46 protein-coding genes and 1 pseudogene (1 of these 47 running past the window's edge) are annotated in these 57,671 nt (G+C 70.7%); 28 read left to right on the top strand and 19 right to left on the bottom strand.

All coding sequences use genetic code 11. The features are described from left to right. From HV826_RS00235 to HV826_RS00215, 5 genes are all read right to left on the bottom strand, one after another. On the bottom strand, positions 1-254 hold the 5' end (the start) of the coding sequence (locus tag HV826_RS00235; RefSeq protein ID WP_176414990.1) for a type 1 glutamine amidotransferase domain-containing protein. 304 nt of this gene lie to the left of the window's left edge; 254 of the gene's 558 nt are visible here — the first part of the coding sequence; its start codon is at positions 252-254; the stop codon falls past the left edge of the window. Between the two features lie 144 nt (positions 255-398). Next, positions 399-1,604 (bottom strand): ABC transporter permease, encoded by a 1,206-nt coding sequence (locus HV826_RS00230; RefSeq protein ID WP_176414989.1) that lies wholly within the window; start codon positions 1,602-1,604, stop codon positions 399-401. A gap of 27 nt (positions 1,605-1,631) precedes the next feature. Continuing rightward, positions 1,632-3,080, bottom strand: coding sequence for an efflux RND transporter periplasmic adaptor subunit (locus HV826_RS37805; RefSeq protein WP_176414988.1), 1,449 nt, complete (start codon positions 3,078-3,080; stop codon positions 1,632-1,634). Positions 3,081-3,125: 45 nt separating this feature from the next. Further along, positions 3,126-3,872 carry an ABC transporter ATP-binding protein gene (locus HV826_RS00220; RefSeq protein WP_368670800.1) on the bottom strand — a complete coding sequence of 249 codons (747 nt, stop codon included), beginning with the start codon at positions 3,870-3,872 and terminating at the stop codon, positions 3,126-3,128. Next, complete coding sequence (locus HV826_RS00215) at positions 3,869-5,164, bottom strand: TolC family protein (protein WP_176415242.1); 1,296 nt, start codon at positions 5,162-5,164, stop codon at positions 3,869-3,871. Before HV826_RS00215 ends, HV826_RS00220 begins: the two co-directional genes overlap by 4 nt. 490 nt (positions 5,165-5,654) lie before the next feature. Here HV826_RS00215 and HV826_RS37800 point away from each other — a divergent pair, with 490 nt between their 5' ends. After that, complete coding sequence (locus HV826_RS37800) at positions 5,655-6,944, top strand: sensor histidine kinase KdpD (protein ID WP_217916987.1); 1,290 nt, start codon at positions 5,655-5,657, stop codon at positions 6,942-6,944. A 3-nt stretch (positions 6,945-6,947) separates the two neighbouring features. Continuing rightward, positions 6,948-8,300 (top strand): sigma-54 dependent transcriptional regulator, encoded by a 1,353-nt coding sequence (locus HV826_RS00205; RefSeq protein ID WP_176414987.1) that lies wholly within the window; start codon positions 6,948-6,950, stop codon positions 8,298-8,300. A gap of 64 nt (positions 8,301-8,364) precedes the next feature. On the opposite strand, the gene HV826_RS00200 is transcribed toward HV826_RS00205, so the two are convergent. Beyond that, entirely contained in the window at positions 8,365-8,958 is a 594-nt protein-coding gene (locus HV826_RS00200; protein ID WP_176414986.1) for a hypothetical protein, read from the bottom strand. Positions 8,959-8,989: 31 nt separating this feature from the next. Between HV826_RS00200 and HV826_RS00195 the strand changes: the two genes are divergently transcribed. Beyond that, positions 8,990-9,526 (top strand): M48 family metallopeptidase, encoded by a 537-nt coding sequence (locus HV826_RS00195; RefSeq protein WP_176414985.1) that lies wholly within the window; start codon positions 8,990-8,992, stop codon positions 9,524-9,526. Positions 9,527-9,629: 103 nt separating this feature from the next. On the opposite strand, the gene HV826_RS00190 is transcribed toward HV826_RS00195, so the two are convergent. Then, positions 9,630-12,035 carry an endonuclease MutS2 gene (locus tag HV826_RS00190; protein ID WP_176415241.1) on the bottom strand — a complete coding sequence of 802 codons (2,406 nt, stop codon included), beginning with the start codon at positions 12,033-12,035 and terminating at the stop codon, positions 9,630-9,632. Positions 12,036-12,110: 75 nt separating this feature from the next. On the opposite strand from HV826_RS00190, the gene HV826_RS00185 reads away from it, so the two are divergent. The 5 genes from HV826_RS00185 to nadD all read left to right on the top strand — a co-directional run bounded on the left by HV826_RS00185 (position 12,111) and on the right by nadD (position 16,693). After that, positions 12,111-12,839: a tetratricopeptide repeat protein gene (locus HV826_RS00185; protein ID WP_176414984.1), complete on the top strand. Its 729-nt coding sequence runs from the start codon at positions 12,111-12,113 to the stop codon at positions 12,837-12,839. Between the two features lie 68 nt (positions 12,840-12,907). Beyond that, positions 12,908-14,224, top strand: coding sequence for an adenylate/guanylate cyclase domain-containing protein (locus HV826_RS00180; RefSeq protein ID WP_176414983.1), 1,317 nt, complete (start codon positions 12,908-12,910; stop codon positions 14,222-14,224). Beyond that, the gene (locus HV826_RS00175; protein ID WP_176414982.1) at positions 14,224-15,444 is read left to right on the top strand and encodes an exo-beta-N-acetylmuramidase NamZ domain-containing protein; all 1,221 of its coding nucleotides are present in this window, start codon (positions 14,224-14,226) and stop codon (positions 15,442-15,444) included. Before HV826_RS00180 ends, HV826_RS00175 begins: the two co-directional genes overlap by 1 nt. Positions 15,445-15,447: 3 nt before the next feature. Continuing rightward, entirely contained in the window at positions 15,448-16,119 is a 672-nt protein-coding gene (locus HV826_RS00170) for a hypothetical protein (protein ID WP_176414981.1), read from the top strand. A 1-nt stretch (position 16,120) separates the two neighbouring features. Further along, the gene (gene nadD / locus HV826_RS00165) at positions 16,121-16,693 is read left to right on the top strand and encodes a nicotinate (nicotinamide) nucleotide adenylyltransferase (RefSeq protein ID WP_176414980.1); all 573 of its coding nucleotides are present in this window, start codon (positions 16,121-16,123) and stop codon (positions 16,691-16,693) included. Between the two features lie 12 nt (positions 16,694-16,705). On the opposite strand, the gene HV826_RS00160 is transcribed toward nadD, so the two are convergent. Continuing rightward, positions 16,706-19,780: a hypothetical protein gene (locus tag HV826_RS00160; protein WP_176414979.1), complete on the bottom strand. Its 3,075-nt coding sequence runs from the start codon at positions 19,778-19,780 to the stop codon at positions 16,706-16,708. Between the two features lie 77 nt (positions 19,781-19,857). Between HV826_RS00160 and HV826_RS00155 the strand changes: the two genes are divergently transcribed. Further along, entirely contained in the window at positions 19,858-21,183 is a 1,326-nt protein-coding gene (locus HV826_RS00155) for a hypothetical protein (RefSeq protein ID WP_176414978.1), read from the top strand. Here the strand turns inward: HV826_RS00155 and HV826_RS00150 are convergent. Together HV826_RS00150 and HV826_RS00145 are read right to left on the bottom strand one after the other, a co-directional pair. Beyond that, complete coding sequence (locus HV826_RS00150) at positions 21,167-22,036, bottom strand: Rossmann-like and DUF2520 domain-containing protein (RefSeq protein ID WP_217918445.1); 870 nt, start codon at positions 22,034-22,036, stop codon at positions 21,167-21,169. The genes HV826_RS00155 and HV826_RS00150 overlap by 17 nt on opposite strands. Further along, positions 22,033-24,549, bottom strand: coding sequence for an AAA family ATPase (locus tag HV826_RS00145; RefSeq protein ID WP_176414976.1), 2,517 nt, complete (start codon positions 24,547-24,549; stop codon positions 22,033-22,035). Before HV826_RS00145 ends, HV826_RS00150 begins: the two co-directional genes overlap by 4 nt. Positions 24,550-24,769: 220 nt before the next feature. Here HV826_RS00145 and HV826_RS00140 point away from each other — a divergent pair, with 220 nt between their 5' ends. The 8 genes from HV826_RS00140 to HV826_RS00105 all read left to right on the top strand — a co-directional run bounded on the left by HV826_RS00140 (position 24,770) and on the right by HV826_RS00105 (position 34,335). After that, positions 24,770-25,474, top strand: coding sequence for a YIP1 family protein (locus tag HV826_RS00140; protein WP_176414975.1), 705 nt, complete (start codon positions 24,770-24,772; stop codon positions 25,472-25,474). After that, a complete protein-coding gene (locus HV826_RS00135; RefSeq protein WP_176414974.1) occupies positions 25,471-26,817 on the top strand; it encodes a TolC family protein in 1,347 nt (448 codons plus the stop codon). Before HV826_RS00140 ends, HV826_RS00135 begins: the two co-directional genes overlap by 4 nt. Further along, complete coding sequence (locus tag HV826_RS00130) at positions 26,814-28,073, top strand: efflux RND transporter periplasmic adaptor subunit (RefSeq protein WP_176414973.1); 1,260 nt, start codon at positions 26,814-26,816, stop codon at positions 28,071-28,073. The genes HV826_RS00135 and HV826_RS00130 overlap by 4 nt, the downstream gene beginning before the upstream one ends. Continuing rightward, positions 28,070-28,822 carry an ABC transporter ATP-binding protein gene (locus tag HV826_RS00125; RefSeq protein WP_176414972.1) on the top strand — a complete coding sequence of 251 codons (753 nt, stop codon included), beginning with the start codon at positions 28,070-28,072 and terminating at the stop codon, positions 28,820-28,822. The genes HV826_RS00130 and HV826_RS00125 overlap by 4 nt, the downstream gene beginning before the upstream one ends. Next, complete coding sequence (locus HV826_RS00120; protein ID WP_176414971.1) at positions 28,819-30,057, top strand: ABC transporter permease; 1,239 nt, start codon at positions 28,819-28,821, stop codon at positions 30,055-30,057. The genes HV826_RS00125 and HV826_RS00120 overlap by 4 nt, the downstream gene beginning before the upstream one ends. A gap of 4 nt (positions 30,058-30,061) precedes the next feature. Beyond that, on the top strand, positions 30,062-31,294 hold the full coding sequence (locus HV826_RS00115; RefSeq protein WP_176414970.1) for an ABC transporter permease: 1,233 nt from the start codon (positions 30,062-30,064) through the stop codon (positions 31,292-31,294). Positions 31,295-31,344: 50 nt separating this feature from the next. Continuing rightward, the gene (locus HV826_RS00110; RefSeq protein ID WP_176414969.1) at positions 31,345-32,337 is read left to right on the top strand and encodes a cysteine synthase A; all 993 of its coding nucleotides are present in this window, start codon (positions 31,345-31,347) and stop codon (positions 32,335-32,337) included. Positions 32,338-32,559: 222 nt separating this feature from the next. Continuing rightward, on the top strand, positions 32,560-34,335 hold the full coding sequence (locus HV826_RS00105; protein WP_255216972.1) for a choice-of-anchor X domain-containing protein: 1,776 nt from the start codon (positions 32,560-32,562) through the stop codon (positions 34,333-34,335). A gap of 63 nt (positions 34,336-34,398) precedes the next feature. On the opposite strand, the gene HV826_RS00100 is transcribed toward HV826_RS00105, so the two are convergent. Further along, a complete protein-coding gene (locus tag HV826_RS00100) occupies positions 34,399-34,968 on the bottom strand; it encodes a DUF4123 domain-containing protein (RefSeq protein WP_176414967.1) in 570 nt (189 codons plus the stop codon). Continuing rightward, positions 34,965-35,495 (bottom strand): hypothetical protein, encoded by a 531-nt coding sequence (locus HV826_RS00095; RefSeq protein ID WP_176414966.1) that lies wholly within the window; start codon positions 35,493-35,495, stop codon positions 34,965-34,967. The genes HV826_RS00100 and HV826_RS00095 overlap by 4 nt, the downstream gene beginning before the upstream one ends. A gap of 176 nt (positions 35,496-35,671) precedes the next feature. Between HV826_RS00095 and HV826_RS00090 the strand changes: the two genes are divergently transcribed. Both HV826_RS00090 and HV826_RS00085 read left to right on the top strand, forming a co-directional pair. Beyond that, entirely contained in the window at positions 35,672-36,997 is a 1,326-nt protein-coding gene (locus HV826_RS00090; protein WP_176414965.1) for a hypothetical protein, read from the top strand. Positions 36,998-37,004: 7 nt separating this feature from the next. Then, complete coding sequence (locus HV826_RS00085; RefSeq protein ID WP_176414964.1) at positions 37,005-38,183, top strand: hypothetical protein; 1,179 nt, start codon at positions 37,005-37,007, stop codon at positions 38,181-38,183. On the opposite strand, the gene HV826_RS00080 is transcribed toward HV826_RS00085, so the two are convergent. The 4 genes from HV826_RS00080 to HV826_RS00065 all read right to left on the bottom strand — a co-directional run bounded on the left by HV826_RS00080 (position 38,171) and on the right by HV826_RS00065 (position 42,655). Continuing rightward, positions 38,171-39,811 carry a HAMP domain-containing sensor histidine kinase gene (locus tag HV826_RS00080; protein ID WP_176414963.1) on the bottom strand — a complete coding sequence of 547 codons (1,641 nt, stop codon included), beginning with the start codon at positions 39,809-39,811 and terminating at the stop codon, positions 38,171-38,173. The two genes, HV826_RS00085 and HV826_RS00080, sit on opposite strands and share 13 nt — an antisense overlap. Beyond that, positions 39,780-40,478, bottom strand: a complete 699-nt coding sequence (locus HV826_RS00075) for a response regulator transcription factor (RefSeq protein ID WP_176414962.1) — start codon at positions 40,476-40,478, stop codon at positions 39,780-39,782. The genes HV826_RS00080 and HV826_RS00075 overlap by 32 nt, the downstream gene beginning before the upstream one ends. 298 nt (positions 40,479-40,776) lie before the next feature. Next, entirely contained in the window at positions 40,777-41,610 is an 834-nt protein-coding gene (locus tag HV826_RS00070; protein ID WP_255216971.1) for a hypothetical protein, read from the bottom strand. Positions 41,611-41,839: 229 nt separating this feature from the next. Beyond that, on the bottom strand, positions 41,840-42,655 hold the full coding sequence (locus HV826_RS00065; RefSeq protein ID WP_176414960.1) for a GNAT family N-acetyltransferase: 816 nt from the start codon (positions 42,653-42,655) through the stop codon (positions 41,840-41,842). A 116-nt stretch (positions 42,656-42,771) separates the two neighbouring features. Here HV826_RS00065 and HV826_RS00060 point away from each other — a divergent pair, with 116 nt between their 5' ends. Both HV826_RS00060 and udk read left to right on the top strand, forming a co-directional pair. Next, complete coding sequence (locus HV826_RS00060) at positions 42,772-44,424, top strand: DUF692 family multinuclear iron-containing protein (protein ID WP_217916969.1); 1,653 nt, start codon at positions 42,772-42,774, stop codon at positions 44,422-44,424. A 68-nt stretch (positions 44,425-44,492) separates the two neighbouring features. Further along, positions 44,493-45,128 carry a uridine kinase gene (gene udk, locus HV826_RS00055; protein WP_176414958.1) on the top strand — a complete coding sequence of 212 codons (636 nt, stop codon included), beginning with the start codon at positions 44,493-44,495 and terminating at the stop codon, positions 45,126-45,128. Here the strand turns inward: udk and HV826_RS00050 are convergent, their stop codons facing one another. After that, entirely contained in the window at positions 45,129-46,160 is a 1,032-nt protein-coding gene (locus HV826_RS00050) for an alpha/beta fold hydrolase (protein WP_176414957.1), read from the bottom strand. Positions 46,161-46,211: 51 nt separating this feature from the next. On the opposite strand from HV826_RS00050, the gene HV826_RS00045 reads away from it, so the two are divergent. After that, positions 46,212-47,126 (top strand): hypothetical protein, encoded by a 915-nt coding sequence (locus HV826_RS00045; protein WP_176414956.1) that lies wholly within the window; start codon positions 46,212-46,214, stop codon positions 47,124-47,126. Between the two features lie 13 nt (positions 47,127-47,139). On the opposite strand, the gene HV826_RS00040 is transcribed toward HV826_RS00045, so the two are convergent. Beyond that, positions 47,140-49,338 (bottom strand): PQQ-binding-like beta-propeller repeat protein, encoded by a 2,199-nt coding sequence (locus HV826_RS00040; RefSeq protein ID WP_176414955.1) that lies wholly within the window; start codon positions 49,336-49,338, stop codon positions 47,140-47,142. A 98-nt stretch (positions 49,339-49,436) separates the two neighbouring features. On the opposite strand from HV826_RS00040, the gene HV826_RS00035 reads away from it, so the two are divergent. From HV826_RS00035 to HV826_RS00010, 6 genes are all read left to right on the top strand, one after another. After that, positions 49,437-52,163: an HTH domain-containing protein gene (locus HV826_RS00035; protein ID WP_176414954.1), complete on the top strand. Its 2,727-nt coding sequence runs from the start codon at positions 49,437-49,439 to the stop codon at positions 52,161-52,163. Positions 52,164-52,229: 66 nt separating this feature from the next. Continuing rightward, on the top strand, positions 52,230-53,147 hold the full coding sequence (locus HV826_RS00030; protein ID WP_176414953.1) for a HEAT repeat domain-containing protein: 918 nt from the start codon (positions 52,230-52,232) through the stop codon (positions 53,145-53,147). Further along, a complete protein-coding gene (locus HV826_RS00025) occupies positions 53,125-53,760 on the top strand; it encodes a hypothetical protein (protein WP_176414952.1) in 636 nt (211 codons plus the stop codon). Before HV826_RS00030 ends, HV826_RS00025 begins: the two co-directional genes overlap by 23 nt. A 30-nt stretch (positions 53,761-53,790) precedes the next feature. Next, a complete protein-coding gene (locus tag HV826_RS00020) occupies positions 53,791-54,795 on the top strand; it encodes a biotin--[acetyl-CoA-carboxylase] ligase (RefSeq protein ID WP_176414951.1) in 1,005 nt (334 codons plus the stop codon). A 13-nt stretch (positions 54,796-54,808) separates the two neighbouring features. Next, the gene (locus HV826_RS00015) at positions 54,809-55,579 is read left to right on the top strand and encodes a type III pantothenate kinase (RefSeq protein ID WP_176414950.1); all 771 of its coding nucleotides are present in this window, start codon (positions 54,809-54,811) and stop codon (positions 55,577-55,579) included. Beyond that, entirely contained in the window at positions 55,576-56,709 is a 1,134-nt protein-coding gene (locus HV826_RS00010; protein WP_163785807.1) for a hypothetical protein, read from the top strand. Before HV826_RS00015 ends, HV826_RS00010 begins: the two co-directional genes overlap by 4 nt. Before the next feature lie 52 nt (positions 56,710-56,761). Here the strand turns inward: HV826_RS00010 and HV826_RS00005 are convergent. Then, positions 56,762-57,671, bottom strand: a pseudogene (locus HV826_RS00005) (hypothetical protein); the annotation flags it as partial.

Below are 57,671 nucleotides of genomic sequence, written 5' to 3'. Positions count from 1 at the left end.
TCGGCCCGGAGGTTGTCGGGCGAGTGCCCGCCGGGGATGAGCAGCATGTCGAAGTCCTGCACCTGGACGTCGTCGATGCTCCGCTCCACGCGGAACTTCTCCCTGCCTTGCTTGCCCGCGACTTCCTCGCCGGCCTTCTTCCCGATGAGGACCACCTCGTGGCCCTCCTGGCGCAGCTTGTCGTAGGGAACTCGCAGCTCGGAGTCCTCGAAGCCACTGCCCACGATACACGCGATTCGCTTGCCATCCGCCATGTCGTCCCTCCTTGAGTCAGGCCCGCAACCATGTGCACCCTGTGCAGTCCTGGCCCGGAAGGGGAGGGCTTGAAGCGGGACCGGGCGCCGTGCCCGCCGCCTCCTCGGCAGACGGACAGGCGCCCGAAGCCGCCACGTCCCCGGCTACTCGTAGCGGAGCGACTCGATGGGCGCGAGGCTCGCCGCGCGCCGCGCCGGCCAGATGCCGAAGAACACGCCCACTGTCGCGGAGAAGGCGATGGCCACGATGATGGCCTCGGGCGCCACCACCACCGTCCAGCCCGCCATGCGCTGGAGCATCGCCGCGCCGCCAATGCCCAGCATGAGGCCCAGCGTCCCTCCGGCCAGGCACAGCACCAGCGACTCCACGAGGAACTGGAGCATGATGTCCATGCCGGTGGCGCCCAGCGCCTTGCGTAGACCGATCTCGCGCGTCCGCTCCGTCACCGACACCAGCATGATGTTCATGATGCCAATGCCTCCCACCAGCAGGGAGATGGCGGCGATGCCGGCCAGCAGCAGGGAGAACGTCTGCGTCGTCTCCTGCATGGTGTTGAGCAGCGAGGCCTGGTCGCGGATGTTGAAGTCCGCGGGCTGCTCCGGGCGCAGCCGGTGCTCCCGCCGGAGCTTCTGGTCTATCTCCGCCATCGCGTCGTCCATGGACGTCTCGCTCACGGCCTGCACGGCGATGGAGCGGATGCGGTCGCTGCCCATGACACGGAACTGCGCGGTCGACAGCGGGATGTAGAGGCTCTCATCCGGGTTGTTGAAGCCCTGCGCGCCTTTTTCGGCCAGCACGCCAATGACCTCGAAGGGAATGCCCCGGATGCGGATGGACTCGCCCACCAGGGACGCGGTGTCCGTCAGGCCCAGCTGCGCGCCCGCCAGCGCGCCCAGCACCACCACCCGGCGGCGGCCCTTGTCCTCCGCGTCCGTGAAGAGCCGGCCAGTCGTCATCTCCCCCTGGTTGACGCGGAAGTAGTCCGGCCAGGTGCCCACGACGGACAGGTTCGCGTTCTTCGCGCCGTGCTCCACCTGGAAGCGCGACTCGATCTCCGGCGCCACGGCCTGGATGTGGCGCGCGTTCTCCCGAAGGGCCTCCGCGTCGTCGATGGTCATCGACGCCTGGGCGCGAATCATGCCGCCCGTGAAGGCCTGACCCGGGCGCACCGTGAGGACGTTGGTGCCCAGCCCCTGGAGCCGCTGGGCCACCGAGCGCTGCGCTCCTTCGCCCAGCGCGACCATGGTGATGACGGCCGCGATGCCGATGACGATGCCCAGCATGGTCAGCAGCGACCGCAGCTTGTTGGCGAGGACCGCATCGAATGCGACCCGGATGATTTCACCCATGACGTGTCCTCCTCGTTGGCGTGGGGGTTAGGGCCGTCCGCGCGGGCCACCACCCGCGCCGGGAATCACGCCGCTCGTCCTCTGGCGCATCCGCTCGGTGCTCTGCTGCTGCTGCTGCTGGAGCTTCGCCACCGTGATGAGCACCACCTCCTCGCCCTCGTCCAGGCCACTCACCACCTCCGTGCTCTCCCAGTCGCTCAGCCCCAGGGTGACGCGCCGGGGCTGCGGGCCGGTGGGGCCCTGCACGAAGACGACGCCCTGCCGCGTGTCCGTCGCGCCCTGGACCTCCTCGCGAGCCCGGCGGCCCGCGCGGCCCTGGCCTCCGCCGCCCTGGCCTTCCCCCATGCCACCCTGGCCCCTGGCGGGCACCGCGCCCGGCCCGGTGCCGCTTCCCACCGCGGCGGTGGCGCCCACGCCGGCCTCTCCCACGGCCGACACCGTCGTCGCTCCGGACGGCGCGCCCGGGGTGCTCGGAGCTCCCGGCGGCCGCATCACCGCGCGCAGCGCTTCTTCGGAGACACCCACCGCGGCGGCCGCGGTCCGGGCATCCCGCACGCCCACCACCGCGCTGTTGGGCACGGTGAGGGCGTTGCGCCGGCGGGAGATTTCAATGGCCACCTCCGCGTTCATGCCCGGCCGCAGCAGGCCGTCCGGGTTGTCCATCCGCACCAGCACCGGGAAGAGGGTGACGTTCTGCTCCACCAGGGCCTGCGGCTCAATCTTCACCACCTCGCCGATGAAGGTGCGGCCCGGGTAGGCCTCCATGGTGACGCGCGCCCTCTGGCCGGGCTTGATCTGCCCGACGTCCGTCTCATCCACCTTGGCGCGCACCTGCATCACCGACAGGTCCGCCATCTTGAACAGCGCGGTGCCACCGGACACGTTGTTGGTGGCGGAGGCGATGATGACGCCCGGCTGGATGGTCCGCTCCAGGATGGTTCCGGGGCTGCGCGCGATGATGGTGACGTCCCGGCTGCGCTCACGCGCCAGCTGGAGGTTCGTCTCCGCCCGCACCTTGGTGGCCCGCGCCGTCGCGGACGCGTCCACGGCCGTCTCGTATTCCTGCTGCGTGACGTAGCCGTCCTTGCGCAGCGTCTCCATGCGCTGGCGCTGGGCCTCCGTCGTGTTCAGCCGCACCCGCGCGGACTCCAGGTCGGCCTGGGCCTGCGCCAGCGCGTTCTGCACGTCGCGCGGCTCGATCTCCGCCAGCAGCGTGCCCTTGGCCACGGTGTCGCCCGTGTCGTAGTGGACCTTCAGCACTTCACCGGAGGCCTGGGACTTCACCTCCACGACGCGCAGCGGCTCCACCAGGCCCGCGGACTCGGCCACCACTTCCATGTCCCTGCGCTCCACCACGGCCACCGCCGCCGAGCGCTGGTTCGTCTGGGGCTCCTCGCCGCGCTGGGTGACATACACCCCCGCGCCGAGGAGAAGCGCCGCGCTGCCTGAGATGATCCACTTCTTCGTCTTGCTCACGACGACCTCCCGTTCCCTGTCCCACGCAGCGAGCGTGGCGAAAATTCAGTCCCGATTCCGCTCGTCCCGCTCGATGACGCCGTCCTTCAGGAACAGCACCCGCCGCGCATGCGCCGCGATGTCCGCCTCGTGGGTGACGATCATCAGCGTCTGCCCCTGGCCGTGCAGCTCGCCGAAGAGGGCCATGATCTCCTCGCCCGTGCGGCTATCCAGCGCGCCCGTGGGCTCGTCCGCCAGCAGCAGGGCGGGCTGCGTCACCAGCGCGCGGGCAATGGCCACGCGCTGACGCTGACCGCCGGACAGCTCGTTGGGCCGGTGGTCCATCCGCGCGCCCAGGCCCACCTTGTCCAGCATCGCCGCCGCGCGCTCGCGCCGCTCCTTCCTGGGCATGCGCGCGTAGATGAGCGGCAGGGCCACGTTGTCCAGCGCGGAGGCGCGGGGCAGCAGGTTGAAGCTCTGGAACACGAAGCCCAGCTCGCGGTTGCGGATGCGGGCCAGCGCGTTCTCCGACATGCCCGCCACCGGCTGGCCGTTGAGCCAGTACTGGCCGTCGCTGGGGACGTCCAGGCAGCCGATGAGGTTCATGAAGGTGGACTTGCCGGAGCCGGACGGACCCATGACGGCCACGTATTCGTTGCGGCGGATGGTGAGGTCCACGCCGCGCAGCGCGCGCACCACCTCGGAGCCCATCGTGTAGTCCTTGCGCAGGCCCTCCACGCGGATGACGACGTCGGAGATGTCCCGCGCCGGGCCCGCGCCCGCCTGCTGCTGGGTATCAGTGGACGTGCTCACAGCGGCCTCCCCGCGAGCGCTTCCAGCTCCGCGCGCGCAATCCGATAGTCGAAGCGTGAGGCCACCAGGTTGATCTCCGCCGTCACCAGGTTCTCCTGGGACGTCAGCAGCTCGATGATGGTGGTCGCGCCCAGCTTGTAGCGCTCCTGCTGCACCTTCAGGTCCTCCTGGGCCACCGCGACGGACTCGGTGGCCAGGGCGATGCGGTTCGACGCCAGCTTGAGCTGGTTCAGGGACGTGCCCACGCTCGAGCGCAGCACGCGCCGGGTATCCGACAGCGTGGCCTGGGCCACCGACGCCTGCGTCCGCGCATTCACCACGCGCTCCTCGCGAACGAAGCCATCGAAAATGGGGTAGGACAGGCCCATCCGGACCGACCAGCTCGTGCGGCCGCCGTTGAAGGCGGGCTCGTCATTGAACCAGTCATACCCGCCGGACAGCCGCACCGTGGGCAGGTAGGACGACCGGGCCACCTTCACGCTGGCTTCGGCCGCCCGCAGGTCCGCCTCCGCGGCCTGGATGGACGGCGCCTGGGCGGTGATTTCGTCCGTCAGCGCCTCGTCGGTGAGCGCGAAGGTGGACACGTCCTGGAGCTCCAGCGGCTGGGCGTCCACCGGACCGTCCTCGCCGATGAGCCGGCCCAGCGACAGGGCTGCCGCGGCGTGCTGGGTCTGCGCGGAGAGCAGCGCCTCCTGCGCGGAGGTGAGGTCGTACTTCGCTCGCAGCACGTCGGAGCGCGTCGCCGAGCCCACCGCCAGTCGACGATCCGCGGCCTCCGCGTTCTGCTTCGCGCGCTCGATGCGGGACACGGCGACCTCTTCCAGGCCCCCGGCGCGGAGGACTTCATAGTAGGAGCGCTCCACGTCGAGCACCGCGGACGCGCGCTGCGCAATCAGTCCAGCCCGGGCGGCGCTGGAGCGCGCCTGGGCCTGCTTGCTGGTGGCGCCGCGCTGGCCACCGGTGAAGACGTTCCATGAGGCCGACAAGCCGGCGCTGTACGTGTCGCTGGGCGCGTTGAACACCACGCCCGTGTTGGGGTCCAGGCGCTGGCTGCTGGCCAGCGAGCCGTTCGCGTTCGCGGACAGGTTGGGCAGGTAGGCACCAAACGCGCTGCGCTCGGCGGCCCCTGTCGTCGTGACGGCGCCGGCGGCTTGCGCCACCTGGGGGCTCGTCTTCAGCGCCCGGGCGATGGCCTCCTCCAGGGAGACCGTCGTCATCGTCGTTGTCGCCTGGGCCAGACCCACGCCGGGCGCCGTCACCAGCCCGAGGAAGCCCAGGGCCAGGGCCGTCATCCGGTAGGGTTGCCGCTTCCACCACGGTGTCTGTGCGTTTTTCATCGCAAGCCGGACCACTGCATGTGCCTTGCCATGGTCCAACCCCTGGAAATGTGGAAGGAAAGTGGCGCCGGGACTGCGGGAACCGCAGCGCGAGTGCGGATTCCGCATGCGGTGGCGGCCATTCTCGCATGCACGCCTCGGGGGCTCCCTGGGGCCCACGCGCGCGCGCCTGTACAGCGGGCCTGGGCCCCGTGCTTGCACAGGGCGAAGGCGACAGGTGGACGCGCCGAGGTTCCGCGCCTGCTCCTCCGCCCTGCCAGCGGCCACGTGGCCGCCCTCCACCCCCAGGAGAACGCCCCATGCCCCCGCTCATGCTCGGACGACCGACGGCTCCCGAGGCGCGCGGCGCCGACAGAAGAGGGTGCGGATTCCGCACTCCGCATGCAGAGTTCGCAGCCTGTGGAGGTGTGCGATGGAGTTGGAGTCCCCGCGGCGGAGGACGGCGATGAGCGGCGCTCGCTGGTGGCGTCCGCTTGGGCCTCGAGCGCCCTGGGTGGCGGCGGTGCTCATGTGCGCGGTGCTGATGTCCGCGGCGCTGTTCATCCGGAACACGGCCATGGAGTCGTCCGCCTTGGTGGCTCGGGGCATGGCCAACGTCATCATGGTGGCCGGCTTCGAGGCCTTCCGCGACGCGGAGGGACTGCCGGACCTGTCCGCGCTGAACGCCTTCCTGGCGTCCCACATGGAGGGCGGCCTGCGCTACGTGGCCGTCATGGAGGACGACCGGGTGCTGGCGTCGGCCGGGGAGGGCAAGCTGGGGCGGCTCCTGTTCCAGGAGGGCGCGCCGCTGGTGGTCGAAGGGGCGCGCGCGCGCCTGGTCCACCGCATCCGGCGTCCTCGGCCCGCGTACGGCCCCCTGACGCAGCAGGAGGTGCGGGCCTTGTCGGAGCAGGGGGCGTCGCAGGAGCCGCGCAAGCACCTGCGCATGGTCTACGAGTTCGCGCCGCTCACCGCCCTGGAGCTGGAGTCGCGCTCGCGGCGTCTGCTGGGCGTGGCGGTGGCCTCGTGCGTGGGCATCCTGGTGTTGGCCTTCGCCTTCTCCCGCTTGTTGGCGCAGCGCGAGGCGCTGTCGGAGGAGCTGGAGCGCGGCCGGCGGCTGGCGGCCCTGGGCACCATGTCCGCGGTGCTGGCGCACGAGCTGCGCAATCCCCTGGCCTCGCTCAAGGGCCACGCGCAGCTGCTCGCCGAGCGGGTGGAGCGTGACGCCGTCCTGGCGCCCAAGGCGGACCGGGTGGTGTCGGAGGCCGTCCGGCTGGAGCAGTTGATGAACGACCTGCTGGGCTTCGTGGCCAGCGGTGAGCTGCGCCGCGTGGAGGCGGACCCCAATGACGTGCTCCGCGCGGCGGTGGAGAGCACCGGCGCGACGCGCGTGGAGGCGCACTACCTGCCGGACCGCACGCCCTGGCCCCTGGACGCGGGCCGGCTGCAGCAGGCGCTGGAGAACGTGCTGCGCAACGCCGTCCAGGCCAGCCCCGAAGGCCAGCGCGTGGAGGCGACCGTGGAGCGGCGGGACACGTCCCTGGTGTTCACGGTGAAGGACCATGGGCCCGGCATCGCGGCGGGGGAGGAGGAGCGCATCTTCGAGCCCTTCATCACGGGCCGCGTTCGCGGCGTGGGCCTGGGGCTGGCCATCACCCGCCGCATCGTCGAGCTGCATGGCGGCACGGTGAGCGCGCGGAGCCATGCCGGCGGTGGCGCGGAGTTCCGCCTCACCGTGCCCGCGAGAGGAGCCTGAACCATGGCGCGAATCCTGGTGGCGGATGACGAAGAGGGCGTGCGCTCGTTCCTCGCCGAGGCGCTGGAGTACGAAGGGCACTCGGTGACGATGGCCGCCGATGGCGAAGAGGCCGCGAGGCTGATGGCGCGGCAGGGCGTGGACCTGTTGCTCACGGACCTGCGGATGCCTGGGATGGACGGGCTGACGCTGCTGCGCAAGGTGCGCGAGGAGCAGCCCGACGTGGAGGTGGTGGTGCTCACCGCCGTGGGCACGGTGGAGAGCGCCGTGGCGGCGATGAAGGCGGGCGCCTTCGACTATCTGCTCAAGCCAGTGGGCAGCCCCGCCGAGCTGCGCCTGACGGTGGCGCGGGCCCTGGAGCGGCGCGCGCTGCTCAACTGGAAGACGGAGGCGCGGCAGTCCGCGGGCGCGGTGGAGCTGAGCTGGGGCGCTCCCGCCATGCACCCGGTGGTGGAGGCATTGCGGAAGGTGTCGCCCACGCAGGCCACGGTGCTGCTGGTGGGGGAGAGCGGCACCGGCAAGGAGGTGACGGCGCGGGCCCTGCACCAGTGGAGCGAGCGCGCGGATGGGCCCTTCGTGGCCGTCAACTGCGCGGCGCTGACGGAGACGCTCCTGGAGAGCGAGCTCTTCGGCCACGAGAAGGGGGCGTTCACCGGCGCGGTGGCCCAGCGGCGCGGCCGCATCGAGCTGGCGCAGGGCGGCACCTTCTTCCTCGACGAGGTCGGCGAGCTGAAGGCCGAGCTCCAGGCCAAGCTGCTGCGCGTCCTCCAGGAGCGCCGCTTCGAGCGCGTGGGCGGCACGCGGACCCTGGAGGCCGACGTGCGCTGGGTGGCGGCCACCAACCGCGACCTCAAGGGGATGATGGCGCGCGGTGAGTTCCGTGAGGACCTCTACCACCGGCTGGCCGTGTTCCCCATCCGGCTGCCGTCCCTGCGTGAGCGGCGCGAGGACCTTCGGCCGCTGGCGGAGCTGCTGCTGCGCCGCATCGGCGACGAGCTGGGGCGCCCGGGGCTGCGCCTGTCACCCGAAGCCGTGGCGCGGCTGGAGGCGTTCACCTGGCCCGGCAATGTCCGCGAGCTGCGCAACGCGCTCGAGCGGGCCGCCATCCTCGCGGATGGGCCATTGGTGGAGCCTGGGCACCTGTGGCTGGATCCGACGGGCGCGGCGGGGCCCGTGGTGGACGCGCCCGTCCCGGAGGGGGGCCGGCTCCCCGGCCTGACGCTGGAGGAGCTGGAGCGACGGGCCATTGAGCAGGCCATCGCGGACGAGGCGGGGAACCGCAAGCGCGCCGCTCAGCGGCTGGGGATTGGCTTGAGGACGCTGTACGACAAGCTGCGGCGCTACGAGTCGCCCTGAGCGCGTCGAGCGGCGCGGAGAAGCGTCTCCGCGCCGCGAGTGCCCCGGCAACCCTATGCGGGGTTCACGGAGGGCCGTTGCCCTGCCGCTTCGAGTTCAGCTCCACCGCGGTGGCGTAGATCTGCGCCCAGGAGCGGTACTTCACGCGGTCCAGGAAGCCCTTCTGGTCGTTCGCGTAGTCGAACATGTCCTTGCGGAAGAGGGCGTCGGCGGCCTTGCGCGCATCCGGGCCGAGCGGTGTGCCCTTCTTGTCGAAGTAGCGCAGCAGGTCGTAGCCGTAGTCGTGCGTCTTGGCCGCGGGGTCGAACTCCTTGTCCGGGCCAATCTTCAGCGGGACGGAGGCGTAGCCCAGCGGGTCCTGCATCCGCTGGCCGTGCGGCGTCTGGATGGCGTAGGGCTTGTAGCCGATGACCTTCTCGAAGTCCGCCGGAGGAGGGCGGGCGCCGGTCAGGTACTCCATCATCAGCTTGCCGTGGTCGCCTGCGGGCGCCGCGCCCACCTTCGCCGTGGCCTGGAGCGCCGTCGCCGTGTTGCTGAACGAGTCCTTCTGGTGGATGGCCGCGGGGACAGCGGCGGCGTTGGGCTTTTCCGCGGCGGGCGACTCCGAGGAGGAGTTCGCCGGGCGGCGGGCCGAGACGGGGGCGTTGCGAACGAGCATGATGTGGTCCGGGGGAAAGCTTCCTCTCGGTTTGTCGCAGTTTGTAGACTTGAAGTTGCGTGGAAATGACCGACGCACCGCGTGGTGCCAGGAGAGCTCAGTGGGAACGGACCTTTATCGCGACGGAATGGCCCGGTTGGACGCGGGGGATGTGGCCGAAGCCCGCCGTCTGCTGGAAGAGGCGCTGCGCAAGTCCCCCGGCGACGTGGCGGTGATGCACGGATTGTCTCGGGTGTTGGATCAGGCGGGCGAGCGCGCACGCTCCGTGGAGCTCCTGGAGCACGCCCATGCTCGGGCGCCTTCGGAGCCGGGCCCGGCGCATGACCTGGCCATGGCGCTGCTGGAGCGGGAGGAGGACGCACGGGCGGTGCAGGTCCTCACGCCCGTGCTGGCGGCCCACCCCGAGGACACGCGGGCGCACCTCTTCATGGCCATGGCCCTGGCGAAAACGGACGCCGCGCGGGCTCGCGTTCACACCGCGAAGGCCCTGGCGGACTCGAATCCCGACGTGAAGCTGCAGGCCCAGGCCCTGGACGACGTGCTCGCGGAGCACCAGCGCGTGTCCTGAGCGTGTCCAACGCCATGGTGACGGCCTGAAAGGCGAAGGGCCGGAGGCGGCCGTCTCCAGCCACCTCCAGCCCAGGATGCTTCAGTCCGTATCGCGGGTGCGCTCAGGCGCGAAGGGCGATCACGGTCACCCCGTCGCCGCCTTCGTGGCCCTCACCCGGCCGGTACATGCGGATGTACGGCGACGCGGACAGGTAGTCACGGATGGCCTGCTTGAGGGCCCCCGTGCCATGGCCGTGGATGACGAGCGCGGCTTCTTCGCCGCTGCGCATGCCCCGGTCCAGGAAGGACTCCAGCTCCGCCAGCGCGTCGTCCGCGCGCATGCCCCGCACGTCGCAGCGGAAGTTCGTGGCCTCCACCTCGGCGGGGGCCGCGGTGGCCGCGCGCTTGAGCGCCGCGTCCTGCTTCTGACGCTCCGGGAACTTCGCCTGCTGCGGCTTGCGCGTGCGCGCGCCTGACAGCTCCGTGGTGGGCACGCGCATCTTCAGCGCGCCACCCGCGGACACCACCGCGTGGCTGTCCGCCAGCTCCAGGATTTCCACATCGCGGCTCAGCCCCGAGTGGTGCACCCATGCGCCCACCTTCAGGTTGGCCGGGCCGGGGGCCTCCACCTGGAACAGCTCCGCCTTGGCGGCCAGGGCGCGCTTCTGCGCTTCGTCCGCGCGCTGCTGGAGCTGCTGCCGGGCCTCGGAGAGGGCCTTCTCGTTCTGCTCGGCGCGCAGCTTCGTCAGCAGCTTCTGCACCTCCGCCGCCGCGTGCTCGCTGGCCGCGTGCACGTCGTCGTTGAATTGCATCATCCGGGCGCGGCGCTCGCGCTCGAAGGTCTGCTTCTGCTTCTCCAGGTCGGCCCGGAGCGCCTCGGCCTCCTGGGCCGCCACGCGGGCGCGCTCCAGCTCTTCGTAGAGCTTGCGCCGCTCCTCCTCGGCCGCCGCCAGCGCCTTGGTGAGCGGACCGCCCGCGTTGACGGACAGCTCCCGGGCGCGCTCGCACACGCTCTGGGGCAGGCCCACGCGCGCCGCCATCTCGATGGCCGACGACTGGCCCGCGGCGCCAATCTGGAGCCGGTAGGTGGGGGCCATGCGCTTCGAGTCGAAGCCCACGCGCGCGTTGAGGAAGCGCGGGTCCATGTGCGCCAGCGCCTTGAGCTCCTCCAGGTGCGTGGTGACGAGCACCACCACGCCCTTGGACATCAGCTCCTCCAGCACGGCGATGGCGATGGCCGCGCCCTCGCGGGGGTCGGTGTCCGCGGCGATTTCGTCGATGAGGACCAGCGAGCCCTCGCCCACGGCGCCGATGATGTCGCGCAGCATCACCACGTGCGCGCTGAACGTGGACAGGCCCTGCTCCAGGTTCTGCGCGTCACCCACGGTGGAGTGGACGGAGCGGTACAGCGGCATCCGGGAGCCTTCCGCCACCGGAATCGGCAGGCCGGCGCGGAGCATCAGCGCGCAGAGGCCCACGCCTGTCAGCGTCACCGTCTTGCCGCCCGCGTTGGGGCCGGAGACGACCAGGGCCTTCGCGTCGCCCGTGAGCGTCACGTCGTTGGCCACCACCTCGGCGCCCTTGAGCACCAGGCGCGGGTGGCGCAGCTGCCGCAACTGCATGTCGGTGACGTTCTCGAAGGTCGGCGTGCTGGCGGCCAGGTCCGCGGCGAGGAGGGCCACGGCCTCGGCCTCGTCCAGCTCCGCCACGGCGTCCAGGCCCTCCAGGATGCGCTCCGACTCCCGGCCGAGCTGGTCGCTCAGGGCCTGGAGCACCTTGCGCTCCTCCTCGGTCACCTCCGACTGGGCGATGGCGAGGTCGTTGCCCAGGCCCACCATGGCCTGGGGCTCCATGAAGAGCGTCTGGCCCGTCTGGCTGGCGTTGTGGACGATGCCGTCCACCTCCGAGCGGTAGTTGGCCACCACTGGCACCACGTAACGCCCGTTGCGGAGCGTGTAGTAGTTCTCGCGCAGCTTGGGGAGGAAGGCCTCGTCGTGGAGCAGCTCGTCGAGCCGCGACTTGATGCGGCGGTGGAGCCCGCGCGCCCGGTCCCGGGCCTCGCGCAGCTCCGGGCTGGCGCGGTCGGAGATCTCACCGTCCGGTTCGAAACACTGGTCGATGCGGCGTGCCAGCGGCTCCAGCGAGGGCAGCCGGCGGGCAATCTCCACCAGCCGGGGGACGCGGGCTCTGCGTTCGTCCAGCGCCTCGCGGGTGCGGACGAAGGCGAACAGGAGCTGCGCCGAGTCGATGAGCTGGCGGGGCTCCAGCATGCCGCCCTTGGCCGCATGGCCCATGGGCGTGCGCAGGTCCGTCACGCCCCCCAGGGGGAGGGAGAACTGCTCCTGGGACAACGCGCGCGTCTCCGTGACGAGCGCGAGGGCCTCCGCCACGGCCTCGGGGGTGTCCAGGAAGGGCCGGGCGAGCACCCGCTCCCTGCCAGGCTCCGTCCTGCAGCGGTGCGCCAACGCGCGGAGCACATCCGCGAAGCCCAGGTCTTCCAGCGTTCTTTGCGATATCTGCACGGTCATGGGTTTCATGCGCGGCCGTTTGGCCGTCAAGAGGATCTATTGAGGCGCCCGGGTCGGCTCTGCTATCAGCCGCACATGAGGTGGGTCATTCTGACGGCTTTGCTGGCGGGCGCGACCGACGCAGCGGAGCCTTCCGCCCTGACACCGGCCTCGTCACGGACGGTGGTTTCGCTCCCGGAGGCCCTGGCCCTGGAAGCGGATGGGAATGACGCGGGCGCCCTGGCCGCGTTGGAGGCCCTGGTCCGGGCCCAACCCGCGTGGGAGCTGCCCCGGTTGGAGCTGGCCCGGCTCCTGTTGAAGACGGGAGGCGCGCTGGAGCAGGCGGAGTCCCACCTGAACGCCGCGCTTCAGCAGGCTCCCCATCATCCCCGCGCCTGGTACCTGCGGGGATTGTTGTGGGAAGAGCGGGATGACCGTCGGCAGGCCGTCCAGGCGTATGAGCGGGCCGTCCAACTGCGCGCGTCCTATGAGGAGGCCCGTTTCCGGCTCGGGACGCTCTGGCTGGACCTGGGCGACTTGCTCAAGTCGGAGCTGCACCTGCGCTACCTGTCACGGCTGAAGCCGGAGTGGGTGCAGGTGCGCCTCCAACTGGCGGAGGTGCTGGAGCAGCAGGAGCGCCTGCTGGACGCGGAGAAGGAGCTGCTGGCGGCGCGCGGCGTGCAACCAGCCAGCCCGCTGGTCCTCCGGCGGCTCGCCGACTTCTACACGCGCACGGGGCGGCCTCAGCTCGCGGCGCGGGTCCGCGCGTCGCTGGAGGCCCCTCCGAAGCGGCGCATGCGCGACCTCAAACCATCTCGTCGCTGACAGCGAGCAGTCATGCGGTACGCGGTTGCGATTGCACCCTCGACGGTGGCGCATACACTGCGCGGGCTTTGAAGACCGCCAACCTCGCCATCGTCTTCACCGACATCAAGGGCTTCACCGAGCGGACCAGCCGGCAGACGCTGGAGGAGAACCAGCGCCTGCTCCAGGTCCACGAAGCCCTGCTGGCGCCGCTGTTCAAGGCGTTTGGCGGGCGCATCGTGAAGTCCATCGGTGACGCGTACCTCGTCACGTTCGAATCGCCCACCCAGGCGGTGCTCAGCGGCATCGCCATCCAGGACCGGCTGTGGCACCACAACCGGACGGTGGAGGTGCTCGAGCAGCTTCACGTCCGCGTGGCCATCAACGTGGGCGAGGTGCGGCTGGACGGGAACGACATCTTCGGCGAGCCCGTCAACATCGCCGCCCGGGTGGAGGGCATCGCCGAGGCGGGCGAGGTGTACTTCACCGAGGCCGTCTACCTGTCGATGAACAAGGCGGAGGTGCCTTCGAAGGAAGTGGGCGCCTTCGAGCTGAAGGGCATCCCGGGGAAGATTCGCGTCTTCCACGTGCCCCGGGCGCCGTACCGCGTGGAGGCCCCCTCCGCCAGCGCCATCGCCGAGGCGCCAGGCGCCGAATCAGCGCCGCCCTTCGGGAACCTGGCCCTGTCCCGCGTGGCGGAGGCTTCGTCACCGGGGGCGCCGGTGGACCTGTCCGTGCTGGGCCAGCGCGCGGCGGCGGGCGCAGCGGTCATCAGTCAGCGCGCGGCCGCGGGGGCCACGGTGCTGGGGCATCAGGCAGCGGAGCTGGGACGGCAGGCGCGCACGGTGAGCGGTTCGCTCTTCTCGCGCGGCATGGCGGCGCTTCCGCCGCGGGTCTTGAAGCACCGCGCGCTGGTGGGCGTGGGCGCGGCCGTCGTGCTCGCGGGTGTGGCGATGCTGGCGTTCAGCGGCGACGAGACGGTGCGCGCCATCAAGGCGGTGGAGCGGGCTCCGGAGGAGGAGCGGACCGCGCTGGCCAAGGACGTCCGGACGCTCATCATGAAGGAGGAGGACTCCGGGCGGCGCAACTTCCTGCTGGGCCGCCTGACGGAAGCGACGGGCAAGCCCGATGACGCGCTGAAGGTCTACGCCACGGCCGTGAAGGCCGGCAGCCGCGCCGCGGAGGACCGCCTCATCGAGCTGCTTTCGCATGCGCGGTGTGACGTGCGCTCGGATGCCGCGTCCACGGTGGGCCGGCTCCAGTTGAAGCGGGCGGTGAGCGCGCTGGAGGACCTGCAGTCCGACGGCGGACCGGATGACGGGGCGCGGACGGGCCTGTTCGGCTTGTCCAAGTGCGACTCGAAGCAGGCCGCGGAGAGCGCGCTCAAGGGCTTCAAGGGGCGTTGATGCGCCGGCTCTCGGGGCTGGCTGAGGAAGGGACGGCCGTGACGAAGGTGAAGACGGGACTGGACGTGTGGGTGGAGCAGGGCTTCTCCGCGTTGAAGGGCAAGCGCGTGGGCGCCATCGTGAATCCCACCAGCGTGGATGCTCGCTTCCGCCACCTGGCGGACCTGCTGTCGGGCGCGGACGGCGTCACGCTGGCGGCGCTCTTCGGTCCGGAGCACGGCATCCGCGGTGAGGCGCAGTACATGGTCGCCGTGGACGAGGCGAAGGACCGCCGCACTGGCGTGCCGGTGTACAGCCTCTACGGCTCCACCTTCGAGTCGCTGTCGCCCCGGCAGGAGTCGCTCCAGGGGCTGGACGCGCTCGTCTTCGACATCCAGGACGTGGGCAGCCGCTACTACACCTACGTCTACACCATGGCGCTGGCCATGAAGGCCGCGGCGGCGGCCCGCGTGCCCTTCTACGTGCTGGACCGGCCGAACCCGCTCAACGGCGTGGCGATGGAAGGCAACCTGGTGGGGGAGGGCTTCCGCTCCTTCGTGGGCCTGTACGCGCTGCCCAACCGCCACGGCATGACGGCGGGGGAGCTGGCCCGCCTCTTCAACGCCCAGGAGGGCTTCGGCTGTGAGCTGACGGTGGTGCCGTGCGAGGGCTGGCGCCGCGGCCAGTTCTGGTCGGAGACGGGGCTGCCCTTCCTCTCGCCGTCGCCGAACATGCCCACCGCCGACACCGCGCTGGTGTACCCGGGCATGTGCCTGGGCGAGGGCACCAACGTCTCGGAGGGGCGTGGCACCTGCCGCCCCTTCGAGCAATTCGGTGCGCCGTGGGTGGATACGGACCAGTTGCTGGCGCGGCTGGCCAAGGAGGACCTGCCCGGGGTCGCCTTCCGAGCCGTGGGCTTCACGCCGACGTTCGACAAGTACACGGGCCAGTCCTGCAACGGCGCCTTCATCCACGTGACGGACCGGCAGGCCTTCCAGCCCCTGCGCACCGGCGTCGCCATCTTCCAGGCGTTGCATGACATTGGCCCGGGCGCGTTCGGCTGGCGCGCGGACGCGTACGAGTTCGTCGAGGACGTGCCCGCCTTCGACCTGCTCTGCGGGACGGACCAGGTGCGCCGAGGCATCGAGGCGGGGTGGCCGCTGGAGCGGTTGCTGGAGGGGTTCTCCGCTCAGACGGAAACGTTCGCACGTCACAGGACGTCCTACCTGCTATACGCTTGAGGCGTGATCGGCGTCTTCTCTGACAGCCATGGGGACCTCGAAGCCTTCGACGCGGCCTACGAGCTGCTGCGCTCCAAGGGGGCGCGGCGTTTTCTCTTCGCGGGCGCGCGCTACACGGACCTGGATGAGTGGGTGCTGTGGCGCCGGCAGAAGAGCCGGGGCGGGCGTGAGTACTCGGACGCGGACTTCCTGGCGGACGTGACGAACTGGCTGGGCAGCCAGGACGCGCTGCCTCGCACGCCGTCGCGCGCGGAGGCTCCGGCGGACGTGGCGTCGGAGGACGACCGCCGGCTCGTCATGGAGCGCTTCATCCGCGTGCCCGAGCGCGAGTCGCTCCAGTACAGAGACCCCTCCATCAACAACAAGGTCATGGACTTGATGGGGGACACGCTGTGCTGCGTGGTGCACGACAAGAACGACCTGACACGGGATGACCTGCTCAACGCGCTGCTCTTCGTCCACGGCAAGGAGCCGGACCCCAAGGTGGTGCAGATTGGCCCGCGCTACTTCCTGACGCCGGGACGGCTGGTGGGCGCCGCCGAGCAGACGTGCGCGCTGCTGGAGAAGGTGGACCGGAACCTGCGCTTCTCCGCGTTCCGCCTGGACGGGCACCCGATATTGGAGCCCCAGGTCATCGTCCTGGAGAAGAAGTCCCCGAAGCTGTCCCTCAAGTGACGTGAGGCCCGCCGTGCAGGTCGCGCTCCTCGGAGGCTCGTTCAATCCGCCCCACGTGGGGCATCTCATGGCCGCCACCTACGTCCACGCCACCCAGGACGTGGACGAGGTGTGGCTGATGCCGTCCTGGCAGCACCCGTTCGGCAAGCAGATGGAGCCCTTCGAGCATCGCGTCGCCATGTGCGAGGCGCTGTGCGCGGAGACGTCCGGCTGGCTGAAGACGAGCCGGATTGAGCAGGAGCCGGGCCTCTCCGGCCGCACCGTGGACACGCTGACGCTGCTGGTGGCGCGGCATCCGGACGTCCACTGGTCCATCATCATAGGCAGCGACATCCTGCGCGACCTTCCGCATTGGAAGGACTTCCACCGCATCGAGGAGCTGTCGCGGGTGATGGTGCTCAACCGCGCGGGCTACCCGGCGCCGAACACGCTGGGGCCGCCGCTGGCGGAGGTGTCGTCGTCGCTGATTCGCGACCTGCTCGCGCGCGGCGAGGCCCCGTCGGACCTGGTGCCCGCGCGCGCCATTTCCTATGCGCGCGAGCACGGCCTCTATGGCCTGACGCGGGCGCCGTAGCGCCGCCGTCCGTCACAGGCCGAAGCCGATGAGGTGCAGGTGGTCCAGTCCCTGCTCGAACCGGTAGGCGTACTGGTAGAAGAGGGACACCGGCACGGCCTGGCCGAAGGTGAGGTTCAGGTGCGTCGACGCCCCCACGGCCGCGTGGTTGGCGCGGTTGTCGGTGCGAGCCATTGAGCCGAAGGCCTCGAAGCCGACGTCGCGCACGAATAGCGACGGGAAGAGCCACAGCGTGGACGCCCAGCCGTAGTCGATGGGGACGCGGTACTGGTACGTCGCGGAGCCGATGAGCGCGTTGCGGGCGCGAATCTCCAGGTCCTCGTAGCCGCGGAGGTACTCGCTGAAGGCGATGCCCGGCTGCAGTTGCAAGGGCAGGGGCGCGGTCTGCTGGCTGTCGCGGTTGGTGTACCAGATTTGTCCTGCCCTCAATCCGCCGACCTGGAGGAGCCCGGACGGCGCTCCCGGGAGGAACCGGGCCACCGCGGTGAGCCGGAGGTTGTCGCGCCCCGTGAAGGGCAGGCCGCCCGTGAAGCCGTCGACGCCCAGCCGGACGTCGCCCATCGTGGACTCCCGGAGGAATGCACCGGGATACACGCCCGCGGCCAGCGTCATGCCCAGACCTCGCTGCGTGCTGCCGTAGGACGTGGAGTCGCCCGCGAAGTACGACATGGAGACCTCCGGGCCGATGATGCGCGTCAGCAGGCGGGGGAAGCGGTCCGTGGCGTCGTACTCGCGGCGCAGCGCCAGCACGCCGAACGTCACCGGCGTGGTCCAGAACGAGCGCGAAGCGAAGGCCGTGGCCTGGAGGTCCGTGCGCTGATTCTGGCGGATGTACGCGCCCGACACCTGGACGTACCAGGGCGCGAGCTGCGCGTTGCCGTAGGCCAGCGAGAGGCTGGGGGCGTCTTCTCGCGAGTCGAAGGAGAGCAGCAGCGAGTACGCGTGGAAGCCGAGCCGGTCCTGTCCCGCCAGGGCCAGCCCGCCCATCGCGTACGTATCGTCCGTGTTGTCGGGGTCGGTCCCCGCGAGCAGGTAGGGCACGCGGAGCTCGGGGATGAAGAAGCGCTCCAGCGGTGAGTAGGGCTCGTCCGAGAGGATTTGAAGTTCCGTGCCCGGGTCCGGCGGGGCCTCGACAGGGCCGTCGAGGCCCGTGAGCGCGGTGGGCGCGTCTTCGGCCGCGGGGGATGGGGGCGGGAGTGCGGTGTCCTCGGGATCAGGGAACGCGGCGAACTCGGACTCGGCAGGCGCGGCCGTGGTCGCCTGACCTGACTCCGGTGCCGGAGACTCCGTGCTCTCCACCGGCGCAATGGGCACCAGTGGAGCGCGGTCGATGGTGAAGTTCAGTCCATCCCGGTTGAGGAACACCACTTCCCCGGTCCCCACGGGGTGGACGTCCATCACCAGGTGCGGCGCGTCCGTGATGCGGACCACCTCCCGCGTCGCCACCGTGAGGACGTGGGCCTGCAGCCGTCCCTCGTGCTCCCGGAGGAACACGAGGCGTTCATCATCCAGCCACCTGGGCGAGTAGTTGAAGCGCCCATCGCGCGTCAGCCAGCGAAGGCGGCCGTCCGCTTCCCGCAGCACCAGGTCCCAACCCGCGTCCCCGGAGAGGGGGAAGACGACCCGCTCACCATCCGGAGCGACCGCGGGCGGCCCCACGGAGGTGCTGGCGCTGAAGTCGGTGAGGGCCTTCCGGGTGCCCGTCTCCAAATCCAGCCGCGCCACGTTGGCCGAATCCCCGTTGACGCGGACGTAGACGTAGGCCGTCTCATCCGGGGTGATGCCGCCGCCCATCCCCATCACGTCGTCCCAGAGCCGAACGACGTCGCCGGTGCGCGCATCCACCTTCCACAGCTTCGCAGTGTAGCCCCCTTCCGTGTTCAGGTCGGCCATCACCAGGTACAGCCACGCGCCATCGCGGCTGAACGACATACCGCTGACCAGCGTCGGGGAGCCCAGCACCCAGCGGCGCCCGGGAAGCAGCTCCACCAGCGGACGTTCAAAGCGCACGCGGCCGTCCGGCTCCAGCACCGTCAACCGCGAGTAGCGCTCCCGGCCCACGCCCACCGTCGCGGTGACGCCGCTGGCCGCGTGCGAGGCCAGCCGGGAGAAATAGCCCGCGTCGGCCACCCACGTCCGCTGCGTCGAGGGCCGCTCGCGTACCCGCAGATTCTCCCTCAGCGACTGCGTGTACTCCGCGAACAGCGAGCCGATGTCCCGCCCGTACACCCGCTTGAAGCGCAGCGTCACCGCCAGCGGAGGCACCAGGGAGCCGCCCTGCTCATCCACCAGCTTCCACAGCTTCACCTCCCCGTAGCGCGCCGCGAGGTACTCCACGAAGTGCATGCCGGTGATGTAGTTGCCGCCGAACGGGTCCAGCGCGCGCTGCTCGGGGGACAGGTAGCCGGGGTTCAGCCGTCCCCCGGTGGCCTGCACCACGGAGTCGTACCAGCCGCGCCAGATGGGGCTGTGCGGCCGTCCCGCGTCCTTGTCGAACTGGCCTTCGTAGTAGGTGGCAAGCCCTTCCAGGAACCACGACTCCGTATAGGAGTTGGGCTGGAACAGGCCGCCGGTGACGAGGTTGAGGAAGCCCCAGACGCCGTCCGTCTGCTGGAGCTGCACGTAGTGGACGGCCTCGTGGCAGGCCACGTCGCCGACGTCCACCTCGCCCAGGTTGAACAGGTGGAACAGCTCCAGCGTCAGGTGGGACGGCATCACCATCTGCTGCGGCGTGCTGGCGTAGTCTGGGACGACGTAGGCGTTGTTGAAGTTGGAGCTCGTCAGGTAGACGAGCACCCGGTCCCGCTTCTTCTTCCGCCACGTCTGCTCGTGGAGGCGGGCCACGCAGCCCTCCAGCCGCGACGCCATGCGCAGGGCCGCGCCCCGGAGCTGGGCGGGGTAGTAGAGCTCCAGGGACTCCGTTGTGAGCTTGCGCATCTCGTCCCGAGCGAACGAGGCCTGGATGTTCTGAGGGAAACGGGGTGTGACGAAGGCACACCCGCCGTTTGTCAGCAGGAGACAGGTGGCGAGGACAGCCCAGCGAAGCCACCAGCGGGAAGCGGGCATGCGGGCCATCCTACAGGCCACAAATCATAGCCACGACCGCGATTTTCACGGTAAGGGATGGCCCCGTCGCCTCCCTATTTCCGAGTCTGGATTCCGCCATGTCCGAGCCCGCCACCCAGGCGCATCCCGTTCCGCAGCACGTTCACAATGCCCAGATGCAGGTCGCCGCTGCCCTGGAGCAGGCCACCGGCAAGCCGGTTGACCTGCTCAAGGCGCCCTGGGCGGAGATTGAACCCGCCATCGCGCAGCTGACGGGCGGCCAGTTCGAGGTGAACAAGCCGGAGCATCAGACGCTCGCGCTGGGCCTGGCGGGGGCGTTCGCCCTGCGGCTCATCCAGGAGCACCAGGCCTTCTGGTTCCCCAACCGGGACTCGCCGGAGGGCGCCACGCTGGGCTTCCCGGATGCCATCATCATGCTGTCGCCGTTCGGCGCGGTGATGGACTCGCTGGGGCAGGGCAAGCTGGCCCGCCTGGAGGACTTGGCCGCGGACATCCGCCGTTCGCTGGGGCAGGCCCGCTTGGGCGGCAACCCGGCGCAGGCCCTGGGGGGCCAGGCGCCCAAGATGACGCCGGTGGACTACCAGCGCCTGTTCGACCCCGGGTTCCTCCAGTTCGTCGTCCTGGACCCGAAGAAGGCCGCCACGGCCCTGGAGACGAAGCCGGACGGGCTCGCGCGGGACGTGCGCAACGCGCTGGGCCGCACCCAGCCGCCGCTGCCCCCCGAGGCGCGCCAGCAGTTCGAGGGGCAGATTGTCCAGTCCCTGCAGCGCCTGGACACCACCAAGTCGCTCATCGACCAGGCCGAGCGCGCGCCGCGTCTGGCGGAGCTGATGGCGCACCTGTTCGGCACCGTCGGCGGGACGGGCTCGGCGCCCGAGGACTTCTGGCACGACCTGGTGCTGCCGCTGCTGTTCATCGGCACCCCGGCCAGCTTCCCGCCGCTGGACGAGGAGGAACTGGAGATGTTCCGCCAGGGCGCGGACCCGCTGCCGCTCTTCGTGGACCTGGTGCCGCACGCGCACAAGGCTCCCGATGAGGGCCTGCTGGGCGCGTTCGAGATGAGTGACATCGGCCTGGTGCACCCGGGCTTCGGCCGCGTGGGCGCGCTCCGCCTCATCCGCATCAACGCCTCGCGCATCCAGCCGCTGCTGGAGCAGTTCGACCCCGCGAAGACGGCGGAGACGCTCCAGCGCTTCACTGAGTACGTGGCGAAGGCCGCCGGCAAGCCCGCCACCGAGTCGCCGCAGGGCAAGGAGATGCTGCAGGCCGCGCTGACGCTGCTCGCCGACCTGAAGCGCTCCGTGACGCAGGTTCAGGGCGGCGAGCTGTCCCTGCGCCGGCTCACCGAGGCCGAGGCCGCGTCCGAGCAGGCCCTGGCCGTGGTGCGCAAGGCCCTGCAGGGTTCCATCATCCTGACGGCTTGAGCAGCCGCTCCAGCGCGGCGCGCGACGTGGGCTGCAGCCGGTCTCCGGTCAGCCCCAGCGCGCGCCGCGACAGCAGCCGGTAGAGGGGGGCGACCTCCGGAGGGAGCGCCTCCAGGTGCGCCGCCACCACGCCGGAGTCTCCGCGGACGATAGGGCCGGTGAGGCCCCCCGCGAGGCCCCGGATCTCCAGTCCCTTCAGCGCCGAGTGCATCAGCGGCAGCAGGGCCGCCAGCGCGTCCGCGGGAGGGATTCCCGCGGCGCCCAGGGCCGCCACCGCCGCGTCCGCCAGCGACACCAGGCCCCCGGCGCTCAGCACCGCGCCCGCGTGGTAGGCCGCTCGGTGGGCTTCTGGCACCTCGATGACACGGAGCCCCGCGTCCACCGCCATGCGGCGCAGCACATCCCGTAGCGCGCGTGACGGGGTGCTCACCGCCACCGTGCTGCCCGCCAGCGAGTCGCGCGGCGAGGACACGGCGCAGAGCGGATGGAACGAGCCGCGGCTGCGCCCCTTGGCCGTGCCCAGCGCATCGAGCGAGAGCGCGCCCGCCGTGTGCACCAGCGCGGCCGTGCGGGGGAGGGTGGCGGACAGGGCCTGGGCGGCGGAGGGGACCGCCGCGTCCGGAACACACAGGAGGATGACGCGGGCCCGCTTCAGGTCCGAGGGAGTGGCCGGCTTCAAGCCGAGCGCTTCCGCGCGCTGGCGGCCTTCCTCCGTGCGGGAGTGGATGCGCACCGGCCAGCGCTTCGCCTGGAGCGCCAGCCCGAGCGCGCCACCCAGGCGGCCCATCCCGACAACCACGACGGGTGGGCGCCGCTTCGAAGGCCCTGCGCGTCGGCGGGGCCCGGGGCTCATCGCTCGCGCTGGAACTGGAGCTGTCCGGAGCTCACCGCGATGCGCACGCGGTCACCCGTGCCGAACTCACCCGACAGGATGCGCTCCGCCAGGGGGCCCTCCACCAGCCGCTGCACCATCTGCCGCATGGGGCGCGCGCCCAGCTGCGGGTCGAAGCCGCCGGACTTCAGCAGGTGGCCCACCACGTCGTCGCCCGCCACGTATTCGATGCCGCGCTCGGTGGCCAGGCGCTTGCTGCTCTCCTCCAGCAGCAGCGTGGCGATGCGCGCCACCTCCACCTCCGCCAGGGGACGGAAGGGGAGGCGTTCGTCAATGCGGTTCCACAGCTCCGGCGGCAGCGCCTTGCGCGCCACCGAAGACGCCGTGTCCATGGCGTCCCCGGGGCCCGCGGCATCCGCGCCGAAGCCCACCGGGCGGCCCGTGCGGGAGAAGGCCTCCGCGCCCAGGTTTGTCGTCATGACGATGACAGTGTTGGAGAAGTCGATGTGGCGCCCCTTGCCGTCCGTCAGGCGGCCTTCCTCCAGGACCTGGAGGAGGAGCATCTGCACCTCGCGGTGCGCCTTCTCGATTTCGTCCAGCACCACCACCGACGAGGGCCGGCGGCGCACGGGCTCCGTGAGCTGTCCGCCCTCACCGAAGCCCACATAGCCGGCGGGCGAGCCGATGAGGCGCGAGACGCCGTGCTGCTCGGACATCTCGCTCATGTCCAGGCGCACCAGCGCGTCCCGGTTGCCGAACAGCACGTCCGCCAGCGCGCGCGCCATCTCCGTCTTGCCCACGCCCGTGGGGCCCAGGAAGAGGAAGCTGCCCATGGGGCGGCGCGACGCGAAGCCCGCGTAGTTGCGGCGGATGACCCGGGCGATGCGCGTGACTGCCTCCGAGTGCCCGATGACGCGCTCCGCCAGGTCCTGCTCCAGCCGGAGCAGCCGTGACGAGTCGTTCATCAACAGGCGCTCCTCGGGGACGCCCGCGAGCTTGGCCACCACGCGCGCCACGTCGGCGGGCTCCACCACGTCGCGGCCCTCGCGGTGGCAGCGGCTGCCCGCCAGGTCCACCACGGAGATGGCCTTGTCCGGCATGAAGCGGTCCGTCACGTAGCGGCTGGCCAGGGATGCCGCGGCCTCCAGCGCCTCGGGCGTGTAGCGCAGCCCATGGTGCTCCTCGTAGCGGCCGATGATGCCGCGGAGGATCTCCATCGTCTCCGGCACGGAGGGCTCGTTGACCACCACGGCGGTGAAGCGGCGCTCCAGGGCCGGATCGGTGCTGATGAACTTGCGGTACTCGTCGTGCGTGGTGGCGCCGATGCAGGGGAACTCGCCGCGCGCCATGGCCGTCTTCAGCTCGTTGGCCGCGTCCTGCGGACCGTCACCCGTGGAGCCCGCGCCCACCAGCGTGTGGATTTCGTCGATGAAGACCACCACGCGGCCCTCGGCGCGGCGGACCTCTTCCTTCAGCGCGTTGAGCTTCTCGGAGAACGAGCCGCGCAGCTGCGTGCCGGCCACCAGCGTGGCCATGTCCAGCTCCACCAGCACCTTCTCCGACAGCGACCCACGCAGCTCGAGCAGCCGCTGCGCCACGCCTTCCACCACCGCCGTCTTGCCCACGCCGGGCTCGCCCAGCAGGCAGGGGTTGTTGGTGCGCCGCTTGCCCAGGATGTCGATGACCTCCTCGACCTCGCGCGCGCGGCCCACCACCGGGTCCAGGCGGCCCTCGTGGGCGGCCTGGCTCAGGTTACGGCCCAGCGAGGTGAGCAGCGGGTAGGCCTTGGCGTCGAGCACGGGCGACGCGGAGGTGGGCTGCGCCGGCCGGGCCGCGGGCGCCGCCGTGGGCGCCGGGGCAGGGAACGGCGCGGCGCGTGCCACGGGCGGCGGCGCGGGCGCCTCCGGCTCTTCGTCCACGTCGATGAGGTCGCGCGGCGACAGCGCGGGCGTGCTGTAGCGCGGCGGCGGTGGCGGCGGCGCGGTGAAGGACGGGGGCGACGGCGGTGCGCCGGGCCGGGCGCGCGGCAGGCTCAGCGTGACGGCGGAGGCCGGGAGGGGAGACGGCGGCGCGCCCAGGGGACGGCTCGCGGGCCGGGGGCCAACGCTCTGTGAACGGCCCAGCTGGAGGCGGCGCGGCATGTGGCCGCTGGTGAAGTAGGACATCGCCATGCGCATGAGACCGCCCAGGTCCAGCCCGGCCTGCTGCAGCAGCTCCTGGGCCGCGCAGCGCACCCGGGCCACGGCGATGAGCAGGTGGAGGCAGTCCGCCTCCTGGGAGCCCACATTGGTGGCGATCTCCCGGGTCTTCTCGCGCAGCTCGCGGAGCAGGCCGTCCGGCTCCGCGGGAGCGGCCGTCAGCAGCTGGAGGATGGCGTCCTCGTCCACGCCTCGCTCCTTGAGCAGCAGCTGTGCACGGTTCTCCACCGTGAAGAGCGCCAGGAGCACGTGGGCGGAGGTGACCCTCTGCACCACGCTCTGTGCGATGTCATTCGCTTCGTGGAGGACCTGCGCGAGGTCCGTGCTATCGACCATTCGAACTCCGGCAAGCGGCCAGACGAGCGGAATACACCCTCTTGGGGTGTCCGGCAAAATTTCCGCTACAGGCCGCTACATGTGCCTTAAAGCACTGGAGTAGAAAGCGTCCGCCAGCGGAATTTGGCTGGCTGCCTGCCTGTTCGGCGCCTTTCTTCGGCTGGCCAGGCAATTGCCTGAGGACGAGCGACGTACCTCGCTCCGAGACCTCCACCACCATATGACTTCATTTGCTCAACCGGCCCGCGTCTTCGTCGATCCCCTCGATGGGACCCGTGCCGCCGTCGAGGCGCGCCGCTGGGTGTGGCCTCTCCTCATCCTGGCCCTGTGCGTGTCCGCTTCCGGGACGCTCTTTTCCCTCCGTTGGGACGCCTCGCCTGACGTCATCCGCCAGCTCCAGGGTTCAGGGGCGCTGATGGGGCTGTCCGAGGCGGACCTCACGGACAAGATCCAAACGGAGTCGCGCAAGGCGCTGGTGGGCGGCATCGCCAAGGGCGTCATCCTGATGCCGCTGATGGCGCTGCTCCTGGCCTGCATCCTGTGGGTGGCCAGCTGGCTCTTCGACCGGCCCGCGTCCTTCGAACAGTTGCTGTCCGCGGCCGTGCTGGCGCTGCTGCCCATCGCGCTCTACCACTTCATCCTGACCCTCTGCGTCGCGGCGCAGCACTCCATTACCGTGGCGCGGGTGATGAACCTCGTGCCGTCGAATCTGGGAGCCGTGTTGCAAGGCCTGAGTCCGAAGATGCAGCGCGTGGCGTCCACCGTGGACTTCTTCAACTTCTGGAGCACGGGCCTGCTGGGGCTGGGCTTCTCCGCCGCCACCGGGATGAGCCGTGGGCGCGCGTTGCTGCTGGCGGTGGCGCTGTATGCCATGTACGCGGGCATCTTCCTCATCGGCCTTCCCGCCCAGGCAGGTGCGCAATGAACGCCTTCGTGCTCGCGGTCGCCCTGGCCGCCGCTCCCTCGGACTCCGGTACACCCATCACCCTGGACCAGGCCCGCGCGGAGGGACGGCAGAACGTCGCCGCCATCCAGGCCCTGCTGGACGTGGCCATCGCGGACGAGGACGTGAATCTGTCGCGCTCGGTGCTGCTGCCGCAGCTCTCGCTCGATGCGTCGGCGGGGAAGATCTGGTTCGGCCGCCGGCAGGAGTTCATCACGGTTCCGGACCCGGCCAACCCGGGAGGCTTCATCCGCAACGCGGTGGAGACGCCCACCACCAGCACGCAGAACTACGACCTGGGCATGTCGCTCACGCAGATCATCTACGACCGCGCCCGCTGGAAGCAGCTGGAGCAGAGCGGCGTGGTGCGTGACGCGCAGAAGGGGCAGGCGCGGGAAGAGGCGGACACCTCCGAGCTGGAGGCCATCCGCCGCTTCTTCACCCTGTACCGCACACAGGCCACGCTCCAGGTGCTGAAGGCCACCGTCGAGCGCAGCGAGCAGCAGGTGGTGCAGGCGCGGGCCCTCTTCCTGGCGGGCCGCGCGGGCAAGAACGAGGAGATCACCGCCACGGTGAACCTGGGGACCGACCGCATCAACTACACCGCGCTGCTCGGGCAGCTGGTCAACGACCAGTCCCAGCTCGCCGTGTGGCTGGCCCGGCCTGGCACCGAGGCGCTGACGGCCTCCGACCCGGGCGTGCTCACGACCGAGCCTCCGCCCGCGCCGTCCGTCAACGAAGCGCTTTCTTCGGCGCGCGCGTACCGGCCGCTGCTCAAGACGCTGGAGCTGCGCATCCGCGCCGCGGAGCTGCAGCAGTCCATTGCCCGCTCGGAGTATCTGCCCCGCCTGGTGGCCCAGGGCCTCTACAACCGCGGGGGGCCGGATGCCTCGCTGGTCTTCACCGAGCCGCGCCTGCAGAACCGCTTCACGGCCGCCGTCGGGTTGAGCTGGGATCTGTTCACGGGGCTGTCCACGGGGGCGCGCTCCCGTCGTGCCGAGGCGGACATTCGCAAGGCGCAGCTGACGCTGGAGCAGACCGCGCGGGAAATCGAAGGAGAGGTGCGCGCCGCGCACCGCACGCTGGAGGCCCAGCTGGAGGCCGCTCGCCTGGCCGCGCAGAACGTCGAGGCCGCTGTCCAGGGCCTCAGGATGCAGGAGGAGCGCTTCAGCGCTGGCGCGGGCTCCACCCTGGAGGTCCGCGACGCGCAGCTGAGCCTGACGCGCGCTGAGCTCGCTTTGTTGGAAAACAGGATTGATGTCGAAATCGCCCGCTATTCGTTGCTGCGGGCCATGGGCGCCCTGAGCCCGGGAGAGTCGAAATGAAGTGGTGGAAGGGTGCCATTGCTGGCGCGTTGTTCCTGGGGGCCGCGGCCATCACTGCGGGCGGGTTGAAGGACCGTCCTCCGCCGTCGCTCGAAGTCCAACTGTCGAAGGCCCGCAAGGGCACCATCACCCGCACCATCACCGGCGCGGGCAAGGTGCAGGCGGCCACGACGGTGAAGATTTCGTCCAGCCTCTCCGGTGACCTGGTGGAGCTGGCGGTGAAGGACGGCGAGCCGGTGACGAAGGGCCAGGTGCTGGGCCGCATCGACCCGCGCCTCTACCAGGCCGCGCACAAGCAGGCCCTGGCGTCGCTGAACGCGTCGCGCGCCGACGTGCAGGTGGCGGAGGTGGAGGTGGGCCGCGCGCAGCTGGAGCTCGCGCGCGTGGAGGACCTGGCGAAGAAGGGCCTGACGTCCACCGCCGAGGTGGACACGGCGCGGGCCACGAAGAACACGGCGGATGCGCGGCTCATGTCCGCCAAGCAGATGCAGGCGCGCAACATGGCCATCGTGGACCAGGCGCAGACGGACCTCACGCGCACGACGCTGGTGTCTCCCATCGACGGCAACGTCATTGAGCTGTCGCGCGAGGTGGGTGAGCGCGTGCGTGGCTCGGACCTGTCCGAGGACGTGGTGATGACCATCGCCGCGCTCAGCGCCATGGAGGTGAAGTTCGAGGTGGGCGAGCACGAGGTGGTGCACCTCAAGCCGGGCCAGCTCGCGGAGATTACCTTGGACGCGCTGGAGGGCCAGACGTACTCGGGCGCCGTGGTGGAGATTGCCCAGAAGGCGCTCATCAAGAACGAAGGCACAGAGGCCGAGGTGACGAGCTTCCCCATCACCGTCGCGCTGGACACCCGTCCGCCTGGCGTGCTGCCCGGCATGAGCTCCGAGGTGCGCATCTCCGCGGAGACGCACAATGACGTGGTGCTGGTGCCCATCCAGGCGGTGACGGTGCGCTCGGAGCGCTCGCTGCCGGACTACAAGGCGCCCATTGAAGGGGGCGGGCTGACGGCGAAGCGGACGGAGTCCCTGGCCAAGGTCGTGTTCGTGGTGGACAGCAACAACAAGGCGCAGGTGCGCCGCGTGCAGACGGGCATCGCCTCCGACACGGAGCTGGAGATCGTCACCGGGCTCAATGAGGGCGACCGGGTGATTGAAGGTCCGTACCGGACGCTGTCGAAGGAGCTGAGCGACGGCGACATCGTGCGCGAGCCCGAGCCGGGCGCGGGAATGAAGGGCGGTCGGAAGTCGTGAGTGAGGCCAGCGGCGCGGGACCGCTCATCCAGGTGGAGAACATCACCCGCGTCTTCCACGTGGGTGGGGAGGAGGTGCGCGCGCTGCGCGGCGTCTCCTTCGGCATCAACCGGGGAGAATGGGTGGCCATCATCGGCCAGTCAGGTTCTGGCAAGAGCACGATGATGAACGTGCTCGGCTGCCTGGATACACCCAGCAGCGGCCGGTACATGCTGAACGGCAAGGACGTGTCGCGCATGAGCGACGACGAGCTCGCCGTCATCCGCAACGTGGAGATCGGCTTCATCTTCCAGACCTTCCAGCTGCTGCCCAGGGAGACGGCCCTGGCCAACGTGGAGCTGCCGCTGGTGTACCGGGGCCTGGGCACGCGGGAGCGGCGCGAGCGGGCCAAGGCGGCGCTGGACAAGGTGCAGCTCACCCACCGCATGCACCACCGGCCCAACGAGCTGTCCGGTGGTCAGCGCCAGCGCGTGGCCATTGCCCGCGCGCTGGTGTCCGAGCCCTCCATGCTGCTGGCGGACGAGCCCACGGGCAACCTGGACTCGGCCACGGGTGAGGAGATCGTCCGGCTGTTCGAGCAGCTCCACCAGGCGGGCCACACGCTGGTGCTCGTCACGCACGAGCCCAAGCTGGCGGCGCGCTGCCCCCGGGCCATCCGCCTGAGCGACGGAGAGATTGTCGCGGATGGAGACGGCCGCACGGTGGCCATGGGGACGGCGACGGACGTGCTGAACACGGGGGGGGCATGAGCCAGGTGTCCGCCTTCCGGGTGGATGTGCTGGAAGGCGCACGCATCGCGGTGTTCTCCCTGAAGGCCAACCGCCTGCGCACGGTGCTGACCACCCTGGGCATTGGCATCGGCGTGGCCACGTTGCTGGCCATCGTCGGCATCATCCAGGGGCTCAACACGTCGTTCCACAATCAGTTGGCCACCTTCGGGGCGAACACGATGTACGTGTCCAAGTTCCCCTGGATGATCAAGGGCGACTGGTGGAAGTACCGCAACCGGAAGAACTTCACCCTGGAGCAGCTGCACCGGCTGCGCACGCTGGCGCCCTTCGTGACCGCCATGTCCCCGGCGGTGTCACGCATTTCGGACGTGGCGCACGGCGGCGAGCAGCTGTCCACCGTGCGCATCCAGGGCGTGACGCACGAGTACCTCAACATCTCCGGCTACGAGCTCACCGGCGGGCGCTTCCTCACCGAGGCGGACGACGCGACGACGCGGCCGGTGGCGGTGGTGGGCGCGGACGTGGTGGACGGGCTCTTCCCGGGCGTCAGTCCGGTGGGGCAGTCGATTCGCATCGACAACCGCAGCTTCCAGGTGGTGGGCACGCTCAGCCGCAAGGGGAAGATGGTGGGCCAGAGCATGGACCTGCTCGTCTTCATCCCCTTCAAGACGTTCTATTCGAGCTTCGGCAAGGGCCGCGGCTTCGAGATCGCCATGGCGGTGGAGGATGCCTCGCGGATGCGGTCGGCGGAGGACCAGCTCACCGGCATCCTCCGGCGCGTGCGCTCCACCCCGCCGGGCGCGGAGGATGACTTCTCCATCAACCGGCCGGAGGCCATGGCGCAGACGTATGAGCAGCTCACGGGCGCGCTCTATGGCGTCGCCGTGGGCGTGGGCCTCATCACGCTGCTGGTGGGCGGCATTGGCATCATGAACATCATGCTGGTGTCCGTGCGCGAGCGGACGCGGGAGATTGGCGTGCGACGCGCGCTGGGCGCCCGGAAGCGGACCATCGTCTTCCAGTTCCTGATGGAAGCGTCGAGCGTGTCCGCGGTGGGAGGCCTGCTGGGCACGACGGTGGGGTTGGGCACGGCCAAGGTGGTGTCGCTCATCACGCCGCTGGCGGCGGACGTGCAGCCGATGACGGTGGTGGCGGGGGTGGGCTTCGCCGCGCTGGTGGGCCTGCTGTTCGGCATCTGGCCGGCGGCGCGCGCGGCGAACCTGGACCCCGTGGAAGCCCTCCGTTACGAGTAGCGCGATGCGAGCCTTCCTGGACAATCTGCGGCTGGCGTTGGGCACCTTCCTGGGCAACCCGCTGCGCTCGCTGTTGACGCTGCTGGGCATCGTCATCGGCGTGGCGACGGTCATCACCATGATGGGGCTCATCGAGGGCCTGCGCATCAAGGTGAACAACGACCTGGGACGGATGGGAGCCCACACCTTCCAGGTGACGAAGTGGCCCGCGGGCGGCTTCGGGCGCGTCAACTGGGCCAAATACTCCAAGCGCAAGGACTTCGAGATGCTCGACGCGCGGGCCATCGAGGAGTCCTGCCCGTCGGTGGGGACGGTGGTGCCCACCGACGACGACGGGGGCCAGAAGCTGGTCACGGCGAGCTCGGAGACGCGGCCTTCGGTCCGCGTGTTCGGCACGCCCGCCAACTACCCGCTGGTGAGCGGCGTGTCGGTGCAGGCCGGGCGCTACTTCAACGAAGTGGAGGCGCTGGACGGCCGCCACGTGGTGCTGCTGGGGACGGACGTGTCGGACGCGCTGTTTCCCGGCATGAACCCGGTGGGCCACGAGGTGCGCATCAAGGGCCGGCCCTTCCGCGTCATTGGCCTGCTGCAGAAGCGCGGCAGCATCCTGGGCATGTTCAGCCTGGACAACCAGGTGATGATTCCGCTGAGCGTCTTCCACCAGCTCTACGGGAAGAAGCGGTCGGTGGACATCAGCGTGCAAGCGAAGTCCCCGGAGCTGTTCGCCAAGGCGCAGGATGAGGTGGCCTCGCTGATGCGCCGGCGCCGCGACGTGCCGGCGACCCTGCCCAACGACTTCGAGTTGCACACGAACGAGTCGGTGACGGCGTCGTTCAACCAGCTCTCCGGCGTCATCACCATCGCGGGCGTGGGCGTGTGCCTGCTGTCCCTGGTGGTGGGCGGCATTGGCATCCTCAACATCATGCTGGTGTCGGTGATGGAGCGGACGCGGGAGATTGGCGTGCGCAAGGCGCTGGGCGCGCGCAAGCGCCGCATCCTGGGGCAGTTCGCCACGGAGGCGGTGCTGCTGTCGCTGATGGGCGGCGCCCTGGGCCTGGCCCTGGGCTTCGGGCTGGTGTTCCTGGGGAAATGGATGATGGGCTTCCCCATGCAGGTGCCCCCGTGGGCGGTGGGCCTGGCCCTGTTCATGAGCTGCGGCGTGGGGCTCCTGTTCGGCATCTACCCGGCGGCGCGCGCGGCGAAGTTGGACCCCGTGGAGGCCATGCGGGCGGATTGAGGGCGGTGGTTCCCGGTGACGGGCGCCACCCTTCGCGTTAAGCACGGCCCATGGCGCCTCGCATTGGAACGCTCTGGGACTCCGTCGGAAACACCCCGCTGCTGCGCATCGGCTCGCTGAGTCGGCGGACGGGGTGTGAAATCCTCGCGAAGGCCGAGTTCATGAACCCCGGCGGCAGCATCAAGGACCGCGCCGCGAAGGGGATGATTCAGCGCGCGGAGTCGCAGGGCCTGCTGAAGGCGGGCGGCGCCATCTTCGAGGGCACCGCGGGCAACACCGGCATCGGCCTGGGGCTGCTCGGCCGCGAGCGCGGCTACCGCGTGGTCGTCACCATGCCGGACAACCAGGCGCGCGAGAAGTACGAGCTGCTGGAGGCCATGGGCGTGGAGGTCCTCAAGGTCCCCGCCGTGCCCTTCGCCAATCCGACTCACTTCTTCCACCAGGCCCGCGTGCTGGCGGAAGCGCAGGGCGGCTTCTGGGCGAACCAGTTCGAGAACCCGGCCAACGGCGACTTCCACTACGAGACGACGGGCCCCGAAATCTGGGAGCAGTGCGAGGGCCGCGTGGACGTGCTGGTGGCGTCCGTGGGCAGCGGGGGAACCCTGGGCGGCGTCAGCCGTTACCTGAAGGAGAAGAACCCCTCCGTGCGCGTGGTGCTGGTGGATCCGCCGGGCTCGGGCCTCTTCACCTTCGTGCGCGAAGGGCGCATGGAGGGGCCCGGCTCCTCCATCACCGAGGGCATTGGCATCATGCGCCTCACGGAGAACTTCCGCCGGGCCCGCGTGGACGAGGCCATGCGCCTGGGCGACCAGGAGATGGTGGAGATGCTCTACCACCTGGCCCGCGAGGACGCGCTGGTGGTGGGCACGTCGGCGGCCCTCAACGTGCGCGCCGCGTGGGAGCTGGCGCGCCGTCACCGGGGGGAAGGGCTGCGCATCGTCACCTTCCTGTGCGACCACGGCAGCCGCTATGCGTCAAAGGTGTTCAACCCGGCGTTCCTCGCGTCCAGGCAGCTGGAGGTGAGGCCGCTTCCGGTGGATTGAAAGCGCGGCGTTTCGGGTGGCCGTGCTGCAATTCAACACCCTGGGACTGCAATGACACCCTGAGCTCTGTGACGTCTGGTGTTACAGGGCGAGTCACGCTGTGGCGTGATTTGTCATTGGCGCCAGCGGCGGCGCACGTGCTGCCCATGAAGGCATTGAAAGGGGACTCTGGCCTGCGAGGTGCACAAGGCCGCGTTGCAGTCTTCCCGCGAGGAGTCCCCCATGAAGCAGTCTTTCAAGAAGTTTCCAGGCGTGTTGCGCGCCTGGTCTGGCGTCGTCGCCGCATCCCTGTTCGCAGGGTGTGGTGGCCCGGAGTCCCTCCCTTCGGAGGAGCCGGCCGCCGCGGCGCAGGAGCAGGCGCAGACGGGCGCCGCGCCCATCATCGAGTCGATGGACGCCATCGCGCTCGACAGCGCGCTGACGGCGAAGACGCGCAGCCTCATCCGCGCGAAGCTCGCGCAGGGCCAGGAGCAGCAGCAGGTCCCCGTGGTGTCGGACTCGGGCCAGGCGCTCGTGCTGAACGACCAGGGCCTCAACGGTGACGAGCAGGCCGGTGACGGCGTGTTCTCCGCCGTGGGCGACGTGGACTTCGTCACGCACCGGGCCACCCAGGACCGCATTCGCGACTTCCAGGCCAGCAATCCCCAGACGCCGCTGACGTTCGCGACCTTCGACAACCGCGTCCGCGTCTCCGAGCGCGTCCTCACGCCGCTGTCGCCCGACGTCTTCCGGCCGGGGGTCCCCATCCCCATCTTCCCCGCGGGTATCTCCCACGCGGTGAAGCCGAAGAACTCGCTCATCATCACCGACTCCAACGTCGTCAATGACCCGACGCGCACGTATGACCCGTGCACCAACGCCGGCAACCCGAACGGCGTGTGGACGTTCAACCACCTGATGCGGGAGATGGCGAGCTCGTACGTGTCGCCGGCGAACCTGACGGAGCACTGGCTGCGTCAGTGGACCGTGAACCAGAACATCAACGGCTGGACGGTGCCGGCGCGCACGGCGATGACCCCGCGCATCCTCACCCCGTGGCCGCGGGTGGGTGGCGCGCTGGACCTGGCGCGGTCGCCCTTCAAGCTGGTGGCCATCGTCAACCGCCTGGACCTGGGCGGCAACGCGGGGCCGTCCGCCTACGCCTCCGGGAACGCGGGCGAGCTGCGCTTCGTCTTCGCCGCGGTGGACCGCTCGAGCGGCGCCTGTGGCGTGCGACCCTTCCTGGTCATCTTCGAGTACGGCGTCCCGCACGCCTCCTGTGACGCGGTCCGCACCTGGGCGCAGCAGTGGCTGAACCTGTCAGCGCCGTCCATGGTGCTGGGCAGCTCGGCGTACAACGCGGCGCTGGCCAACCTCACGCAGCAGGTGGTGATGCGCAACGTCGCGCCCCGCAAGCCGAACGGCAGCGCCATCAACCAGATTCGCACCAACGAGGAGTGGCTGCGCTACCCGTGGGAGCTGCGTGAGTTCCACCTGATGGGCTCGGGCCCCTCGGTGAACCGCCTGCAGGGCCAGCCGACGGTGCTGACGCCGGGGGATTCGCACAACAACACGGCGGTGCTGCGTGACTTCATCAACGCGAACACGCCCGCCATCCTCGCCAACAGCTACACCGTGCCGCCGACGTACCCCACGGCGAGCACGCCGTTCCTCGGCGCGTTCCCGTGGATTTCGTCGGTGACGGACTCGTACTGGCGCGCGTCGGGCATCTCCGTCAACGAGGCCCGGCACAAGTTCTCCTTCAACACGTGCAATGGGTGCCACGGCCGCGAGTCGCGGACCGCCTTCACGCACATCAACGAGAACGGGGTGCTGTCTCCCTTCCTCGCCACGGGCATGGTCAGTCCTTCCACGCCCTTCATCGTGCAGGACCCTGTCGTGACGACGATGTCCCGGCCGTTCTTCGAAATCCAGATGCGCACGCAGAACCTGGACAGCGTGGCGAACCAGTCCTGCCTGGCGCGCGCGTTCGACCGGCGTCTGCTCTCCGCGCACTGATGCGGGGACGCCCGACCGGGGCGCATCGCTTCAACGGTGCGCCCCGGGAGGGGGCCGGGGCCGCTACACGAGCGGCGTCGGGAGGATGGACAGCGGCGGCGCGTCCAGGGGCGCGTCCTCGGGGCGGCGCGCGTAGGTGAGCATGCTGCCGCCGTCCTCCGATTCAGCGAAGAACTGCTCAATGGGGCCGAAGAGGAAGTCCAGCTCGTCGTCCGTGCACGTGGGCAGGTAGACGCGCAGCACGCGGGGGTCGTAGTAGCGGAACACCAGCGATTTACCGCTGGCGTCCTTGACCTTGAGGAAGCGCCGCAGGTGCCGCCGCAGCGCGTCCGGGTGGGCCGGGCTCTGCACGAAGATGCCCCAGCTCTGGCCCCAGCCCGCGGCGAGCAGCTGCTCCGTGGCGGGCGCGCCGGGCCGCAGCTGCACCAGGTAGGGCGCCACCTCCACCAGCTCCGGCGGCAGCTTCCCCGCATAGAGGCAGCTCTGCGTCAGGCCACAGGAGAGCACCAGCCGGTGGACGTTGGGGGCCCTCGCCCCGTCCAGGATGGCGTAGAGCGCCGAGGTGGGCGCCTCCTCCGTGGCCTGGCGCACCCACCGCAGCAGGCCCGGAAGCTGGGGGACGGGGGCGCTCACGCCGCCGCCTGCTGCTGCTGCTGCTTCCGCTTCTCACATTCCTCGCAGAACGGCACACCCGCCGCCGCGGCCTGGCGCAGGGCTTCAGCCTGCCGTGCCGGGTCGGGGAAGAGGGTGAAGACCTCCACGGGCGGGCGTGCCAGGGGGATGGCCTCGGGCTCGGGCCGAGGGGGCGGCAGGGCCTGCTCCGGCCACGCCCAGGCGGCGGCGCGGCGTTGCACGCGCAGGGCCACCAGCTCACGGCGCTCCAGCGCCTGCGCCAGCCGCTCCCGCACGCGGGCGTCCTGCCGGGCGCGCTCCAGCGAGCTGACGTTCCACGGGAGGATGCCGCCCAGGGCCTCGTACATCTCCAGCAGGGGCCGGCGGGCGGAGGTCAGCCAGTGGTCGAGCTGCCAGGTGATGTGCTCGGCCGGGACGCACTCCCGTTCGTCGACGGCCGTCACGGCGCGCAGGACGAGCAGCTCGTATTCTTCGGCTCCAGAGCGGAGCCGCCAGGGGCCAGGGAAGCCGATTCCAGGGACGGACATGACGACCTTGTCGGGGCTTCAGGGAAAGGGCCGCGTCCAGGACGCGGCAGGGACTCCGAGTGTACCCGGGGCCGGGGGAAGCTGCATCCCAGCCTGCACGAAATCTGCACAAACATGCCTTGGCAGCCGCACAAGGGGGCCATCACCGTTGCACGGGGGGCGGACATCCTGCGCCCATGAACGCACCTCCTCCGCTGCCTCCCCGTCCGCCGCGAGCGCCCGAAGGCGCCCTTCGCCGGGCCTTGCGCTGGCTCGTGGCCCACCACGTCTTCGGCAGTCTCATCATCGTCGTCTTCGCCACGGCGGTCATCGCCGGGCAGGTGGCGGACCGGACGGACTTCGCCAACTCGGAGCTGGCCGCCGGGGTGGAGGACCGCTGGGGCGCGCCCGTCACCCAGCCCGCGCCGTCGCTGCGCTACGTGCACAGCGGCACCATCTTCACCGAGCTGAAGCCGCTGCCCTTCGACCGCCAGCACGTCGAGGTGCAGGCGAAGATGAACTACCGCAAGCGCGGGCTGCGCTACTTCTCCGGCTTCGACTTCACCCTCAACGCCGACTACGCGGTGGTCAACCGCGAGAGCACCGACATCGACGTGGCGTTCATCTTCCCCATGGAGATGGACAAGTCGCAGGTGCTGCTGTCGGAGCTCCAGTTCCTCGTCGACGGCAAGGAGTCCAGCCTGGACCTGGGCGAGTCCGGCAACCGGCTGGTGTGGACGGGCCGCATCGCCAAGGGCGCCACGTCTCGCTTCACCATCCGTTACCGCGCCCGGGGACTCAATTCGTTCGTGTACCGCCTGGACCCGGCGCTGCCCGCGCGGGACGTGCGCGTCCATGTCGCCGTCGAAGGAGGGGAGAACTACGACTACCCGGCGGGCGTGCTGGCCGCGTCGTCGGTGAACACGACGTCCGACGCGGTGACGCTGGACTGGGCCTTCCAGTCGCTGGAGTCGGGGGTGAACCTGGGCGTCATCCTCCCGTCGGAGAAGACGTTCGACGCGCTGGTGGGCACCATGGCGACCCGGGCCTGGGTGCCCTTCCTGGGGCTGCTCGCGCTGCTCGCGGCGCTGGGGTTGCGCCACCGCCGCTCGCTCGCGCTCCATGAGACGTACCTGCTGGCGGCCGTGTACGGCTTCTTCTTCGTGCTGTTGGCGTACCTGGCGGCCTTCATGAACTTCTACGCCGCCTACGTCCTCTGCGCGGTGGGCCTGGGCGCGGCGGTGGTGGTCTACGTCCGCTGGCTCTTCCCCAAGGAGCGGACGTCCGTGCTCGCGGCGCTGTGGGGCGCCACGCTGGTGGTCCCCACCGGCGCCGTCATCCTCCAGGGCTACACCGGCCTCATCTACACGCTGGAGATCCTCGCCGCGCTGCTGGGGCTGATGGTGCTCTCCACCCGCGCCGGCGTGCGGGCCTTCCTCTCCGACCTGTCCCTGCCCGGTGAGCCACCACGCGCCGCCGTGGCTCCCGCTGCCTCCACCCCTGTCACCCCGGAAGCGAGCTGATTGCGCCATGTGGACCGTACCGCTCTTCGTTGGACTCCTGCTGACCACGGCCGATGGCTCGGCCATCAAGACGCCCTCCGGCAGCGCCACCGTGCCGCTCCAGGAGCTGATTCCCCTCTACGCGCAGCGCCAGTCGGCGCCCGCTGAAGCACCTCCGATGGAGGCCCTGGTGAAGAGCCAGCTCAAGGGCCGGCTCACGGCGGATGCCCTCTTCGTGGACGGACACTTCGACGTGGAGGTGCTCGCGGATGGGCGCTGGACGCAGGTGCGCCTGCTCCAGCTCGACGCGGACACGTTCCCGGCCGCGCTGCCCTCGCTGGAGGAAGGCACCGTGGGCGTCGTTGACGGGTACCTCTGCCTGCTGACGCGGAAGGCGGGGCGCTACGTCTTCGACGTGGGCGTCTCCATCCGCTCGCCCGGCGCGGGCCCGGAGCGCCGTGCCCAGCTTCGCTTCGGGCCCCACGCGTCCCCGGTGCCGCTGGCGCTGGAGGCGGACACGTCCGTCTTCACGCTCACCGAGCCGCTGGCCTCCATGGGCGGCGAGTCCCACGCTGTCTATCCCGTGCAAGGCGCGCTGCGCGTCGGCTGGCGCGCGTCGGTGGCGCGGGTGGCGCAGAGCCAGAAGCAGCAGGTGCGCCCGCCGCTCGAGCCGCGCATCACCGAGGCCACCGCGTCCTGGGTCTCCACGCTGGAGGGCCGCGCCACGCTGCGCGTCAGCTATGCGCTGAGCCTGGACCGCGAGCAGCCGCTGGAGCTGGTGTTGCCGGAAGGGCACCGGCTGGAGCGCGTCACTCTGAACGCCATTCCCGTCCCCGTGGAGTCGCAAGACGGCACCCTGGCGTTGAAGGTCGCCCCCGCGCGGCTGGGCGAGACGGGCGGGACGCTGGAGGTGGTGCTGTCGCGAGAGCTGGGCGTCTTCCACCTCTCCGGCCGGTTGCAGCTGGCGCTGCCGCGAGTCTCCTGGCCCGTGGCGGAGCTCCGCGCACGCGCGCACTTCCCCGCGGTGTTCAACTACCGGCGCGAGGGAGGCAGCCTGGAGCAGTATGAGTCGACGGAGGCGGTGGCCGCGGACGCGCCGGGCCTGCCCGGAAAGGCGCTGCACTTCCGCCAGTTCCTGGTGGCCGCGTCCTCGCCCACGCTGGAGCTGGGCTACTCGGTGGACATCTCCGACAGCTACTTCCGCTGAAGCCGCGTCACGGGCGCCACCACCGCGAAGGTGGTGCCCGGGGTTGAGGGAAGCAGCTCCAACCTCGCGTGGAAGGCGCGCAGCATGGACTGGGAAATCGTCAGCCCCAGGCCCGTGCCGCCGCGCTCGCGGGCGGTGGTGAAGAAGGCGTCGAAGATGCGCGCGCGGTTCGTCTCGGAGATGCCCTTGCCGTTGTCCTTCACCACCACGCGCACCAGGTCCGCCTCCGGGGCCTGCTCCACCGACAGGTCCACGCGGACGGCGTCCCCACCGTGCTGGCGGGCATTGGTGACGAGCTGCCACAGCACGTCGTCGAGCACCTCCTGCGGCAGGCTCACCTTCAGGCCCGCGGGCGGCGCCGTGACGTGGATGTCCGTGGCGCCCGCGGCGCGGGCGCGGAGGGCGAGCCCCTCCAGCAGCGGGCCCAGCTCCACCGTCGCGGGCGTGGCCGTCATGGAGTCCGCCCGGGCCAGCTCCAGCAGGCGCTGCACCAGGCGGGTGAGCCTGCGGGCATCCGCGTCCACGTTGGCGAGGAACCGCGCGCGCTGCTCGGGGGACATCGCGTCGGCGCTGTCGCGCAGCAGCTCCACCGCGCCCTGGATGGAGGCCAGCGGCGTCTTGAACTCGTGCGACACGTTGGCCGCGAAGGAGCGGATGTACTGGTTCCTGTCCCGCAGCGCGGTGGCCATGCCGGCCAGGGACTCGGAGAGCTCGGCCAGCTCCGCCACCACGGGGCGCGCCATGGGCTCGAAGCCCGCGGGGTCGCTCATGGCGATGGCGCGCGTCTGCTTCACCAGCGCGCGCACCGGCCGGCCCACCAGCGCCGCGGCGGCCAGCGACATCAGCGCCACCGCGCCGAGCAACACGAAGCCGGTGGCGGTGAGGTTCCACCGGTCCGCGTACGTCGCCTTGGCGAACGTCATGGGCGTGCGCGTCAGCACCACCGCGCCCCAGACGCGCTCGCCCTCCAGCACGGGCAGCGCCACCGTGACGCGGATGCCGGTGTCGCGGCTGAGCGACGCCAGCGGGGTGTCCTCGGGATCGGCGACGCGGCGGCGCATCACGCTGACGGGCTCGCCGCGCAGGGCCCGCTGGACCTCCGTGCGGTCCGCCAGGGTCGTCCTCAGCAGCGCGGGGCTGCTGCTGGCCACCACCACGCCCTCGGTGTCCACGACGCGGATGCCGGCCAGGGTCGCCGCGCGCACCTGTTCGAGCAGCGGCGTCAGGCGCAGGCCGGCCGCCTGTGACAGCGGCTCCGCGGGGACGCGCGAGGGCTGGGGCGTGCCGCCCGACGGCAGGGTCGCGTCCGAGGCCCTGAGCGACGGGAGGATGGGGCGCAGGCGCGTGTCGTCGGGGATGGGGAAGGGCCAGGGGGCGGTGCGCTCGCGGCCGTAGGCGCCCGCTGGCACGGTGGCGCTCAGCCGCTCGCGGAAGACCTCCGCGACCACCGCGCCCTGGGCAATCAGCTCCGACTCCGTCTGGCGGATGAGCTGGTTGTCGTAGACGCGCACGAAGGCGAGCCCCGCGAGCGTGAGGGCGAACCCCGCGACGCCCACCGCGGCGAACACCAGCCACAGGCGCGGACGCGCGCGGCGCTCAGGGGAGGGCGAGCCGATAGCCAAGGCCATGCACCGTCTCGATGACGTCTCCACCCGCGCCCGCGAACTTCTGCCGGACCCGGCGCACGTGGCTGTCGATGGTCCGGTCGCTGACCACCACGTCGTCGTAGACGCGGTTCATCAGCTCGTCCCGGGTGAAGACCTTGCCGGGGACCCGGAGCAGCGTGGCCAGGAGCTGGAACTCCGTCACCGTGAGCACCACCTCCGTGTCCTGCCACCACGCGCGCCAGCGCTCCGCGTCCATGCGCAGCGGCCCGCGGGCCTGCAGCCGCGCCGAGGCCGCTTCGACCTCCGGGGGCGGCGCGGGCCGCGCGCGCCGGAGCACCGCCTTCACGCGGGCCACGAGCTCGCGCGGACTGAAGGGCTTGGTGAGGTAGTCGTCGCCGCCCAGCTCCAGGCCGAGGATGCGGTCGACCTCGTCGTCCCGCGAGGAGAGGAAGACGATGGGCAGCTCGTGCTTGCGCCGGACCTCGCGGCACACGGCGAGCCCGTCCAGCTCCGGCATCATGATGTCCAGGACGATGAGCGCCGGGAGGGTCCGGTCGACCTGCGTCAGGGCGGCGCGGCCATCCGCGGCCTCATTCACCTGGAAGCCTCCCTGCTCCAGGGCGAAGCGGACAATCTCCCTCAGGTGGGGATCATCGTCGACGACCAGGACTGTGGGACGTTCGGCCACGGCTGCTCGGGAGGGGAGGGTTGCGACGGCTGCCGCACTCTACACCCACCCGGGCCGGGGGAGACGGCCGGGGCGCGTCCCCGGCCGTGAGCAAGACTACCGGCGTGAGCGCCGGCGGGGCCGCGGAATCACAATGGCCGCGGCGAGTAGGAGAATCACTGGAATGAACACGAGCATCGTCTGCGCCGTCACCTTCGCCCCCATCAAGGAAGTGCCGCTACTATGGCGGGGCGGTCTGACGTTCCGCTCGCGGCAATCCTGAAAACAGGGTTTGACGGGACTGTGACAGCGCCTGGCGTCAGAGCAGCTCGCGGGTGATGACCTCGGAGCGCTCCTGGTCGTTCCAGGTGACCTTCCGGGTCTCCCGGCCGTTGAAGTAGATGGCCTCCCGGTCGTTGATGAGCTTTCGGATGGTGATGCGGGCGACGGACTGCTGTTCGTCCACGCCGTGGGTCAGCTCGTACCGGGCGACGTCATGAGGGAACTCGCCCAGGTGGAGGCGCACCTCGCCCAGCATGTCCACGTAGTCCGCCAGCGCCTGCATCTGCCCCAGCGCGCGCCGCATCACCGTGCCCGTGCGCTTGCTGAGCACCCGGTCCCAGAAGAGGTAGCCCGCGCCCAGCGTGGCCGCGCTGGTGAAGAACATGAAGAAGGTGAGCGCTGGATCCAGGTACCGGTTCTGGGTGAGGCCCTGGTGCTTCGAGGCCTCCACCAGGATGTCCTTCATGGCCTCCACCGCCGTGCGGTGGGCCATCCGCGTCCACTCGCGCGCGTCCCGCTCCGCGCCCAGCAGCAGCCAGCAGAGGCCCAGGTGCAGGGCGGTGAACGACAGCCGCGCCCTGTCGCGTTCGGTGCCCATGGCCTCCGTGAAGCAGCTCCGCGCGGACTTCAGCCGCTCCAGCTGTTCATCGCGGGTGGCCTGGGGGGCGCGCGCGGCCTCCAGGTGGAGCCGCCCGGCATGGAAGGGACCGTCCATCAGCGGCCGGACGTCGCGATGCAACCCGCGAAGGAGGGTGAGCTGGGTTTCGTGAAGGCCGAGGAGGGTCTCCAGCAGAGAGGCCGCGGCGGGAGCCTGAAGCCTGCCGCCCGCGTGCGGTGCAATCGCCAGGACGAGATCATCCCACTTGGCCATGTGCGGACTCCCTGTGGCTGGGCGATACAAGACGTGCGGCAAGCCCCCCACGGATCAGTCTGCCATAACCTCCACGCCATCGAAGAATCTGGACCGCGGTTCATGCGAGGGCGGCATTCTTCAATGAGGCGGAGCGGCTGGCTTTCAAGCTCGGTAGAAAAAGCCAGTCACTCTCTCGAAGTGACATGAGTCTGTTTTTACTCCCCTGGGCCGAGCCCCCGCGTTTGGCTCAGCCGTGGCCCGGTGGCGGCGCCAGGTACATGCGGAAGCGCGTCACCGGCCGGTAGCCCATGCGGGTGTAGACGGGCTCGCCCGCGCTGGTGGCGTGGAGGACGGTGCGCTCGGTGCCCCAGTCCTGATGGGCCTTCGCCAGCGCATGTCGCATCACGGCCTCGGCGGCGCCTTGCCGGCGGTGTCGCGGATGGGTCGCGACCAGGGCGACGTAGGCGGCGGAGTCCACGCGCAGCACCACCGTGCTGGCCGCGGCCTCTTCGTCGCGGCACGCCACGAAGCCCTGGCAGTCCGGGGTGTAGAGCGTGTCCTCGTCGAACGCTTCACGGCCGAAGTGGCGGGGGACGTCGTAGGCGTTGGCGTTGATGTCGGCCACGGCCTGCCGGCCCCAGGCCTCCGTGACGGGGCGGACGTTGAATGGAGGCTGTGGGTGGATGGGGGGCGCCAGCCGGTCCGCCACCATGCCGGTGACGTTCATCTCCGACTTGAGCCCGTACCAGGCCAGGATGGAGGGCGCGTTGTCGCGCACGGAGGGTGCCAGCCAGTCGTCGCAGATGACGAAGCACCAGCCATGTCGACCGGCGGAGAAGTAGCGCGCCGCCGAGGCCGCCGCGGCCGCGAGCGCTTGTTCCGTTTCGACGGGCGCGCGCAGGAAGGCGGCGTTCATCATCGACCAGGCCACGTGGCAGGCGGTGATGTAGACGTCGGGGCGCTCCACCACTTCACCCGACTTGCTGCCCAGGGCGAACAGCCTCCAGGCTCCACGGTACTGCGCGTTGGATTCATCTATCTCGACGCGAGAGGGGGTGGGCATCGTGCCTCCTGGGGTGAGGGGAATCGGCGAGCATACCCGAGCCCGGATGCGGTCAGCGCGCCACTGCCCGGCGGTCGTGGGTGGCGGTGGGCGCGGGGCGCGTCTACGTTGAGAGGATGACGCATGCGGTTCCCGAGACGTGGACACTGCCCTGGCGGGGCCTGGGGCTGAGCAGCAACCTGAGCGTGGCGGACGTGCCGCAGCCCTACCGCTTGCTGGACGAGTCACCGGGCCTCTTCGACTACGTGGAGTACAGCGCGCCGCTCTCCCTGGAGGAGTCGAAGGCGCACGCCTCGCTGTTCCCGGAGATGTGGCGCCGGCGCCAGGACGTCCCGGTGCTCTTCCATCCCGTCCACCTCAACCTCTGGGGGCCCGCGCTGGAGCCCGGCCAGGCCTTGCTGGATTTGGACGCCCACGCGCGCGCCGTGGAGAGCCCCTGGGTGGGCAACGACGTCGGCTGGTGGCACGTGGACGGGCAGCCCTTCCCGGGCTACCTCTACTTCACGCCGCCCTTCAACGAAGCGGGCCTGGAGGCGTGCGTGTCCCACGCGCTCCATGTCCAGCGGCACCTGTCCAGGCCGCTCGCGCTGGAGAACCCCGCGGTGCTCGCGCGGCGCGGGCAGTGGCATGTGCTGGACTTCATGGCGAAGCTGCACGCGCGCACCGGGGCGCCGCTGCTGCTGGACCTGGGGCACCTGCTCAGCCATCAGCTCTCCGCCGGCCTGCCACTGGAGACGGGGCTGGACGGCTTTCCGCTCGACCAGGTCATCGAGCTGCACATCGCCGGGGGCGTGGTGACGCACCGGGGGCCGCGCGGCTTCTACGTGGATGACCACACGCAGCCGGTGCGCGAGGAGCTCTTCGACCTGCTGGCCTCGTTGATTCCGCGCTGCCCGTCCCTGCGCGCCGTCACCTTCGAGGGCGACGGCCACCCGCCCGAGGTCGCCCGGAGGTCCTTGCTCCGCCTGCGCCAATGGGTGCCCGCGGGAGCGCGTCCGCCGCTGACGTGGCGCGTTCCGCCGACCGTCGCGGCCGTGCCGCCGCTCACGGAGGACAGCCAGCCCTGGGCCTTGTTCGACGCGGGGTACGCGGCGGCGCCCGCGGCCTCCGTGGAGGACGAAGCGGGCACGCTGGCGGACCAGGACTTCCGACTGGCCGTGGTCGCGGAGGTCCTGGATCGCGAGTGGCCGCTCACCCGGTTGTTGCTCGCGGGCACGCGGGAGGGGCTGGCGGCCTTCACCGGCTCGAAGGAGTACCGGAGGCTCTTCGACTCCGTGGCGCGCACGCCCGGGCAGTCCTTCGCGTCCTGGGCCATGCGGCGCCTGCGCGAGTCACCGGATGAGGGGGCGTCGGCGGCGCTGGCGCTGGAGCTGCTGCTGCCGTCGCTGTTCACGCGGCGGGTGCCCGCGCCCGCGCCGGGACAGGTGGGGTTGATGGAGGATGTGCGGGCCGGGTCGCTTCCCGTGGACCTGTCCGAGCTGGTCCACTCCGCCCGAGCCGTGCGGCGGCATCTCACGGCCCGGGCATGGGCGTGTGGCACGCTGGAGCTGTCCGGCCTGGATTCGCTGAACCAGGTGGCGCGCCGGCCCGGCCCGGGGCCCTGGTCCTTCGTCGCACGGCGCAGGGCAGGGGCGCCGGAGGTGATGTCGGTGCCCCCGGCCTTGGGCAAATTCCTGAGAATGCTCGCTGTCCGGCCCATGGCCGAGGCGGAGGTGACGCCTGGGTTGCTGGAGGAGGCGAGGGGGCGTGGGCTGATTCGCAGGGGCTAGCGGGAGAAATGTCCAGGATTGGACCGAACCCTTGCGCTGGCCGTCCCGGTAAGATAGTTCGCGCCGCCATGGCGTCCCCCCTCGTCGTCGGAATCGCGGGCGGCACCGCGTCCGGCAAGACCACCGTTGCCCGCAAGGTACGCGAGGCATTGACTGATTGCCGCGTGGCCTTCATCGATCAGGATTCGTATTACCGGGACTTGAAGGACCTTCCGCTGGCGGACAGGCGTGAGGTGAACTTCGACCACCCGGATGCCTTCGACCGGGAGCTGCTGGTTCAGCACCTGCGAGCGCTGAAGTCCGGGCAGCCCATCCAGAAGCCCGTCTACGACTTCGTCACCTCGTCGCGTCAGCCGCAGACGAAGAACGTCGACCCCGGCGACATCATCCTCATCGAGGGCATCCTCGTCCTCCACATGAAGGAGGTCCGGGATGAGATGGACGTGAAGATCTACGTCGACGCGGACGACGACCTCCGCATCCTCCGGCGCCTCACCCGCGACATCAAGGACCGCGGCCGCGACTTCGACCACGTGGTGAGCCAGTACCTGCGCCACGTGCGGCCCATGCACATGGGCTTCGTGGAGCCGTCCAAGCACTTCGCGGACATCATCATCCCGCATGGCGGCAACAACGAGATCGCCATCGGCATGCTGGTGGGCGCGCTCCGCGGCAAGCTCTCCGGCGCCGTGAGGCGGGACTAGTCAGCACCGCCGCAGGAAGTCACTCAGCGGGCCATGGAGCCGCTCCGCGTCCTGGAGCAGCGCCGCGTGGTCCCCGGGCCCCGGCAGCTCGAGGAAGCGGGCGCTCACGCCCGCGGCGCTCAGCAGGTGGTAGGTGTCACGCACCCGGTTCACCGGGGCCATGACATCCGACGTCCCCGTCACCAGGAGCACCCGCGCGCGGATTCGCGAGAAGCCGTCCGACACGTCGCTGCCCGCGTACGCCGAGCACAGCGACGCCCAGGACACCGCGTCGAAGGCGTCCGCGAACGCGTCCGCTTCCGCCTCCTGCGCGGCGTGGGCCGCTTCGGGGGCCGGGTACGCGGAGGCCAGGAACTCACGCCCGCGGAGCAGCTTCTGGAAGTCCAGGCGCAGCTTGCGCATCGTCTTGCGCGGCGGCGCATCCAGCGCGTAGAGGCCGTCCCGGTAGTCGGGGTCCGCGCGCAGCACCTGCCAGGACAGGCCCAGCTTCTCGCGCACGCCTTCGGGCAGCGCGCGCGCCGCGCCGATGGCCACCACGCCCTCGGCCAGGTCCGGGAACAGCGACGCCAGCCGCAGCGCCACGTGGGCGCCCAGGCCCACCCCCACCAGCGCGCGCACCTGCGTCAGCCCGCGCGCGCGCAGCGTGGCCGACACGGCGCGCGCCATGTCCTGCACGGTGAGCGGCGGCAATTCGAGCCCCCAGCGCTCACCCGACGCGGGATTCACCGTCGCGGACGACGTGCTGCCGAAAGGGCTGCCGAGCAACCCAGGGGAGAAGACGGGGGTGACGGCGGGGTCCAACGCGAGGTTCGTCCCCACCAGGGCGCGTCCCCAGCCGGAGGGCTGGTACGCCGAGTCCTCCAGCGGGCCCAACGCGAGGTGCGAGTGCGCCAGGTCGTGCAGCAACACCACCGCTTTGCCGTCTGATGGTTCTCCGTAGGCCGCCCAGGCCACCTGGGGATTGCCCAGCAGCTCTCCTTCCTCCAAGGGAAGGGGCGTGGTGAACAGGTGGGTCCCGGTGGCCTGGATCACGTTGGGGATTTTTCATATCACTGCCAGGACAAAGGCACAGGAGACTGCCGCGTGAAGCGCTACTTCGGAGTCATCGTCATCGTCGCGGGTGTGCTGCTGGCCGCCGTCATGAGCTATCGCAGCGCGAGCAGTCGCGCGCTGGAGGCCCAGCGGGATGCGGATCAGCAACGGATTCACGCGGAGTACCTCGAACGGGTGGGCTGGATGCGCGCCAACCCGGACGAGGCCAGCTACCGCGATGAGTTGAAGCCCTTCTTCAAGAACTACTTCGAGCAGGTGGACGCGCACCTGACGCGCTTCAAGGGGAACACGAAGTTCGACGACTACCTGCTGGAGCTGGAGGCGCGCGAGGAGCGTGGCGCGAAGGATGACCGCGCCAACGACCGCAAGGCCTTCTACGAGTACACGCGAAAGACGTTCGACAGCCTGCGCGAGGGCCGCTACCGCCCGGTGTGGACGGCCACGGACAAGGGCATGCGCCTGGACATCATCTCCTCCGACGTGGTGATGGTGCTGGGCAAGCCGCAGATCCGCCTGCAGTTGGCGGTGTGGGGCGCGCAGCGCGTGCTCAAGGACGACGGCAAGGTGCTGAAGATGATGACCAGCGCCACGTTCGACACGGTGTGGAAGCTCACCGACGCGAAGGGGAAGCTGCTGGGCGAGATGCGCGGCGCCGACCCGTCCATGAAGATTGACCACCCGGAGCGCTTCGTCCCGTCGTTCCCCCCGCAGATGGTGCTGGGGCACTACGACCTGGACCTGCTGCCGAACGAGGTGGCGAAGATGGAGATGACCATCAACCTGTCCTCCAGCGCGGCTTCGGGTGGCACCGCGACGTCCAGCTACGTGTGGAAGCTGGACGTGCCGTCTGACTGGAAGCTCGGCGCCGGCGAGTCGTGGGAGGGCGCCACCCAGGAAGAGCGCCCCGAGGAGGAGATCGACCCGTCGAAGGCCTCGGCGAACTAGGCCTTCGCGGGGGTTACTCCACCACCGTGAAGTGAGAGCCGAGCCGGTACGCGGACAGCGTGCCGGCGTCGTCCAGGAAGTAGAGGTTGAGGCGCACGTCGGCCTGGAGCGCGACGAGCCCCACGCCGGCCTGGACCTCCGCGAGCACCTGCCCGCCGCGGGGGTCCACCGCGCGGACGCGCTCCCCTGGCACCAGCGTGACGTCGCGCGCGGTATGCGCGGGGAGCGCGCTGATGAGGGGCTCGCCCGCGGCGCCCACGCGCCAGTCCACCGTACCGGAAGCGGCCACCCGTGCGGCGGCGCCCGAGGCGCTCGTCACCACCACCGCGCGGGGGAGGGAGGCCAGCGCATAGGGGCCAGGCCCCAGGTTCAGCGGGCGCTCCCAGAGGCGCCGGCCCTTCGCGTCCAGGCAGAGCAGCATGCCTTCGCGCTCGCGCTCGCCGGCGATGAACACCCGTGAGCCCATGGGCAGGGGCGCGGACAGGTGGGACAGGTTCGGCTCGTACGTCCACACGGATTCGCCGGTGTGCGCGTCCGCGAGCAACACGGCCCAGTGCGAGCCGCGGCCCAGCATGGCCAGGAAGCGCCGGCCCCAGGCCACCGGGGGGCCGTGGAACGGCATGGGCGCGCGCATGCGGTAGCGGACCTGACCATCCTCCAGGTCGAGCCCATAGAGGTAGCCCGAGTCCGTGCCCACCAGCGCGCGGTGTCCTTGGGTGGCCAGCCAGCTGCGCTGGGTGCGCGGCGGCGCCAGGCGCCAGACCTCGCGGCCCGTGGCCTCCGCGAAGGCCACGACGGTGCGGTCCTCGGACAGGGTGAGCAGCAGGCCGTCCTCGCGCAGCAGCAGTGGGCCCAGGGGGATTCCGTCGTGGTCATGCAGCCAGCGCGCGCCGCCGCCCCGGCCCGTGAAGCCGTAGACGCGCGCGATGTCCGCCGCCACCGCGTGGCCATCCGCCGACGCGGCCACGCCCAGCGCCGCGGCGCGCTTCCACAGCAGCGCTCCGTCCTTTCGGGAGAACGCGGAGGCCAGCTGCGGCGCGCAGTACACCGGCCCGTGCCGGCCGAGCAGCAGCCGCGACTCCTCCGCGTCCGGAAGTCCGCGCTTCTCCCACAGCTTCTCGAAGCGCAGGCGGCGCAACCGGCCGGGGACCTTCAACGGACGTGAGGTGCCCTGGCCCGTGGCCCGGGCCTTCTTCTCGCGGGCCGCGCCCTGGGCCTCGGGGGGCTGCACGGGGCCCCGCAGGTGCGAGAGGCCCTCGCGGCAGCGCTCCGCGAGCTCCATCCGGTACGGGTTGGCCACCAGCGCTCGGTCCGCTTCAGCGAAGGCCGCGGCCAGGGACTCGCCCAGGTGGAAAAGGGCGGCGGCGGCCACGTTGCCCGCGAGCGGGAAGGGCGCCCCGGTGCGCCCTGCCTTCGCCTGGCCCGTCTTCAGGTCGACCAGCAGCGAGGGCTTCGCGCCCGCGGGGGCCAGCTCGAAGCGGTTTTCGCCCAGCTCCACCGCGCGCGCCAGCTCCACCGCCTGTCGCGACAGCTCCAGCGCCGTCAGGAACGGCGGGCCGGGGACGCGCCAGGCCTCGGGTTTTCCGGGCAGCGACAGCCAGACCTCGCCCGACGCCAGCAGGGGCGCCAGCAGTCCGCCCGTCCCCCGCGCGGCGCCGCGGCCCGTGGGGACGCCGGCGTCCCGGAGCTCGAAGCCGAAGCCCGGGACTTCCGTGGGCTCCACGCGCCGGGTGGCGGGCCGGGCCGGCGCCTCGTCGGGAGGACGGGCGGGGCGGTTCAGGCCCCTCAGCGGCTCCTTGAGGGCCTGCCCGACGGTGGTGGCGAGCCCCTTGGGCCCGGCCCGGGTGACGTCGGTGAGGAACCGCTCACCGGCCTCACGGACCGCCTCCACCAGCTCCTCCAGCTCCACCCGGACGGGCGGGCGCATCAGCCGGGCAGGGCGGGAGAGGTTGGCCACCAGCAGCTCCACCTCCGGCCCCATGCGGCGGAGCACCAGCTCCAGGTGGGCCTCGGGCAGGGAGACCTGGGCCAGTTTCTGCCGCCCACCCGCGAGCGCCGCAACTGAGCGCACCAGCGAGGGGACGACTTCTGCTAGAGACTCCTCCACGGCCCCGGACAGGAGGTCCACCCCGTCCAATTCCAGTGCGATGGAATCGAGCGGGGAAGCTGCGGGTTCGCGTTTCCAGCGCTGTCCGATGCGTATGCGGGTCATGTTGCGTTCGTTGACAAGCCAGTTTAGCGATGGCTAGCATCCGCCGCCTATACGGACCTACATTTTTGTAACCGTTCGGAATTCCTGGGGAATACTCGATGACATTCTACGAGGCCGCGCTCCGCATCCTGGAGAGCGAAGGTCGTCCCCTCCACTTCCTTGAAATTACCGAGAAGTCCATCCAGCAGAGCCTGCTTTCCCACGTGGGCAAGACGCCTGAGGTGACGATGCTGTCGCGCCTCGCAGCCATGGCGCGCCGCACGCGGGATCGCAAGGTGCTTGTGACGGCGAAGGACACCTTCGCGCTGGTCGACTGGTCGATTCCCGAGGACGTCGAGGCACTGGCTCAAACCGGCGTGGTGGAGCCGCACCCTGAAGAAGACCTGCCGCCGCTGCGTCCGGCGGAGCGTCACCCGGAGCCGCGCACGGACAACGTGCGGGTCGCGGGCCGTGGCAGCGACCGCAAGCGCCGCCGCGACGAGGACGAGGAGCGTGGCGGTCGTCGCAAGCGCTTCCCGCCGCTGCCCGAGGTGGTGTTCGAGATTCTCAGCGAGTCGGACATCGGGCTGCGCACCGAGCAGATCATCGAGCGTGCCCGGGCCAAGGAGCTGTGCGCCGAGGACACCACGGTGGAGGCGGTGCTCACCGCGCTGCTGGAGGACAACCAGCGTCGCATCGACGCGGGCCGCCGGCCGCAGTACGCCTTCAGCAAGGACTCTGGAGAGGTGTCGCTGGAGCGCGCTGGCGCCCCGAGCGAGGCCCCGCCGCTGGAGCTCCAGGCCGCGTTCGCGCAGGCGCTGGGCATCCCGCTGGAGGCGGGCCGTCCGGTGCTGGGCAAGCCGGCTGCCGCGGGCGAGGCCCCGGAGGATGCCGCGCTGGTGGCCACGCTGCGCGCCACGCTCAAGGACGCGCGCCGCTCCGTGGCGCGTGGGCTGCGCAAGCGCCTGGGCGAGCTGGACGTCGGCACGTTCGAGAAGTCCGTCGTGAAGATGATGCACGGCCTGGGCTTCCGCGAGCTGAAGGTGGCCAAGCGGTCCAAGGAAGGGCCCTTGCTCACCGCGCGCAAGCGCGAGGGCAGCGTGGAGCTGCGCTACGCGGTGCGCATGCTGAAGGGCACGCCTGGCATCGACCGCAAGTCGGTGCAGGAGCTGCGGCGTGACTTGGGCCACTATTCGGCGCAGGTGGGCCTGCTGGTGAGCGCGGGTGACGTGCGCGGTGATGCGCGCACCGAGGCGCAGGCCAATGGTTCGTTGGTGATGCTCTGGTGCGGTGACGCGCTGGGCGAGAAGTTCCTGGAAGCGGAGACGGCCGTCTCCGTCACGCAGGTCGCGCTGTACGAGGTCGACGAGACGTTCTTCGAGGCCGCGAAGCTGGATGCCGAGGAGGCCCAGAAGCGCCGCGAGGAGCGTCAGCGCGAGAAGCAGGCCCGGGAAGGGGAGGAGCCCACCGAGGCCGCTGCCGCGCCGGAGCGCGAGCGCGAGCGCCCGCGTGAGAAGCGCCGCCGTGAGCGTGAGAAGCGCGAGGCCCGTGAGGCGCGTGAAGCCGAGGCCACCGCGGCGGCGTCCACCGAGGAGACTTCGGCTGCTCCCGCCGGGGATGCGCGAGAAGCCGCTCCCGTGCCGGCCGCGCCGGTCCTGCAGGGCCGCGAGGACGATGAGGAGGACGACGACGAGGACGGGGAGGATGACGACCTCGAGGCAGCCAGCGCTTTCGTGGGTGGTGCGCGTCCCGATGGGGCTGCAGCGGATGCCGGCGCCGAAGGGGCGCAGGGTGACCGCAAGCGCCGCCGCCGTCGTCGCCGGGGCCGTCGCGGCCGTGGCAGCCGCGCGGGTGAGGCCGGGGCCGCTGGCGAAGCGGGTGAGGCGGGTGCTTCGGCTGCGGGTGCCGCTGGTGAGGCGGGTGCCGCTGGTGAGGCTGGAGCTGCGGGTGCCGTTGGCGAGGCCGGAGCCGCTGGCGAGGCCGGAGCCGCTGGCGAGGCCGGAGCCGCTGGCGAGGCCGGAGCCTCGGCTGCAGGGGCCGCGGGTGTTTCCACCGCAGGTCCTGTTGGTGCCACGGGTGAGGCGGGTGTCTCCTCTGTGGGGGCCACGGGGGCAACCGGTGAGGCGGGTGTCTCCTCCGCGGGTGCTGGCGAGGCCGGTGTCTCGGCTGCGGGTGCCGTTGGTGCTACGGGTGAGGCAGGTGTCTCTACCTCGGGTGCTGGTGTCGCTGGCGAGGCGGATGCCTCCGCTCCGGACGCTGTTGGCGTCGCTGGCGAGGCCGGTGTCTCGGCTGCGGGCACTGGTGGAGATACGGCCGCCGGGGGCGTCGCTGGAGTGACGACTGCTGTCGGTGCCGCTGGCAACGCCGGTGTGTCGACTGCCGGGAGCGGTGCGTCTGGTGCCACGGGAGGCGCGTCTCCTGACGTCAGCAGTGTCGGCGAGGCACCTTCCGTCTCCAATGCGAGCGCTGACAGTGGAGCGGGCTCGGCTGCTGTCCCAGGTGTCGTGTCGAGTGAAGCGCTTTCCTCGGCGGACAGCGGGGGCACTTCCGCGCCGGCCTCCAGCGATGCGGTGTCCGCGTCGGTGGGCGTCGCCACACAGGCGGATGCGTCCGTGACTGCTCCTTCCGAGGGGACGTCATCGGCTGCTCCGGCGGCAGGGCTGACGCAGGCGGGCGTGCCGGACGGCTCGTCGGGCGAAGTGGCCCCCGGCGCCGCGACGGAGGCGTCTTCTGGATCCGAAGATGGCGCAAAGGCCAGCGAGCCTGCTCCCTCTCCCACCGAGGGTGATCCGTCCGCGGACGCGTCCGTGCCCCCCAAGGGACCGGCCGGGGAGCGCGATAGCTGACGCGGCACGCCAGGGGGTGAGGGATTGGTCGGCGCCACCGCTCTCCAGGTGTTACCCTGGGGAGCGATGAAGCCGGTCCTGTTGCTCGCCTCCTGCGTCGTCCTGCTGCTCGGCGCCTGCCGATGGCAGGCGCCGCGCTACCCGGTGGCGCCGGTGGAAATCTCCGGGGCCACCCTGCGGGACAACGCCCTGCTGGGACTTGCTCCCGAGGGCGTGGCCACGCTCTTCACCGCCGCCCTGAAAGACTCCGGCCGTTTCGAACAGAAGGGCGCGGAGGCGCCTCGCGAGGAGCGGCCCTGGCGCCTGACGCTGGACGTGCCCTTCACCCGCGAAGTGCTGAAGGACGGTGACCCGCGCAGCTTCGCCGAGGTGGGCGCCAACCTGATCCTGGAGCGCTTCGGTGGGCGTCTGCCCCAGCGCTACGAGCTGGTCGGGCTGGGTGAGGCGCCCGTCGAGGAGGACTCGCCCGCGGGACGGCAGGAGGCCATGCGCACGGCACTGGCCAACGTGCTGCGCCAGGTGACCGAGTCCACCGTCATGCAGTTGACGGCGCTGGACCGAACCGACGAGGAGCTGGTGCTGGACCTGAAGGCCACGGACTCGCGAGTGCGGGAGTTCAGCCTCCGCACGCTGGCGGAGCGGCAGCACCCGGCCGCCGCGCCGCTGCTCATCGACCGCCTCAAGGAAGCGACCGACGCCGAGACGGTGCGCAGGACGATGGGCTCGCTCGTGGAGATGAAGGCGCGGGTCGCGGTGCCCGTGCTCATCGACCTGGCGCGTGGCCGTGACCTGGGCTTCGTGCAGGAGATTGTCTTCGCGGTGGGCGAAATCGGTGGCCCGGAGGCGGAGGCCTACCTCTACACGATGGCGCAGGGGCACGATGCGCCCACCGTCCAGGCCGCCGCGCAACAGGCGCTGGACACGCTCTACGCATCACGTAAGCACTCATCTGCGGAGGCGCGTGGCCCCAGCCGCGCGGACTGACATCGACATGAAGCGTTCATTCGGCATGGGCGGGGCCGCGGTGCTGGCGGCCCTGGTGCTGGGCACGGGCTGTTCCAAGAACGTCGACGCGGCGGCGGGCGCGAGCGCCAGCACCGACGACGTGTCCGTGTACTACCCGCTCGCGGTGGGCAATAGCTGGACCTATCGAATCAACGGCCGCGACGACAAACGCGTCACCGTGGAGATCCTCAAGGAAGAGGCCGGCGTCTTCCACGACAGCCAGGGCGGTCAGCTCTCGTTGGACGGCTACGGCTTGAGAGATCCCAAGCGCTACCTGCTGCGCGGTCCGGTGCGGACCGGGCACTCGTGGACGAACGTGGTGTCCGTGTCCTCCACGGAGCGCTACCACATCGTCCAGGCGGGGGACCCCTGTGAGACGCCCGCGGGCACCTTCCCGCGCTGTGTCCAGGTGGAGGGCCGCAACCGGGTGGACGCCAAGGCCACGCTGGTGAACACGATGACGTTCGCGCCCGGCGTGGGCATGGTCCGCATCGAAATGGCCGTGGAGACCAACGGCCAGTTGATGCCGCAGACCTCCCTGGAGCTGACGGCCTGGCAGCTCCGGGACGGCGCGGCGCCGCCTTCGGGCTGATAGGTGGGAGAATCTCCACGAGGTGCCGCTGTGGCCGCCAATGCGAACGAGCAGTCCCAGGAAGCGCTCATCCTGAGCTTCCTGTCGGAAAGCGGGAGCGACTACACCTCCGGTGAGGCGCTCTCCAGCAAGCTGGGGCTGTCGCGCACGGCGGTGTGGAAGCACGTGGAGGCCCTGCGCGCGAAGGGCTACCGCATCGAGGCGGTGTCCGCGCGAGGCTACCGGCTGGTGTCGGTTCCGGACCGGCTCACCTCGCTCGAGGTGGGCCCGCTCCTGGACACCCACGACCTGGGCCGCACCATCCACCACCACGAATCGCTGCCTTCCACCAATGAGAAGGCCTTCCGTCTGGCCCAGGACGGCGCCGAGCACGGTGAGGTGGTGGTGGCCGAGCAGCAGACCGCGGGCAAGGGGCGCCGGGGCCGCACCTGGGTGTCGCCGCCGGGCCTCAACCTCTACTTCTCCGCCGTCCTCCGTCCGGACCTGCCGCCCCAGCGCGCGCCGGAGCTGACGCTGGTGGCGGCCGTGGCGCTGGCGGAGTCGCTGCGCGACGCGGGCGTGGAGGCCGCCATCAAGTGGCCCAACGACGTCCACATCGACGGCCTCAAGGTCGCGGGCATCCTCACCGAGCTGTCCGCCGAGCCCGAGCGCGTGCACTTCGTCATCGTGGGCGTGGGGGTCAACCTCAACTCCCAGGCCGAGCACTTCCCGGAGGAGCTGCGGGCCACCGCCACGTCGTTGTCGCTGGCCCTGGGGCAGCCGGTGCAACGGGCCCGCTTCGCCGCGGCCCTCTGGACGCGGCTGGAGGAGTGGCTGGACCTCTACATGGACACGGGCTTCGACGCGGTGCGTGCCCGCTGGAAGGCGCTGTCCTCCACGCTGGGGCAGGACGTGCGGGTGCGCACCGACCGGCAGGAGCTGCGGGGGCGGGCCGAGGACATCGACCCGTCCGGGGCCCTGCTGGTCCGGACGGCGGAGGGCTCGCTCGAGCGCGTGTTGGCGGGCGACGTGGAGCAGCTTCGCCCACGGCGGTAGAATGCGCGGTGTGATGCTCCTGGCCATCGACGTCGGCAACACCACCACCGCGCTCGGCGTGTTCGAGGGCCGGCGCCTGATCGACCACTGGCGCGTGGAGACCAGCACGCGCCGCACCTCGGATGAGTACGGCATCCTGGTTCGCCAGCTCTTCACCCATCGCGGCATCGACCCGGCGAAGGTGACCGCCGTCGCCGTCTCCAGCGTGGTGCCGCCGCTCCAGTCCAACCTGGAGAAGATGAGCGAGCGGTACTTCCGCGTCCGCCCCATGTTCGTCGGGCCCGGCGTGAAGACGGGCATGCCCATCCTCTACGACAACCCTCGGGAGGTGGGCGCGGACCGCATCGTCAACGCGGTGTCCGCCTACGAGAAGCACCACGCCGGCGTGGTGGTGGTGGACTTCGGCACCGCGACGACGTTCGACGCGGTGTCGCCGAAGGGGGAGTACCTGGGGGGCTGCATCTGCCCCGGCATCAACATCTCCATGGAGGCGCTGTTCCAGAACGCCTCCAAGCTGCCGCGCGTGGAGTTCGCGCGTCCGCCGCATGTCATCGGGCGCAACACCGTGCACTCCATGCAGGCCGGGCTCGTCTACGGCTACGTGGGCATGGTGGACGGCATCTGCGCCCGCATGCAGGCCGAACTGGGCTTTCCGGTGAAGGTCGTCGCCACCGGAGGGCTCGCGTCGCTGGTGGCCAGCGAGTCGAAGGTCATCCACCAGGTGGATGAGCTCCTCACGCTGGAGGGCCTGCGCATCATCTACGGAAGGAATCACGCGTCATGACCCCTGCCGCTCCCAACGCCGTCCCGACGCCGCCCCCGGGCTGCCCCTTCGATGCGGAGTTCCTGCCGCCCAACCTGCGCAAACACGTGGACCCCGCGGCGCCGGTGCCGCTGCGGATGATGGCGGCGAAGTCGCTCGTCCCGCTCAGCCCGTCCGACATGGTGGGCGCGCTCTACATGCTCACGTTCGATCCGGACCCGGGCGTGCGCGAGACGGCGGCGAAGACGGCCGCGGGGCTGCCGGACAGGATTCTGGGCTCCGCGCTGCGCGACGAAGAGGTGCAGCCGCAGGTGCTCGGGTACCTCCTGGGGCTCGTGAAGGGCAACGCGGCCTACGCGGAGATGCTGGTCCTCAACGCCAGCACGCCGGATGACGCGGTGGCGGACGTGGCGAAGGACTGCGACCCGAAGCTGGCGGAGATCATCGGACAGAATCAGCTCCGGCTGCTGCGCCACGAGGACATCCTCCGCAACCTCTGCGCCAACGCGAGCGCGCCGGTGTCGCTCATCGACAGCGTCTGCGACTTCGCGGTGCGCAGCGGGCTGACGCTGATGGACGTGCCGCAGATGAAGGACGCGCGGGTGCGCGTCTTCGGCCCCGAAGCCGCGGAGGCGCCGCCGCCGCAGGGCCCCACCGCGGAGGAGGTGCTTCAAGAGTTCCAGGAGGCCGCGGACGAAGCCGCCGCGCCCATGGAGGAGGGCAAGCGCCTCACGTTGGCCCAGCGCATCATGCGCATGTCCATCGCGGAGAAGATCAAGCTGGCCACGCTGGGTAACAAGGAAGCCCGCACCGCGCTCATCCGCGAGACGAACAAGCTGGTGGCGGTGGCCGTCATCCGCAGCCCGCGCATCACCGACGGCGAGGTGCTCTCCTGCGCCACCAACCGCGCGATGATGGATGACGTGCTGCGCGTCATCTACAGCAACCGCGAGTGGACGAAGAACCACAAGGTGAAGATGGCGCTGGTGAAGAACCCCAAGGTCCCGCTCACCGTCACCATGAAGTTCCTCAACGCGTTCCGCGACGCCGAGCTGAAGGACCTCAGCCGCGACAAGAACGTGCCCGCGGCCGTGCAGGGCTTCGCGAAGAAGCTGCACGAGAAGAAGACGGCCCCGAAGAAGCAGGGGTAGGGGCGGGCGGTGCCCCGGGCGCGGGTGGCCCGGGGAGCGCGGCCCGTGCGACTCAGGCCGCCGCTTCGCTGGCGTCGTCCGCCACCGAGGAGGCGGGCTCTTCCAGGAGCTGCTGGGCGATGACGAGCGCCTTCTTCGTCTTCTCGCGCAGCTTCTCCTCGCTCTTGATGCGCGCGTAGAGGCGCGTCACGCGCTCCTCGCTGCGGGCCGTGGCGGCCTCCAACTCGGAGATGCGGCCGCGCAGCGCTTCGGCCTCCGCGCTGGCGCGGCTGCTCTGCTCGGACAGCTCCACCTGGGCCTGGCCCAACTGGACGCGCAGGTCCTCGGCCTCCTGCTGCGCGGCCTGGACGTCCGCCTCCAGCTGTCCCGCGCGAGCGCGCAGGTCCTCCAGCTCCGCGGCGTAGGCATGCGCCTGGGCCTGGTGCTGGTCCAGCTCCGTCTGCAGCGCGGTGAGCTGCGCGGACGCGCTCCGGGCCTCGTCCTTGGCGGCGGCCAGCTGCTGGTCCACGCGCTTGCGGTCCGTGGCGAGCGACTCCGCCCGGGCGCTCAGCGTCTTGAGCTGGGCGTCGCGCTGGGCGAGCTCGGACTCGGCGGTGCTGGCCTTCTGCTCCAGCTCCAGGCTCTGGTCCTTGAGCTCGATGATCTCCTGGTCCTTCTGATTCAGCTCCGTCTTGAGGCGGAGGATCTCCTTGTCCTTCTTGTTGGCCGCGTCGCGGAGGGCGAAGGTGTCCTTGTCGTTCTTCCCCGACGACGCCCGGGCCGTCTCCAGCTCCGTGGCGTGGCTCTCCACCTGCGCCTCCAGGTCTCGCACGCGCTCCTCGGCGTGGGACGCCATGCCGCGCGAGTCGTCGAGCTCGGCCTGGAGCTCCGCCACCCTCGTGCGCAGGCTGCGCAGCTCCGCGGCGTCGGCGGCCGGCGCCATCGCGACGGGCGGCGGAGCGGGGCGGGAGGCCGCGATGGGC

Source organism: Myxococcus sp. AM010 (genome assembly GCF_013372585.1).
In the GTDB taxonomy this organism is placed as follows: domain Bacteria; phylum Myxococcota; class Myxococcia; order Myxococcales; family Myxococcaceae; genus Myxococcus; species Myxococcus vastator.
This window is presented reverse-complemented; position numbering and strand designations above follow the sequence as displayed.

Bases quoted from the DNA above. Each gene is read 5' to 3' on its own strand.
- HV826_RS00230 (WP_176414989.1), bottom strand. From the start codon at position 1,604: ATGGGTGAAATCATCCGGGTCGCATTCGATGCGGTCCTCGCCAACAAG.
- HV826_RS00215 (WP_176415242.1), bottom strand. From the start codon at position 5,164: ATGACGGCCCTGGCCCTGGGCTTCCTCGGGCTGGTGACGGCGCCCGGC.
- HV826_RS37800 (WP_217916987.1), top strand. From the start codon at position 5,655: ATGAGCGGCGCTCGCTGGTGGCGTCCGCTTGGGCCTCGAGCGCCCTGG.
- HV826_RS00205 (WP_176414987.1), top strand. From the start codon at position 6,948: ATGGCGCGAATCCTGGTGGCGGATGACGAAGAGGGCGTGCGCTCGTTC.
- HV826_RS00200 (WP_176414986.1), bottom strand. From the start codon at position 8,958: ATGCTCGTTCGCAACGCCCCCGTCTCGGCCCGCCGCCCGGCGAACTCC.
- HV826_RS00190 (WP_176415241.1), bottom strand. From the start codon at position 12,035: ATGACCGTGCAGATATCGCAAAGAACGCTGGAAGACCTGGGCTTCGCG.
- HV826_RS00185 (WP_176414984.1), top strand. From the start codon at position 12,111: ATGAGGTGGGTCATTCTGACGGCTTTGCTGGCGGGCGCGACCGACGCA.
- HV826_RS00175 (WP_176414982.1), top strand. From the start codon at position 14,224: ATGCGCCGGCTCTCGGGGCTGGCTGAGGAAGGGACGGCCGTGACGAAG.
- HV826_RS00155 (WP_176414978.1), top strand. From the start codon at position 19,858: ATGTCCGAGCCCGCCACCCAGGCGCATCCCGTTCCGCAGCACGTTCAC.
- HV826_RS00150 (WP_217918445.1), bottom strand. From the start codon at position 22,036: ATGAGCCCCGGGCCCCGCCGACGCGCAGGGCCTTCGAAGCGGCGCCCA.
- HV826_RS00145 (WP_176414976.1), bottom strand. From the start codon at position 24,549: ATGGTCGATAGCACGGACCTCGCGCAGGTCCTCCACGAAGCGAATGAC.
- HV826_RS00140 (WP_176414975.1), top strand. From the start codon at position 24,770: ATGACTTCATTTGCTCAACCGGCCCGCGTCTTCGTCGATCCCCTCGAT.
- HV826_RS00135 (WP_176414974.1), top strand. From the start codon at position 25,471: ATGAACGCCTTCGTGCTCGCGGTCGCCCTGGCCGCCGCTCCCTCGGAC.
- HV826_RS00130 (WP_176414973.1), top strand. From the start codon at position 26,814: ATGAAGTGGTGGAAGGGTGCCATTGCTGGCGCGTTGTTCCTGGGGGCC.
- HV826_RS00120 (WP_176414971.1), top strand. From the start codon at position 28,819: ATGAGCCAGGTGTCCGCCTTCCGGGTGGATGTGCTGGAAGGCGCACGC.
- HV826_RS00115 (WP_176414970.1), top strand. From the start codon at position 30,062: ATGCGAGCCTTCCTGGACAATCTGCGGCTGGCGTTGGGCACCTTCCTG.
- HV826_RS00110 (WP_176414969.1), top strand. From the start codon at position 31,345: ATGGCGCCTCGCATTGGAACGCTCTGGGACTCCGTCGGAAACACCCCG.
- HV826_RS00105 (WP_255216972.1), top strand. From the start codon at position 32,560: ATGAAGCAGTCTTTCAAGAAGTTTCCAGGCGTGTTGCGCGCCTGGTCT.
- HV826_RS00095 (WP_176414966.1), bottom strand. From the start codon at position 35,495: ATGTCCGTCCCTGGAATCGGCTTCCCTGGCCCCTGGCGGCTCCGCTCT.
- HV826_RS00090 (WP_176414965.1), top strand. From the start codon at position 35,672: ATGAACGCACCTCCTCCGCTGCCTCCCCGTCCGCCGCGAGCGCCCGAA.
- HV826_RS00085 (WP_176414964.1), top strand. From the start codon at position 37,005: ATGTGGACCGTACCGCTCTTCGTTGGACTCCTGCTGACCACGGCCGAT.
- HV826_RS00080 (WP_176414963.1), bottom strand. From the start codon at position 39,811: ATGGCCTTGGCTATCGGCTCGCCCTCCCCTGAGCGCCGCGCGCGTCCG.
- HV826_RS00070 (WP_255216971.1), bottom strand. From the start codon at position 41,610: ATGGCCAAGTGGGATGATCTCGTCCTGGCGATTGCACCGCACGCGGGC.
- HV826_RS00065 (WP_176414960.1), bottom strand. From the start codon at position 42,655: ATGCCCACCCCCTCTCGCGTCGAGATAGATGAATCCAACGCGCAGTAC.
- HV826_RS00060 (WP_217916969.1), top strand. From the start codon at position 42,772: ATGACGCATGCGGTTCCCGAGACGTGGACACTGCCCTGGCGGGGCCTG.
- udk (WP_176414958.1), top strand. From the start codon at position 44,493: ATGGCGTCCCCCCTCGTCGTCGGAATCGCGGGCGGCACCGCGTCCGGC.
- HV826_RS00040 (WP_176414955.1), bottom strand. From the start codon at position 49,338: ATGACCCGCATACGCATCGGACAGCGCTGGAAACGCGAACCCGCAGCT.
- HV826_RS00035 (WP_176414954.1), top strand. From the start codon at position 49,437: ATGACATTCTACGAGGCCGCGCTCCGCATCCTGGAGAGCGAAGGTCGT.
- HV826_RS00030 (WP_176414953.1), top strand. From the start codon at position 52,230: ATGAAGCCGGTCCTGTTGCTCGCCTCCTGCGTCGTCCTGCTGCTCGGC.
- HV826_RS00015 (WP_176414950.1), top strand. From the start codon at position 54,809: ATGCTCCTGGCCATCGACGTCGGCAACACCACCACCGCGCTCGGCGTG.
- HV826_RS00010 (WP_163785807.1), top strand. From the start codon at position 55,576: ATGACCCCTGCCGCTCCCAACGCCGTCCCGACGCCGCCCCCGGGCTGC.